At 66.2% G+C, this 56,183-nt stretch carries 56 protein-coding genes (2 of these 56 running past the window's edge); 25 read left to right on the top strand and 31 right to left on the bottom strand.

Features of this window, described 5'->3' with window-relative positions; translation table 11 throughout:
- Both BIU90_RS16505 and BIU90_RS16510 read left to right on the top strand, forming a co-directional pair.
- Nucleotides 1-334 carry the end of an Ldh family oxidoreductase gene (locus BIU90_RS16505; protein WP_083393906.1) on the top strand. It extends 725 nt beyond the left edge of the window, so only the last 334 of its 1,059 coding nucleotides appear in the window; its start codon lies beyond the left edge, outside the window; its stop codon occupies nt 332-334.
- 40 nt (nt 335-374) lie between these two features.
- Complete coding sequence (locus tag BIU90_RS16510) at nt 375-1,862, top strand: glyceraldehyde-3-phosphate dehydrogenase (protein ID WP_083394912.1); 1,488 nt, start codon at nt 375-377, stop codon at nt 1,860-1,862.
- A 606-nt stretch (nt 1,863-2,468) separates the two neighbouring features.
- Here the strand turns inward: BIU90_RS16510 and BIU90_RS19255 are convergent.
- The gene (locus BIU90_RS19255; protein WP_083404034.1) at nt 2,469-3,056 is read right to left on the bottom strand and encodes a CGNR zinc finger domain-containing protein; all 588 of its coding nucleotides are present in this window, start codon (nt 3,054-3,056) and stop codon (nt 2,469-2,471) included.
- A gap of 52 nt (nt 3,057-3,108) precedes the next feature.
- Between BIU90_RS19255 and BIU90_RS16515 the strand changes: the two genes are divergently transcribed.
- Nucleotides 3,109-4,344 (top strand): MFS transporter, encoded by a 1,236-nt coding sequence (locus BIU90_RS16515; protein WP_071301508.1) that lies wholly within the window; start codon nt 3,109-3,111, stop codon nt 4,342-4,344.
- 390 nt (nt 4,345-4,734) lie between these two features.
- Here BIU90_RS16515 and BIU90_RS16520 read toward each other — a convergent pair whose 3' ends face one another.
- The 5 genes from BIU90_RS16520 to BIU90_RS16540 are packed head-to-tail and all read right to left on the bottom strand — an operon-like array spanning nt 4,735 to nt 10,559.
- Nucleotides 4,735-6,990: a cation-translocating P-type ATPase gene (locus BIU90_RS16520; RefSeq protein WP_139195335.1), complete on the bottom strand. Its 2,256-nt coding sequence runs from the start codon at nt 6,988-6,990 to the stop codon at nt 4,735-4,737.
- Entirely contained in the window at nt 6,987-9,089 is a 2,103-nt protein-coding gene (locus tag BIU90_RS16525) for a cytochrome c oxidase assembly protein (RefSeq protein ID WP_175470239.1), read from the bottom strand. The genes BIU90_RS16520 and BIU90_RS16525 overlap by 4 nt, the downstream gene beginning before the upstream one ends.
- The gene (locus BIU90_RS16530) at nt 9,082-9,291 is read right to left on the bottom strand and encodes a heavy-metal-associated domain-containing protein (RefSeq protein WP_071301319.1); all 210 of its coding nucleotides are present in this window, start codon (nt 9,289-9,291) and stop codon (nt 9,082-9,084) included. The genes BIU90_RS16525 and BIU90_RS16530 overlap by 8 nt, the downstream gene beginning before the upstream one ends.
- A gap of 54 nt (nt 9,292-9,345) precedes the next feature.
- Nucleotides 9,346-10,158: a M56 family metallopeptidase gene (locus tag BIU90_RS16535; RefSeq protein WP_071301320.1), complete on the bottom strand. Its 813-nt coding sequence runs from the start codon at nt 10,156-10,158 to the stop codon at nt 9,346-9,348.
- A complete protein-coding gene (locus BIU90_RS16540; RefSeq protein ID WP_071246384.1) occupies nt 10,155-10,559 on the bottom strand; it encodes a BlaI/MecI/CopY family transcriptional regulator in 405 nt (134 codons plus the stop codon). The genes BIU90_RS16535 and BIU90_RS16540 overlap by 4 nt, the downstream gene beginning before the upstream one ends.
- A 112-nt stretch (nt 10,560-10,671) precedes the next feature.
- Here BIU90_RS16540 and BIU90_RS16545 point away from each other — a divergent pair, with 112 nt between their 5' ends.
- From BIU90_RS16545 to BIU90_RS16575, 7 genes are all read left to right on the top strand, one after another.
- Nucleotides 10,672-11,292 carry a DUF5134 domain-containing protein gene (locus BIU90_RS16545; protein WP_071301321.1) on the top strand — a complete coding sequence of 207 codons (621 nt, stop codon included), beginning with the start codon at nt 10,672-10,674 and terminating at the stop codon, nt 11,290-11,292.
- Nucleotides 11,293-11,307: 15 nt separating this feature from the next.
- A complete protein-coding gene (locus tag BIU90_RS16550) occupies nt 11,308-12,792 on the top strand; it encodes a PepSY domain-containing protein (RefSeq protein ID WP_071301322.1) in 1,485 nt (494 codons plus the stop codon).
- A 59-nt stretch (nt 12,793-12,851) separates the two neighbouring features.
- A complete protein-coding gene (locus tag BIU90_RS16555) occupies nt 12,852-13,880 on the top strand; it encodes an ABC transporter substrate-binding protein (protein WP_071301323.1) in 1,029 nt (342 codons plus the stop codon).
- Nucleotides 13,877-14,944 carry an iron ABC transporter permease gene (locus tag BIU90_RS16560; RefSeq protein ID WP_071301324.1) on the top strand — a complete coding sequence of 356 codons (1,068 nt, stop codon included), beginning with the start codon at nt 13,877-13,879 and terminating at the stop codon, nt 14,942-14,944. The genes BIU90_RS16555 and BIU90_RS16560 overlap by 4 nt, the downstream gene beginning before the upstream one ends.
- Complete coding sequence (locus BIU90_RS16565; protein ID WP_071301325.1) at nt 14,941-15,729, top strand: ABC transporter ATP-binding protein; 789 nt, start codon at nt 14,941-14,943, stop codon at nt 15,727-15,729. Before BIU90_RS16560 ends, BIU90_RS16565 begins: the two co-directional genes overlap by 4 nt.
- Before the next feature lie 44 nt (nt 15,730-15,773).
- Nucleotides 15,774-16,610: a DJ-1/PfpI family protein gene (locus BIU90_RS16570; RefSeq protein WP_139195337.1), complete on the top strand. Its 837-nt coding sequence runs from the start codon at nt 15,774-15,776 to the stop codon at nt 16,608-16,610.
- Nucleotides 16,611-17,116: 506 nt separating this feature from the next.
- A complete protein-coding gene (locus tag BIU90_RS16575) occupies nt 17,117-17,851 on the top strand; it encodes a 3-keto-5-aminohexanoate cleavage protein (protein WP_083404035.1) in 735 nt (244 codons plus the stop codon).
- Between the two features lie 604 nt (nt 17,852-18,455).
- On the opposite strand, the gene BIU90_RS16580 is transcribed toward BIU90_RS16575, so the two are convergent.
- Nucleotides 18,456-19,583: an MFS transporter gene (locus BIU90_RS16580; RefSeq protein ID WP_083404036.1), complete on the bottom strand. Its 1,128-nt coding sequence runs from the start codon at nt 19,581-19,583 to the stop codon at nt 18,456-18,458.
- 89 nt (nt 19,584-19,672) lie between these two features.
- Complete coding sequence (locus BIU90_RS16585) at nt 19,673-19,984, bottom strand: hypothetical protein (RefSeq protein WP_071301327.1); 312 nt, start codon at nt 19,982-19,984, stop codon at nt 19,673-19,675.
- A gap of 69 nt (nt 19,985-20,053) precedes the next feature.
- Between BIU90_RS16585 and BIU90_RS16590 the strand changes: the two genes are divergently transcribed.
- Nucleotides 20,054-20,716: a GntR family transcriptional regulator gene (locus BIU90_RS16590; RefSeq protein WP_083404037.1), complete on the top strand. Its 663-nt coding sequence runs from the start codon at nt 20,054-20,056 to the stop codon at nt 20,714-20,716.
- A 732-nt stretch (nt 20,717-21,448) separates the two neighbouring features.
- Here BIU90_RS16590 and BIU90_RS16595 read toward each other — a convergent pair.
- Nucleotides 21,449-22,270: a M55 family metallopeptidase gene (locus BIU90_RS16595; protein WP_071301328.1), complete on the bottom strand. Its 822-nt coding sequence runs from the start codon at nt 22,268-22,270 to the stop codon at nt 21,449-21,451.
- 600 nt (nt 22,271-22,870) lie between these two features.
- Complete coding sequence (locus tag BIU90_RS16600) at nt 22,871-23,482, bottom strand: TetR/AcrR family transcriptional regulator (RefSeq protein WP_071301329.1); 612 nt, start codon at nt 23,480-23,482, stop codon at nt 22,871-22,873.
- Between the two features lie 54 nt (nt 23,483-23,536).
- On the opposite strand from BIU90_RS16600, the gene BIU90_RS16605 reads away from it, so the two are divergent.
- Entirely contained in the window at nt 23,537-24,334 is a 798-nt protein-coding gene (locus tag BIU90_RS16605) for an SDR family NAD(P)-dependent oxidoreductase (RefSeq protein WP_071301330.1), read from the top strand.
- A complete protein-coding gene (locus BIU90_RS17965; RefSeq protein ID WP_083404038.1) occupies nt 24,334-25,266 on the top strand; it encodes an SDR family NAD(P)-dependent oxidoreductase in 933 nt (310 codons plus the stop codon). The genes BIU90_RS16605 and BIU90_RS17965 overlap by 1 nt, the downstream gene beginning before the upstream one ends.
- A gap of 263 nt (nt 25,267-25,529) precedes the next feature.
- Here BIU90_RS17965 and BIU90_RS16610 read toward each other — a convergent pair whose 3' ends face one another.
- The gene (locus BIU90_RS16610) at nt 25,530-28,487 is read right to left on the bottom strand and encodes a CBM35 domain-containing protein (protein WP_217640935.1); all 2,958 of its coding nucleotides are present in this window, start codon (nt 28,485-28,487) and stop codon (nt 25,530-25,532) included.
- A gap of 123 nt (nt 28,488-28,610) precedes the next feature.
- Nucleotides 28,611-29,621: a LacI family DNA-binding transcriptional regulator gene (locus BIU90_RS16615; RefSeq protein WP_083404039.1), complete on the bottom strand. Its 1,011-nt coding sequence runs from the start codon at nt 29,619-29,621 to the stop codon at nt 28,611-28,613.
- Nucleotides 29,622-29,755: 134 nt separating this feature from the next.
- On the opposite strand from BIU90_RS16615, the gene BIU90_RS16620 reads away from it, so the two are divergent.
- The 4 genes from BIU90_RS16620 to BIU90_RS16635 all read left to right on the top strand — a co-directional run bounded on the left by BIU90_RS16620 (nt 29,756) and on the right by BIU90_RS16635 (nt 34,839).
- Nucleotides 29,756-31,471 (top strand): alpha-amylase family glycosyl hydrolase, encoded by a 1,716-nt coding sequence (locus BIU90_RS16620; RefSeq protein WP_071301333.1) that lies wholly within the window; start codon nt 29,756-29,758, stop codon nt 31,469-31,471.
- 32 nt (nt 31,472-31,503) lie between these two features.
- Nucleotides 31,504-32,871, top strand: a complete 1,368-nt coding sequence (locus tag BIU90_RS16625) for an ABC transporter substrate-binding protein (protein ID WP_071301334.1) — start codon at nt 31,504-31,506, stop codon at nt 32,869-32,871.
- 1 nt (nt 32,872) lies between these two features.
- A complete protein-coding gene (locus BIU90_RS16630) occupies nt 32,873-33,841 on the top strand; it encodes a carbohydrate ABC transporter permease (protein ID WP_175470240.1) in 969 nt (322 codons plus the stop codon).
- Nucleotides 33,842-33,954: 113 nt separating this feature from the next.
- On the top strand, nt 33,955-34,839 hold the full coding sequence (locus tag BIU90_RS16635; RefSeq protein WP_071301512.1) for a carbohydrate ABC transporter permease: 885 nt from the start codon (nt 33,955-33,957) through the stop codon (nt 34,837-34,839).
- 310 nt (nt 34,840-35,149) lie between these two features.
- Here the strand turns inward: BIU90_RS16635 and BIU90_RS16640 are convergent, their stop codons facing one another.
- From BIU90_RS16640 to BIU90_RS16680, 10 genes are all read right to left on the bottom strand, one after another.
- A complete protein-coding gene (locus tag BIU90_RS16640; RefSeq protein ID WP_071246357.1) occupies nt 35,150-36,100 on the bottom strand; it encodes an NAD(P)-binding domain-containing protein in 951 nt (316 codons plus the stop codon).
- A gap of 793 nt (nt 36,101-36,893) precedes the next feature.
- Nucleotides 36,894-37,862 (bottom strand): adenosine deaminase, encoded by a 969-nt coding sequence (gene add / locus BIU90_RS16645; RefSeq protein ID WP_071301335.1) that lies wholly within the window; start codon nt 37,860-37,862, stop codon nt 36,894-36,896.
- Nucleotides 37,859-39,277, bottom strand: coding sequence for a Gfo/Idh/MocA family oxidoreductase (locus BIU90_RS17970; RefSeq protein ID WP_083404041.1), 1,419 nt, complete (start codon nt 39,275-39,277; stop codon nt 37,859-37,861). The genes add and BIU90_RS17970 overlap by 4 nt, the downstream gene beginning before the upstream one ends.
- Nucleotides 39,278-39,681: 404 nt before the next feature.
- Nucleotides 39,682-40,710 carry a hypothetical protein gene (locus BIU90_RS16650; RefSeq protein WP_071301336.1) on the bottom strand — a complete coding sequence of 343 codons (1,029 nt, stop codon included), beginning with the start codon at nt 40,708-40,710 and terminating at the stop codon, nt 39,682-39,684.
- Complete coding sequence (locus BIU90_RS16655) at nt 40,710-40,970, bottom strand: hypothetical protein (protein ID WP_071246353.1); 261 nt, start codon at nt 40,968-40,970, stop codon at nt 40,710-40,712. The genes BIU90_RS16650 and BIU90_RS16655 overlap by 1 nt, the downstream gene beginning before the upstream one ends.
- Entirely contained in the window at nt 40,958-41,821 is an 864-nt protein-coding gene (locus tag BIU90_RS16660; RefSeq protein WP_071301337.1) for an antitoxin VbhA family protein, read from the bottom strand. The genes BIU90_RS16655 and BIU90_RS16660 overlap by 13 nt, the downstream gene beginning before the upstream one ends.
- Before the next feature lie 39 nt (nt 41,822-41,860).
- Nucleotides 41,861-42,136, bottom strand: coding sequence for a hypothetical protein (locus BIU90_RS16665; protein WP_071301338.1), 276 nt, complete (start codon nt 42,134-42,136; stop codon nt 41,861-41,863).
- Nucleotides 42,136-43,167: a hypothetical protein gene (locus BIU90_RS16670; protein WP_139195338.1), complete on the bottom strand. Its 1,032-nt coding sequence runs from the start codon at nt 43,165-43,167 to the stop codon at nt 42,136-42,138. The genes BIU90_RS16665 and BIU90_RS16670 overlap by 1 nt, the downstream gene beginning before the upstream one ends.
- Nucleotides 43,160-43,474: a hypothetical protein gene (locus BIU90_RS16675; protein ID WP_071301340.1), complete on the bottom strand. Its 315-nt coding sequence runs from the start codon at nt 43,472-43,474 to the stop codon at nt 43,160-43,162. The genes BIU90_RS16670 and BIU90_RS16675 overlap by 8 nt, the downstream gene beginning before the upstream one ends.
- A complete protein-coding gene (locus BIU90_RS16680) occupies nt 43,467-44,048 on the bottom strand; it encodes a hypothetical protein (protein ID WP_139195339.1) in 582 nt (193 codons plus the stop codon). The genes BIU90_RS16675 and BIU90_RS16680 overlap by 8 nt, the downstream gene beginning before the upstream one ends.
- Nucleotides 44,049-44,250: 202 nt before the next feature.
- Between BIU90_RS16680 and BIU90_RS16685 the strand changes: the two genes are divergently transcribed.
- The gene (locus BIU90_RS16685) at nt 44,251-44,490 is read left to right on the top strand and encodes a hypothetical protein (protein WP_071246339.1); all 240 of its coding nucleotides are present in this window, start codon (nt 44,251-44,253) and stop codon (nt 44,488-44,490) included.
- A 40-nt stretch (nt 44,491-44,530) separates the two neighbouring features.
- Complete coding sequence (locus BIU90_RS18465; protein ID WP_139195340.1) at nt 44,531-44,926, top strand: hypothetical protein; 396 nt, start codon at nt 44,531-44,533, stop codon at nt 44,924-44,926.
- 212 nt (nt 44,927-45,138) lie between these two features.
- Here the strand turns inward: BIU90_RS18465 and BIU90_RS18470 are convergent, their stop codons facing one another.
- The 3 genes from BIU90_RS18470 to BIU90_RS18475 form a co-directional block, all read right to left on the bottom strand.
- Nucleotides 45,139-45,504 (bottom strand): hypothetical protein, encoded by a 366-nt coding sequence (locus BIU90_RS18470; protein ID WP_139195341.1) that lies wholly within the window; start codon nt 45,502-45,504, stop codon nt 45,139-45,141.
- A gap of 147 nt (nt 45,505-45,651) precedes the next feature.
- Nucleotides 45,652-46,089, bottom strand: coding sequence for a GNAT family N-acetyltransferase (locus BIU90_RS16690; protein ID WP_254787093.1), 438 nt, complete (start codon nt 46,087-46,089; stop codon nt 45,652-45,654).
- 134 nt (nt 46,090-46,223) lie between these two features.
- Nucleotides 46,224-46,727, bottom strand: coding sequence for a hypothetical protein (locus BIU90_RS18475; RefSeq protein WP_139195342.1), 504 nt, complete (start codon nt 46,725-46,727; stop codon nt 46,224-46,226).
- Between the two features lie 273 nt (nt 46,728-47,000).
- Here BIU90_RS18475 and BIU90_RS19085 point away from each other — a divergent pair, with 273 nt between their 5' ends.
- A complete protein-coding gene (locus BIU90_RS19085) occupies nt 47,001-47,807 on the top strand; it encodes a response regulator transcription factor (RefSeq protein ID WP_071301344.1) in 807 nt (268 codons plus the stop codon).
- Nucleotides 47,808-47,979: 172 nt separating this feature from the next.
- On the opposite strand, the gene BIU90_RS16705 is transcribed toward BIU90_RS19085, so the two are convergent.
- Both BIU90_RS16705 and BIU90_RS16710 read right to left on the bottom strand, forming a co-directional pair.
- Complete coding sequence (locus tag BIU90_RS16705) at nt 47,980-48,633, bottom strand: HAD family phosphatase (RefSeq protein ID WP_071301345.1); 654 nt, start codon at nt 48,631-48,633, stop codon at nt 47,980-47,982.
- Between the two features lie 124 nt (nt 48,634-48,757).
- Complete coding sequence (locus BIU90_RS16710; protein ID WP_071301346.1) at nt 48,758-49,195, bottom strand: GNAT family N-acetyltransferase; 438 nt, start codon at nt 49,193-49,195, stop codon at nt 48,758-48,760.
- 347 nt (nt 49,196-49,542) lie between these two features.
- Between BIU90_RS16710 and BIU90_RS17975 the strand changes: the two genes are divergently transcribed.
- Nucleotides 49,543-50,793, top strand: coding sequence for an IS3 family transposase (locus BIU90_RS17975; protein WP_083404042.1), 1,251 nt, complete (start codon nt 49,543-49,545; stop codon nt 50,791-50,793).
- 12 nt (nt 50,794-50,805) lie between these two features.
- Nucleotides 50,806-51,162 (top strand): DDE-type integrase/transposase/recombinase, encoded by a 357-nt coding sequence (locus BIU90_RS16715; RefSeq protein ID WP_302847402.1) that lies wholly within the window; start codon nt 50,806-50,808, stop codon nt 51,160-51,162.
- 42 nt (nt 51,163-51,204) lie between these two features.
- Here the strand turns inward: BIU90_RS16715 and BIU90_RS16720 are convergent, their stop codons facing one another.
- Complete coding sequence (locus tag BIU90_RS16720) at nt 51,205-51,735, bottom strand: hypothetical protein (RefSeq protein ID WP_071301348.1); 531 nt, start codon at nt 51,733-51,735, stop codon at nt 51,205-51,207.
- 409 nt (nt 51,736-52,144) lie between these two features.
- Here BIU90_RS16720 and BIU90_RS16725 point away from each other — a divergent pair, with 409 nt between their 5' ends.
- Nucleotides 52,145-52,411 carry a hypothetical protein gene (locus BIU90_RS16725; RefSeq protein ID WP_071301349.1) on the top strand — a complete coding sequence of 89 codons (267 nt, stop codon included), beginning with the start codon at nt 52,145-52,147 and terminating at the stop codon, nt 52,409-52,411.
- Between the two features lie 206 nt (nt 52,412-52,617).
- On the opposite strand, the gene BIU90_RS16730 is transcribed toward BIU90_RS16725, so the two are convergent.
- Nucleotides 52,618-53,028, bottom strand: coding sequence for a MarR family winged helix-turn-helix transcriptional regulator (locus BIU90_RS16730; RefSeq protein ID WP_071301350.1), 411 nt, complete (start codon nt 53,026-53,028; stop codon nt 52,618-52,620).
- Between the two features lie 126 nt (nt 53,029-53,154).
- Between BIU90_RS16730 and BIU90_RS16735 the strand changes: the two genes are divergently transcribed.
- Nucleotides 53,155-54,090: an alpha/beta hydrolase gene (locus BIU90_RS16735; RefSeq protein WP_071301351.1), complete on the top strand. Its 936-nt coding sequence runs from the start codon at nt 53,155-53,157 to the stop codon at nt 54,088-54,090.
- 70 nt (nt 54,091-54,160) lie between these two features.
- On the opposite strand, the gene BIU90_RS16740 is transcribed toward BIU90_RS16735, so the two are convergent.
- Entirely contained in the window at nt 54,161-55,057 is an 897-nt protein-coding gene (locus BIU90_RS16740; protein WP_071301352.1) for an aldo/keto reductase, read from the bottom strand.
- A gap of 160 nt (nt 55,058-55,217) precedes the next feature.
- Here BIU90_RS16740 and BIU90_RS16745 point away from each other — a divergent pair, with 160 nt between their 5' ends.
- Nucleotides 55,218-55,754 (top strand): TetR/AcrR family transcriptional regulator, encoded by a 537-nt coding sequence (locus tag BIU90_RS16745; protein WP_217640936.1) that lies wholly within the window; start codon nt 55,218-55,220, stop codon nt 55,752-55,754.
- A 159-nt stretch (nt 55,755-55,913) separates the two neighbouring features.
- Here BIU90_RS16745 and BIU90_RS16750 read toward each other — a convergent pair whose 3' ends face one another.
- Nucleotides 55,914-56,183, bottom strand: the final stretch of a protein-coding gene (locus BIU90_RS16750) for an SDR family NAD(P)-dependent oxidoreductase (protein ID WP_175470242.1). 837 nt of this gene lie beyond the right edge of the window; 270 of the gene's 1,107 nt are visible here — the last part of the coding sequence; its start codon lies beyond the right edge, outside the window — the gene reads right to left on this strand; the stop codon is at nt 55,914-55,916.

Genomic DNA, 56,183 nt, shown 5'->3' on the forward strand with positions numbered 1-56,183 from the left:
CGTCTTGTCCGGGGCGCTCACTGGATCGGCGGTCGGGAAGAGCGTCCACGGGCCGTATGAACCGACCGCTCGCAGTGGTGCCGGCCACCTGTTCCTCGCCATCGACGTGAACGCGCTCGGCGACGCCGATGGCTTCGCGGAGCGCGTTGGGCAGATGATCGACGAGGTCAAATCGACGCCGCTCGCAGTCGGGTACGACGAGATTTTCTATCCCGGCGAGATCGAGGATCGTACTGCGGCCGCGAACATCGCCGCCGGCGGTGTCGAGCTCCCCGAGAACACGTGGGAAGACCTCGAGAAGCTCGCGGCGGAGACCGGCGCCGCGCTGCCCTGACCCGACCTGTCGCGGCAACAGACGTTCAAAGGAGAACACAGTGAGCACCCAGGACCCAGGTCTGCACACCCGCCATTGGCGACGCGCGGAAGCCCTTGCTGAAGGCCTAATCCCGACGATCGGCGCGCTACACCGCGACCAGGGCGTGGTGCTGAACGTTCACGGCCGGTCGCTCGTGCACAAGTCCGCGATCGACATCCTCAAGGCGCACCGCTTCGCCCGTCACACCGACGAGCGTGTGCTGGCGCTGGCGGAGTCGATGCCGATCATCGCCGCCGTCGCACAGCTGAAGCCCCGCCAGGTATCGGTGGACGTCGGCCAGCTTGCTTACGACTACTACCGGCACCGCGCCGGCGGCGGCAAGAAGACCGCCGCCGAGTTCCTCCGCGACGACACCGACCTGCTGGCCGCACACGCCGAGGGGGGCGCCCGCGACATCGTCCTCTACGGCTTCGGTCGCATCGGTCGGCTCGTCGCGAGGCTGCTCATCGAGCACGACTCCGGCGCCCGTGGCTCCCGCTTACGTGCGATCGTGCTGCGCCCCGGCTCGGCCGGTGATCTCCGCAAGCGCGCCAGCCTGCTCCGTCGTGACTCCGTGCACGGCGCCTTCGATGGCACGATCTCGATCGACGAGGACGCGCAGACGATCACCGCCAACGGCACCGTCATCCAGGTGATCTACGCCAGCGACCCGGCGGAGATCGACTACACGGTGTTCGGCATCGACCGTGCGATCGTCATCGACAACACGGGGAAGTGGCGAGACCGGGACGGCCTCGAACAGCACCTCCGCGCGCAGGGCGTCGATCGTGTGATCCTCACCGCGCCCGGCAAGGGAGACCTGCAGAACGTCGTCTTCGGTATCAATCACCACGTCATCACCGACGACGACCGGATCGTCACGGCTGCCTCGTGCACGACGAACGCCATCACCCCGGTCCTCAAGGTGCTCCACGACGAGTACGGGGTCGTGTCGGGTCACGTCGAGACGGTGCACTCGTTCACCAACGACCAGAACCTCACAGACAACTTCCACAAGGGCGACCGCCGTGGTCGAGCGGCGACGCTGAACATGGTGCTCACCGCGACCGGTGCCGCGAGCGCGGTCGCGAAGGCACTCCCAGAACTCGCCGGCAAACTGACCGGCAATGCCATCCGCGTGCCGACGCCCGATGTCTCCCTCGCGGTGCTGAACCTGCAGTTCGATCGGGACGTCACGCGCACGGCACTCAACCACCACCTTCGCATGGCCTCACTCGCGTCTCCGCTGCGCCGTCAGATCGACTACGTCGAGTCGCCGGAAGCCGTGTCTACCGACATGCTGGGCTCGCGGCACGCCGGCGTCGTCGACGGGCTGGCGACGATAGCCCCCGGCGGTCGCTCCGCCGTCGTGTACGTCTGGTACGACAACGAGTTCGGCTACAGCGCTCAGGTCGTCCGACTGGCCGAGTACATCGCCGGTTCGAACTTGCGCTCGGTCACCGTCAGCGTCGCTGCGGAGCCCGAAGTGGAGCTCACCACCGCGTGAGCGCGCGAGGTCAACACGAAGGCCGCACGGGAACCGTGCGGCCTTCGCTAGGTCTTGTCAGTTGTGGCGGATCATGCTGTTCCGGACGTGACGTAGCACCCGCTGGGCCTTGACGATGTCTGACGCTGCCAACAGGCGTGCCGGGCGACCGACGGACGGGAGGCGCTGGTCGGGCCGGACCTTTTCCTCCCGTCCGCTGCATCTCTGGTATCCGCCGTCCTCGGACCGCGCCAGCAGGCGCTGACAGAGCGCGTCAGATGAAGCTGCCGGCAACTCGGATGGGTGTGGTGTTTACCGTATCGCTGTGCGACTCGGCGAAGAAGAGCGTTCCGGGGTCCGGCCGGTAGGCGACGCGTGTGGTGTGGTGATTCTGGGGACGAGATCGCCGAGCTTGTCGAAGATCCAGACGCAGACGCAGACGTCGTGCGCTGGACGAGGCTGCCTCTGAGTTGAGGGTGATGCCGTCCGGTCCGCTCCCGCTCGTCATCTGCTCGAACAGTCCCACCTTCGGCGCCCTGCGGTCCCGGTTGAACGGCGTTCGCCAGATCGCGTTCGCGCGGGTCGCCGATTTTCTCCGAGCTGTCTGTCAAGCCCTTTGAACCGAGTTCACTCGTTGCTTGCAGCGTGCCCGGTGCGAGCTCGGAATGCTGCGACCTTGGTTCGGTTCTGGCAGCTGACGGAGCAATAGCGTTGAGTGTGGTTGCGTGTTTCGTCCACCAGGACGCGATCGCACTGGTGTGCCGCGCAGCTCCGAAGCCGGTCGGTCATCCTTGTTCCGAACAGGCTTGCCACCGCGACGACGAGTTCAGCCGACCATTCCCGCCCTGGACCGCTCCCTGGAGGGGCGAAGTGGAGATGCCAGGGCTGCGTTCCATGCTGGGTCAAGTGAGGCTGGGTCGAGACTTTCGAGAGCATCTCGTTGACAAGTCCAGCCGCCGCGGGAAGGTCGCCTGCGGCCGCGATGAACATGGCACGCCAGAGGTGCTGGCCCGTACTGAGAAGTTGCTCAACGTCGGCGGGCGCCAGAGCGTGCTGGCTGGCGGGGATAAGGGCTAGGGCGTTCCCGACTGCTTTCTGCGCTGGCTTGCCCGTCGGCGCGCGGTGGGGGCGGCCCCAAGCCGATTCGGGACCAGCGGCGTTGGCGAGGTCGATGGCCGCGGCGACCAAACCGCCGAAGTGACCAGGTTCATCCACATCGATAGTGTCCCATAGCTTCGTAACTGTCTATCGGTATAACCTCAGTTACATGACTCCCTTCCGAGACCCTGTCTTCGTGCGGTTGTGGCTGGGCAACACGGCGGCCGGTACCGCGACGGCTGCGCTCCCGGTGCTTCTTGCGCTTGCTGTACTTGGTCGCGGTGGATCTGTGACGTTGCTCGGCTTGGCCATCGCGGCGCGCACCGTGGGATACGTCGCCCTGACGCCAGTCGCGGGCGTACTCGCCGACCGCCTACCACGACGACGAATGATCCAGGCGGCTTCGATGGCCGCGGCGACGGGCACGTTCGTTCTTGCTGTGACCGTCGACGGCGCCAGCTCGCTCGTGCTTGCTGCTGCACTCTTAGCTGGCGCCGGGCAGGGCTCATACCGGCCGACGTACCAAGCTGCACTCGCCGACGTCGTCGCGGAGGGTCAGCACCAGGCAGCAAATGCGCTCTCGACGCTCGGCGCACGCGGAAGCGCCGTTCTGGCACCCGCTATCGCCGCAGGCTTGACGGCTTGGATCGGTGCTCGACCAGTACTCGCCGCGAGCTCTGCCCTCTGGCTCATTGCTCTCGCTGCCCCCGCCATGACGCCCCCTGCCCCGACCGACCGACCGGAGGCCACCGTGCGACGGACCCGAATGTTCTCGGACTTCATCCTCGGAGTGCGAGAGGCACGGCGGCACCGCTGGTTCTTCCCGGTCCTTGCGGTGCTGGCCACGCAGCTCGCCACCGGCTATGCCGCAACGTCCGTACTGCTGCCGCTGATCAGCCGAGACCGATTCGGCGGTACCGGAATGCTTGCGACTGCGCTCACATCGTTCACTGTCGGTGCCCTCCTCGGAGCACTGCTCCTGGCCAAGTGGCACCCTCGCCATCCCGGCTTGATCGCCATGCTCGGTCTGGCGCTATACGCCGGTGTGCCGCTGGCACTTGCGGTGTCGACTGAGCGTTTCCCAGTACTCGCCGCCTACGTGCTGGCCGGCATCGGCGTCGAACTGTTCAACGTCCCCTGGTACACGGCGATCCAACGAGAGGTCCCGCCACCACTTCGAGCACGTGTGTCCTCCCTCGACTTCTTGGTCTCGTACGGTCTGGCCCCGGTCGGGATCGCGCTGATCGGTCCAGCTGCCGAAGCAGTGGGACGAACACCGGTGCTCATCAGCTGCGCGGTTGTCTGCCTCGTCGGCCCGCTGGTCGCCGTCACCGACCGGAGGATCCGAAACTTTCGACGCAGCCCTCCCTCCAGGCTCACGAGTCCGGATGGTGACAGGTTCTGAACTGCAGCCGCCCGCCTGCTGATCAGGGGCCAACGGCGAGGGGCGACGTCAAAGTCCCCCACAGGCATCGAGCCCACTTATCTGTCAGGGAATGTAAGTCAGCGACGAGAGGTCGATTTTGAGCAGTGCCGCTTCCCGGGCTGGCCGTGGTCACCGCCGGCCTTCATGCGGACAAGAGTCCGATGGGGCCCATTGCGGTCTCCAGCCAGCTCCTCTGCCTTCTCGAGGAGAGCGTCGATGGGCCCCTGCGGGCACGGCCACCTGCCAGACGTATCAAAGTCCACGCCGTGGTCGACGAGCTCGCGAAGGGGCACCGAAGAGCGGCGGCATCATCGCGGCTTCCTTCGCCTCAGCGGGTGCTTCCTGGTTTGTCGGCACACCCACCAGCTCCTAATGCCCTCCGTAGGAGCGGAGTCGGAGACTGTTCGAGACGACCAGCGTTGAGGACAGCGCCATCGCGGCGGCGGCGATGAGGGGGTTGAGAAGGCCAGCCGCGGCGAGTGGGATGGCGGCGATGTTGTAGCCGAACGCCCACACGAGGTTCATCCGGATAGTACGCAGGGTTGCACGGGAGAGCTGGACTGCCTCGACGACGGCGCGAAGGTCCTCGCGGACGATGATGACGTCGGCGGCTTTCATGGCGATGTCGGTGCCCTGCACGACGGCGACGCCGAGGGTGGCGGTCGCCAGCGCGGCGGAGTCGTTGACACCGTCGCCGACCATCGCGACGTGGTGTCCGGCTGCTTGGAGCTGGGCGATCCTTTCGGCCTTCTCGTCGGGCAGGACGCGGGCGATGACCTCGTCGACGCCGACTTCCGTACCGATTGCAGTGGCCGCGGACTCTGAGTCCCCGGAGAGCAGGACGGTGCGGAGACCGAGGGCGCGCAGCTGCGCGACTGCTTCGATCGCGCCGGGACGCAGCGTGTCCTGGACGGTGAGCACTGCGCCGACCTCCCCGTCAATGGCGAGCAGCACCACGGTCGCACCGAACGCTTCGCGCTGCTCGATGACCGCGGCCACACGCTCGTCAACGGCAACGCCTGATTGCTTGAGGAGCTCGCGGCGGCCGATCACACAGTGGCGGCGGCCGATCATGCCGGCGGCGCCGAGACTGGTGTGTGCGGTGAAGTCCGACACCCGTTCCAGCGAGCCGAACCGGGTGTGGGCTGCGATGGTGATCGCCGTGCCGATTGGATGCTCAGACGCTGCTTCGAGGGCGCCAGCGAGTGTCAGGGCGGTGTCGGCGTCGGTGGTGAAGGTGTCGATGGCGGTGAGGGTCATCCGCCCAGTGGTGAGGGTGCCGGTCTTGTCGAGGACGACGGTGTCGATGCGGCCGCTGGCTTCGAGCGCGTCAGGACCCTTGATGAGGACACCGAGCTGCCCGCCACGGCCGACGCCGACCATGAGCGCTGTCGGGGTCGCCAGACCGAGCGCACAGGGGCAGGCAATGATGAGGACCGCGACGCCGTTCGCGATCGCGGTACCGGCCTCGGCGCCGCTGATGAGCCAGCCGACGGCGACGAGGATCGCGATGCCGATCACGACGGGCACGAACACGCTCGTGACGCGGTCGACGGTGCGCTGCACGGCGGCCTTGCGGCGTTGGGCGTCGTCGGCGACGGCGGCCATCTGCGCCAGCCGGGTGCGAGTGCCGACCGCGTCGGCGCGGATGATCAGCCGGCCACCCTGCACGAGGGTGCCGCCGATGACAGCGGTGCCGGCGGTGGCTTCGACGGGCACGGACTCACCGGTCATCGCGGAGACGTCAAGCGTCGCGTCGCCGTCGGAGACGGTGCCGTCGACGGGGATGCGGCCGCCGGGGCGGACGACGACGAGGTTCCCGACTCGGACGGCGCTGAGCGGGACGGTCTTCTCCTCCCCGTCCGTGAGGAGTTGCGCTTCGGTGACGCCGAGGTCGCCGATGGCTTCGAGGACGTCGGCGGCGCGGCGGCGGCTGCGGCTTTCGAAGTAGCGGCCGGCGAGCTGGAAGGTGACCATGCCAGCGGCGACGTCGAGGTAGATCGAGTCCGCCCCGGCGGGGGTCTTTCCGAAGCCGAGCCAGTACCCGGGGGCGGTGGCGGGGTCGACGAGAAGTGTCCAGAGCGCCCATCCGAAGGACACGACGACGCCGAGGGAGACGAGGGTGTCCATGCTGGTGCTGCGGTGCCGCAGCCCGCGGAGTGTGGCCTTGTGGAATGGCCACGCTGCCCAGGTGACGATGGGGACGGCGAGGAGGACGCAAAGTGCCTGCCAGCCGGGGAACCGCCAAGCAGGAACGAGCGCCAGGATGATGGTGATGTCGCACAGCGGGATCGTGAACAGCGCCGCGACGGCGAGGCGGAGGCGGAGGGTCGAGGTGCGGGTCTCGGCGGCGCGGGCACTCCAGGCATCATCGCCTGGAGTGTGGACGGCGGCGGTGTAGCCGGCGCGTTCAACTTGAGCGATGGCGCTCGCGGCGTCATCGGGTCCGAGACCTGTGACGGTGGCGCGTTCCGTGGCGAAGTTCACCGACGCGGTGACGCCGTCGAGCTTGCCGAGCTTGCGTTCGATGGCGTTCGCGCAGGCGGAACACGTCATCCCGCCGATGTCGAGCTCAAGCCGCTGCTCGAGCGGCTGCTCGATGCGAGAGGGGGTGGTGGTTGTCACAGGTGCTTCCGATGATCGGTGACGGTCAGGGTCGGCCGGTCGCCTACGCCTGCCCGATCGGTGGTCTGGTGCTCGCCCGGCGCGGATACTTCGCGCGGCTGCGCTACGGCCGTACCGGTGTCGCGGGTGGTGAGTTTGCCGAGCATGGCGTTGTACTGCTCGTAGTCGTCGTCCAAGCCCCGGTCGGCGTGCCGATCGATGCGCTTGGCCTGACGGGAGTCCTGCTTCGCCCACTGGGTGACGAGGGCGATGACGACGACGATCAGCGGCAGCTCTCCGGCGGCCCACGCGACGCCGCCGGCAACGTACTGGTCGTGGGCGAGGCTGCCGATCCACGGGATGTCGAGGTACTGGAAGTAGGTGCCCGCAAGGAGGTCGGTACTGGTCATGACGACGACGCCGAAGAACGCGTGGAAGGGCATCGCCGCGAGGACGAGGCCAAGCTTGCCGATATGTGGCAGGGGTCGGGGTGGTGCGTCGATGCCGATGATGAGGGCGTAGAAGACGTATCCGATGGCGAGGTAGTGCAGTGTCATCGCCTGGTGCGCCCAGTGGTACCGCATGGCCCAGTCGAAGAATGGGGTGAGGTAGATGGCGTAGTAGGAGCCCACGAACACGGCGAGGACGTACATCGGGTTGTAGGTGACGCGCAGCAGCTTCGAATGCGTCAGCGCCACAAGCCACTCATGGGGCCCAGCGAACCCGTCGCGGCGGTGGGCGGTGGTGGCGCGGAGGAACAGGGTGATTGGGCCGCCGAGGACCAGCAGCAGCGGGCAGAGCATGTTGAGGCTCATGTGCAGGCCCATGTGGACAGCGAACGACGCCGACGAGTACGGGCCGACGCCGGATGACGTGGTGATGATGACTGAGACCCAGCCGAGCATCCACGCGCTTGTACGTCCGTGCGACCAGTGGTCGCCGCGTCTTCGGAGTCGGATGACGGCCGCTGCGTACGAGGCGATCCCAGCAATGGCGATGACCAGGAACAGGATGTTCACCCGGCCCGAGGTCCACAGCGTGATCGGGGTGAGGGGGGTGTTGACCAGGTAGCCGAGGAAGAGCTGCTGCCCGTCGGTGGGTACGAAGTACACCGGTGGTGGGATGCGCGCCATGACGACGCCGATCCCAGTCGCGATCGGGAGCACTGACAGGAGAACGGCCGGCGCAGTGCGGGTGGCGAACCAGGCTCGGCGGAGCAGGATCGGTCCGGCGACGGCGGCGACGAGGAGGATCTGAACGGCGAACAGGATCCCCGTCGGCGCTGCCCACGGCAGTGTGCCGGCGAGTTCAACGGCGGCGACGATGACCGACCCAAGAGTCCAGGTGATCCACGCGGTGAGCGCGAGAACGCGGTACCGACGGAGAGTCGTGGCGCCGGGCCGGCTCCTGCGCCAGCGACGGGCAAGGGCGGCGGTGGCGCCGATCCAGATACCGATGGCTGAGGTGGCGAACATGGCGGCGTCTCCGCCGAAGTCGTGGTTCGGGCCGACGAGGACCTGGGTGACGAGGACCGGTGCGAGGAGCCCGATCGTGCCGATGCCGGCGAGGAGGAGGGTGCTGACCCAGCTGTGGACGAGGTAGGCGGCGACGAGGATCGTCACCGCGATGCAGGCGACGACGATCCATGCGCCGGGAAGGTAGCTGGCCTGCACGAGGTAGCCGATCGCGCCCGGGGTGAGGAGCTTCGTCAGCGGCTGTCCGTTGGCGTCGGCGGCGTCGACCGGGATGAGCAGCACTGCGGCGGCCATCCATACGGTCGCCGAGGGCCGGACGATCGCGAGATCGCGGTGGTTGTCGATGAGTGTGCGGGAGCGGCGCGGCGTGAGGCACGCGGCGGCGGCGAGGCCTCCGACTGTGAGGCCGCCGGTGATGTCGGCGGTGAGGCGGAGCAGGGCGCTCAGCATCGAAGTGAGCATGCCCGGGTAGCCGCGGCTCAGCCGGTCGTATGACGAGGACCCGAGCATCTCGACCGCAACCACGACGACGGCGACCGCGATGATCGCGCCGACCCATGGCAACGCGCGCGCCACCGTGCCCGATCGTTCCGCGGCGACGACTGCCGGCGGTCGGTCAAGGGTGGCTGCGGTGGTGTCAGACACTGGCGAGCTCGTAGCCTGCCTCGTCGACAGCTTCGGCGACTGCGGCGGCATCCGGCTGGGAGGGTGAGGTGATGATGACGAGGCCGGTTGCGGCGTCCGCGGTGACTGATTCGATGCCGGCGATAGCTTCGAGTTCGCCGGTGACGCGGCGTTCGCAGTGCTCGCAGGTCATCCCGACGACGTGGTACTCGAATCGCTCCATACCCGCATTCTACAAAACGTAGAAGGAGATGCGAGCCATGCCGGAGAGGCTTGGTCAGCGGGACCGCAGGATCGGGGCCAGGTGGCGTCGGTGCGGCCAGCTCTTCACGGGAGAGGACGCCAGTCGCGCGGCTCGGAGCTCGAGGGCAGGGTTCGGGTCAACGTGGTCCATCAGGGTCAATGCATTGCAGACGGTTGCGGGCCCGCAAACGCGGGCGGCTGCGTCGTCTGCGACGAGCTCGATCAGCAGTGCGACCGTTCGGCGGAACTCCCGGGCGGTCCGAAGCCGCGGGAATGCAGCAGCGTTCAGTGCCGCGACGCGGCCGATGAAATCGTGCCGTCCGAGCACGTGCGCTCGTTCGTGCTCGATCACCGCCCGGACGCAGGCTGGCGGCATCGCGTCTTCGACGCCGGTCGAGATCAGCACACGACCGTCGGCGGTAGAGCAGGCAATGGGGTCCGCTGTCTGCAGATAGGCGACCTCTTGGCCGCCGATGTGTTCTGTCCGGGCGGTGGAACGGGCGACAAGCAGTGTCACCGCGACGTCGGTGCGTCGCTTCGCGGCCGAGATCGGTTCCGCGTTTGCGGCGAGGAGCGCGGCGACACCGCCTGCGATGCCGAGCCCGCACCAGGCGAAGAGGCCGGCAGCGGGAGATCCGATCCCGTGCGCGTGCGTGTTCGTTGCGACGATGACTGCAGCGATGCCGACGCTCAGCAGCAGTGAGATCGCAGCGATCGTCAGCGCGCTGAGCCACAAGCGGAGGGCGAGCTGCGGGCGGTGCAGCCACCAGGTGCCGCGGGTGAGGATGACTGGCGCGAGCAGCGTGACGACGACCGCGAGCGCCACGAGGGCGAGAACGGCGATCACGCCACCGATTCTCCCGTCGTGCGGTCGATCCCGGACTCGTTGTTCCCGGAGCCGTCGAGGGCGGCGCGCAGCACGTGCAGGTCCTCCGCGCGGAGCGCGCCGGTGAAACGCTGCAGTACCGCCCTGCGATCGCTGGATCTACCGAGGACCTCCGCCATCGAATCGGCTGTCTCGGCAGGGTCGGCTTTCGTGGCGCAGTACGCCCTAGATACCGGGTCCCGCTCGACGAGGCCCTTTTTCTCGAGCCGGGCGAGGACGGTCAGCACTGTCGTGGAGGCCAGCGGGTCGCCGTTGTCGGCGAGGGCGTCGCGGATCTGTCGCCCGTTTTGCGCAGCGTCGCGCGCCCAGAGGAGTTGCAGCACGTTCGCCTCGAGGGACCCGTGCGCACGGCGCGGACTCATCGGCGTCCTCCGACTGTGTCGACCATGCGCTGACTCTACATCAAGTAGAAACCTGCTTCTACAACTTGTAGAGTGGCGCCGCCCGACCCGTTCTCGACGAGAGGATCCCTTTGTGTCACACAGCCTGACGCTGTCCGTTCTCCTCACAGTGCTGTTCACCGTGACGGCCGCGGGGTACCTCGGCTTCGCGTTTCGACCCGGCAGCGACGGAGTGTCTCGGGTGAGTGATGTCTTTCATGTGCTGATGAGCGTCGCAATGCTGGCGATGCCGTGGGCCTGGGGGATGACCCTCGCGCCGCCGACGCTGGAGATCATCGTGTTCGCCGTCGCGACGCTGTTCTACCTCGTCCTCACGCTCGGTAGCACTCGGTACGGCGGCCACGAGCATCACGGACCTGGCGGTTCAGGCCGGCTGGTGCTGGGCTACCACGTGGTGATGATGGCGGCGATGGTCGTCATGGGCGTGGTGATGCTGCCGATGGCTGGCGGGGCTTCGATGTCGATGCCGGGGATGAACATGACCGGCAGCGGACACAGCATGCACGCCTCCTGGTCCGGGTGGACGTCAATCTCGTGGATCCTCGTCGTCGTGTTCGCGGCCGCGACCGTCTGGATGCTGGGGCGGCTGATCGCCTCCGCTCACGTCCGGCAACACCCCCTGGCGCGCCTGGATGGCGTGCTCCTCCTGCTGATGAGTGCCGGCATGGCGCTCGCATTCATTCCCACGAGCTGAGGACCGAGAGAAGCCATGACCGCTACAGACAGCCGTCCCACCACTGCCCCCGCGGCCGAGAGCAGCGGGCCACCATCCATCCGTCCGCCGCGGAACACACAGCGTGGCTGGTTCGGACAGTTCCTGCTGCGACTGCACTTCTACGCCGGGCTTTTCATCGGACCGTTCATCCTCATCGCCGCGCTCTCCGGTGCCGTGTACGCGCTTGGTCCAACGATCGAGCAGGGCATGTACCGGCACGAACTCACCGCACCGTCCACCGCGGCCGCGAAGCCGTTGGCCGAGCAGATCGACGCCGCCCAGGCCTACGTGGACCAGCACCACCCCGAAGACACCCTCGCCGCCGTCCGCCCCGCACCCGAGCAGGGCTCCACGACACGGGTGATGTACTCCGAGGCTGGGCTGATGGAGTCGCAGAACCGTGCGGTGTTCATCGATCCTGGCACCGCCCAGGTCCGCGGCGACCTGCTCGTCTACGGCACGTCCGGGGCGCTGCCGTTCCGCACCTGGGTGGACACGTTCCACCGGTCCCTGTTCCTCGGCGACATCGGCCGGCTCTACAGTGAAACTGCTGCGTCCTGGCTCGGCGTCGTCGCACTCGCCGGTCTTGGCCTGTGGGTGATCCGGATCAGGAAGGCCCGTGCCAAGCGCGACATGGTCCGCCCCGCACGTGGCGTTCGCGGCTACCGGCGGATCTTCTCCTGGCACGCCTCCACCGGGGTGTGGCTGCTCCTCGGCGCGTTGTTCCTTTCCGCGACCGGAATCACTTGGTCCCATTACGGCGGCGGCAGCGTCGACCAGCTCCGCTCCGCCCTCAGCTGGGGCACCCCCGCACTCGCCACCACCCTCACCGGCCCCGATGCCACTCCTGACGGCGGCGAGCATGCTCTCCACCACGGAAGCCCCGCACCAGGGACCGATGCGGAACCAGCGACCATCACGCCTGCGCTGTTTGACGAAGTTCTCGGCGCGGCAAAGGCTGCGAACATCCACTCGTCGGAGCTGCAGATCAGCCCACCGGCGGCTGCGGATCAGGCGTGGACGGTCGCGGAGATCAAGCGGTCGTACCCGACGGCAGTGAACTCCGTCGCGATCGACTCCCGTGACATGAGCGTGGTGTCGGAGACGAACTTCGATACCTTCTCGATCCCCGCCAAGCTCGCCCAATGGGGCATTGACACCCACATGGGCACGATGTGGGGGCTACCGAACCAGATCCTGCTCTTCATCACCGCGCTCGGGATCGCCGCAATGGTCGTCTTCGGCTATGTCATGTGGTGGAAGCGCCGCCCGAACGGCAAGCGTTTCGGGAAGTCACCGGCCGCAGGCGCGCTGACGCGGGCGCCGTGGTGGGGCTCCGGGCTCGTCGCGGTCGGCGCGATCATCATCGGCGCGTTCCTGCCCGCGCTCGGCGTCACCCTGCTCGCGTTCGTCGTCATCGACGTCCTCATCACCAACCGCACCGCCACACCGCACGGTCCTCCAGCACTCAGCAAGTAGCTCCGCTTTCCGCCGGCGCCCTGTCGGCGGCACCACCACCATCTTCGAAGGAGCGCCGCATGCGCCCGACCGTCCGACGTCTCATCACCGGCACCGGAGCCGCTGCCGCGCTCCTGCTGCTGGCCACCGCCTGCGCCGGCACCAGCGCCCCGACAGCGTCCACGTCCTCGAGCGGGAAGGCGTCGTCCGGGTACCCGGTGACGGTGGAGAACTGCGGCCGGAAGGTCACCGTCGCCGCTGAGCCGAAGCGGGTGGTGAGCCTGTGGCAGTCGAACACCGAGGCGCTCCTCGCGCTGGGGTTGCGGGACCGGGTCGTCGCGGTGCAGGGCGCGTACGCGCCGTACCCGGACTCGGTCGCGAAGCAGGCGAAGGGGTTGAAGGAGATCGGCAGCTCGATGGGGTTCCCGTCGAAGGAGGTACTACTGAGCGAGCGGCCGGACTTCGTCACCGGGCAGGTGCTCGACGGGTTCGCGTTCGACACCAAGCAGGGGTACGCGTCCGTGGAGCAGCTCGAGCAGACCGGTGCCACCGTGTACGGGGCGAACCTCTGCAAGTCGACGGACTCGCAGTCGACGAAGACATGGAACATCAACTCGGTGAAGACCACCCTCCGCGACTACGGGACGATCTTCGACGCATCGAAGAAGGCCGACGAGGTCATCGGCCGGCTCGATGCGCAGGAGCAGAAGGTCGTCGATGCGGTCAAGGGGAAGAAGACCGTTAAGACGGCGTACTTCAACGGTGGGACCGGTCCGGTGATCGTCCTCGCGGGTGGGATCTACGACGACCTGATCAGCACCGCCGGCGGGAAGAACGTGTTCGCGAAGGACTCCGTCTACGTCAGCAAGGAAGCGTTCGCCGCGTCCGACGCTGACGTGATCCTCGTCGGCACGTTCCCAGGGCAGGACTTCGCCACGCAGAAGGCGTTCCTGGAGAAGAACTTCCCGGACCTGCCCGCGGTCAAGGCCGGCCGAATCAGTGAGGTCCCGACGCAGGAAACCGACTCGTCGATCTCCGTCATGGTCGGGCTGACGAAGATCGCCAACGCGATCCACCCCGGCCTGGACCTGCCGGTCCCGACCTCGTGACCGCGGCCGCAGCAGCTCGAGCACCGCGGAAACGGGCTGCCCGTCGCCCCCGGCTGCTCATCGGGGTGCTCCTGGCCGCGTCAGTCGTCGCGATGGTGCTGTCCGTCGCCGTCGGTAGCGTCGGTATCGCACCGCTGACGGTCCTCGACGTCATCCGGACGCACCTGCTGCCTTGGACCAGCCCGGGCACCGGCGGCCTCGAGGATCAGATCGTCTGGGTGTTCCGGCTCCCGCGGGCACTCCTCGGCTTCGTCGTCGGTGCCGCTCTCGCCGTCGCCGGCGCCGTCCTCCAGGCCGTCGTCCGGAATCCGCTCGCGGACCCGTTCGTGTTCGGGGTCTCCTCCGGTGCGTCCGTCGCCGCGGTCGCCGCGCTCACCCTCACCACCGGGGCGGTCGCTGCCGTATCGACCCCGGTAGCGGCGTTCGTCGGCGCGTTCGTCACCACGGTGTTGGTGTTCGTCCTCGCGCAGCAAGGCGGCCGGGTCACCCCGAACCGGCTCGTCCTCGCCGGAGTTGCCCTGTCGTACCTGCTCAGCTCCATCACGAGCTACCTCGTCCTCCGCTCCAGCGGCACCAACCAGGGCGTCGGGCAGGTGCTGTCCTGGCTCGCCGGGAGCCTCGCCGCTGCCACATGGAGCGACCTCGGGATTCCCACCCTCGTCGTCGTCGCCTCGACGGTCGTACTGGTGTTGATGGCGCCGATCCTGAACGCGTTCCTCACCGGGGACGAGACCGCCGCGAGCCTCGGCGTCGACGTCGGCCGGGTCCGGCTAGTGCTATTCATCATCACCTCGCTCCTGGTCGGCGTCGTCGTCGCCGTCAGCGGAGCGATCGGCTTCGTCGGCCTCGTCGTCCCCCACGCGGTGCGGATGATCATCGGGTCGGATCACCGGTGGGTGCTGCCCGCCTCCGCCCTCGCCGGCGGGCTGCTGCTCGTCGTCGTCGACATCGGCGCCCGACTCGTCCTCGCACCCACCGAAGTGCCGGTGGGGCTGCTCACCGCGGTCGTCGGCGCGCCGTTCTTCCTCTGGCTGCTCCGCCGCTCCGGACGGATCGAACGATGACCGGCCACGCCGGCCCAGACGGCGCGGCACTGCACATTGACGGGGTCAGCGTGGATCTCGCCGGGCGGCGCATCATCGACGCCGTCACCCTGCACGCTCAAGGCAACGTCGTCGGCCTCGTGGGCCCGAACGGCAGCGGGAAGTCAACGCTGCTCCGCGCCGTTTACCGGATGCTCCGCCCCGCCGACGGGCAGGTGCGCACGGCCGGTGATGACGTGTGGGCGATGCCCGCACGAGACGCCGCGCGCATCACCGCGGCAGTCGTCCAGGACAGTCCCGCCGACCTCGAACTCACCGTCGCCGACTGCGTCGCAACCGGCCGCCTCCCTCACGGCCGTCTCCTCGGCGGCAGGCATGCCGACGACCGGGACATTGTCGACCGGGCCATGGCAGCGGCTGGCGTGGCCGGCTTCGCGGACCGTGACGTCAGCACTCTCTCCGGAGGGGAACGACAACGTGTGCAGCTCGCGCGTGCGCTCGCGCAGGAGCCGCAGATCCTGGTCCTCGACGAGCCGACGAACCACCTCGACATCCACCATCAGCTGCAGCTGCTCGCCCTCATCCGGGACTTGCAGATCACGACCCTGGTGACGTTGCACGACTTGAACCTCGCTGCGGCGTACTGCGACGAAATCGTCATGCTCGAGCTCGGCCGCGTCATCGCTTCCGGACGCCCAGAGCAGGTGTTCACCCCGCAGCTGCTGCAGCAGGTGTTCGGCGTCCGCGCCGACACGCTCACCAACCCCCTCACCGGCCGGCTACAGCTCGTCTACGCCTACAACTGACGCCGACCCCGGCCAACCGATCACGAACGAGGAGCACCCACACCATGCACGACTCCCCCACCGACGCCGGCGACCTGCCCGGGCACACCAGCATGCCCGCCGACAGCGCCAGCACCTTGTTCACTGCCTCAGACGACCCGGTAAAACAGGGCGCGATCGACCGGTCGATCGCCGCGCACCACACCCTCGCCGCGCTCCCCGACGTCCGCTTCGCCACCGACAAGACGATCGTCATCGTCCTGCACCCAGGGTTCGAGCTCCTCGACGTCGTCGGCCCGTTCCACTTCCTCGCCGGCACCGGCGCCACCGTGCACCTGGCAACCACCGACGACACGCTCGACCCGGTCCCCAGCGGCAGCGGCGTGCCCCTCACCCCGACCATCACCCTCGCCGACGCCCCGACGTCTCTCGCGGTGATCCTTGTACCCGGCGGCGACACCGGAATCCTCGTCCGCGACGCTCAAGCCATCGCCGACATCCGACGACTTAGCGACGACGCCGAGTACGTCACCAGCGTCTGCTCCGGATCGATCGCTCTCGCCGCGGCCGGGCTCCTCGACGGTCGGCGTGCGACGTCGCACTGGTCCGTCCGCCACCTCCTCACCGGATACGGCGCCACCGACGTCAACGAACGCGTCGTCGAGGACGGTAACCGCCTCACCGCAGCCGGCGTCACCGCCGGCATGGACCTCGCCATCCGACTCGTCTCCTACCTCTGCGGCGACACCCTCGCCCGCTTCGCTGTCCTCGGCGCCGAATACGCGCCCGAACCGCCCTTCAACACCGGCACACCTGAACGGGCTGGCGGAGCACTCACCGACCTGTCCCGTGACTTCCTCGCCCCGCTCGAAGAGGAACTCCGGACACCGCCGGCGCGCTAGGCAAGCGGCCGCCCCGGTCGCAACATCAACGGCGGCATCGAACTGACATCCGCCTTCTGTCCATGGGCCATCGGACGCCGAGGGCGTCACCGGTGAAGAGATCAGCGGCCGAGCGCTTCTCGTCCAGGTGACTGCGAGTGCGATCGCGATCAGGAGGATTGCGCTGACGAGCCCCGTCCCCAGATCGAGGACACACCGACGTCCTTCGCGACCTGCCGCACCGAGGTCTCACCGCTGCGGGCGCCCACGATCACATCACGCGGAACTCTTCGGTATACGCCTTCACCGTGGCGCACATCCTTCCAGCAGGAGCCAACGCTCCTACCTGCTATGAGTCAACCGAACCTGCAGCACTCCCGTGACGTCGCTACCGCTGGTGCGCACGGACCAAAACACAAACAGCACGAAACAAGTCCAATCCAGCCGGTCCGCGGAGGACCAAGTTCGTAGTCGAGCCGGAGCTTCGGCCACCGATTAAGCGACGAGTGTGTCGTAACCTCAATGTCATGACTGATCTGCAACTAGCGGCCAATGGCGATGTCGACCATCCGGCGATGCCGAAGACCGCCGTGGAGATTGCAGCGGACGCGGCGGCCTGTGTCGAGGCTGGGGCGACTCTCCTGCACCTGCATGCGTTCGACGATGATGGGCAGGAGACTCTCGAAGCTGAGCCGGTGGCCCGTATGCTCACGGCGGTCCGGGCGGCGTGTCCGGGGGTCCCGATCAACGTGACGACCTTCGCCTCCATTGTTTCCGACCCCGTTCATCGTCTTCGCCTCATCGATGGATGGACGGTGCTGCCAGATCTCATCGCTGCGAATCAAGGAGAGAAGGGTATCGACGATGTGAGCGCGTTGCTCTCAGGGCGAGGCGTCGGGATCGAGGCGTGTGTCCTGAGCGTCGACGACGTGCGCACGTTCCTGCGCCGAGGGTCCTGGTCGCGCTTCGCCCGGCTGGTGGTTGAACCGCTGGAACCCGTCGCGGAAGACGCGGTGGCCCTCGCAGAAACGATGGAATCCGAACTCCGAGCGGCAGAAGTGCGCCTGCCCGAGCTGCATCACGGTGTCGGACTAGCGTCGTGGACGATCATGCGGCGCGCGGTCCGCAATGGCCACAGCATCAGGACTGGTCTAGAGGACACCCTCGTGCTCGAGGATGGTTCGCCGGCGGCGTCCAACGCGCAGCTCGTCGCCGCAGCGTCCGCGATCGCCCACCCTTCGGAACGGCCGCGGAGCAGCTAACGCGGCGACGGTCCGGGTAGTGACGATGCGTTCGGAACACCTTGGAACGGACGGAAGAGAACTGATCCGCTGAGGTCTGGGGACCCTGCAGGTGGGTACGCCCGCTCCTGAAGCTGAGCGCGTCGACCCTGGCAAGGTTCATCAACTCGTCGAAGACCCTCATCCGATTGTCGGCCGGCAGTGCCAGCTCACCCGCTTGGCGATCGCTCATCGCACTTTCAGACCTTCGAACGTTCGCGGTATCGACACCGCCAGATGACCGTTGCGGTCGAGAGGCGTCGGGGCTTCCCCGGTCTGGGCGACGCGACTCAGTGACCTGATTTCGGACCGCTCTTACCGGCTAAGGCATCCGACGGGAGGACCGCGCCGGTGGAGCGGCATCGGAGGGACGCCCCTGGGGCATAAGGAGAGCGGTCAGGCAACGGCTCCTGGCGTCTCGAGCGTGATGGGGCTGCTGGCTGAGCACGGTCAGAGGCTCGAATATCTCACCAGCCTGGGTTTGGCACGGTAGACGCCCGTCGGTCGCGACCGACCACGAGGCCTCGGTCGGTGTCGGGACGACGGACGCCGCGTCTCCGGGTCTGACACCGGATTGAAGCCTCCGTCAGAGCTCCGTCGGAGCGGGTCGGGAAGAAATGACGAGGCAGGCAGCGATGATCACCGCGATGACGATCAGGATCGCGGACGTCGGCGCGATGACCGACGTCGAGGCGATGACGGTGGGGAGCACGAAGCCGCTGTACGCCAAGGAGTAGTAGACGCCGGTCAGCCCACCGAGGTCGTCCCCGTTCGCGAGCGACTGTATCCGGCTGAGGCCCGAGACCATCAAGATGCCGTAACCGATGCCGAGCACGGTCGCGGCGAAGGCGCCGAGCGCCACCGACGGCCGGGCGGCGACAAGTGCCGCGAGGAGCGTGCCGATGATCGTCGCGGAGAGTCCCACGGTGGACTGATGACCGTGAGTCCACACGGCGAGACGGGGAACGACGGTTTGCGCGATCGCTCCGGAACCGAGCGTGATCACGGTCAGCGCTCCGGCGTACAAGATCGCGTCGGAACCGACCTCGGCTTCAACGGTCGACGGGATGACCGCGTACGCGATTGCGGCTGCTCCGAAGACCCACGGAGCGACTGGCACGATCGAGCGCCAGAAGACGCGACGGCTCACGGCTGGGATGCGAAGGTCGGCGATCAGAGAACGGACCCCTGCGTCGTATGGCCGTGAGCGTGGCGCTCGGAGCAGCACCACGCTCGCGACGAGCGTGACCACCAGGTGGGCGACGTACGGAAGAACCGAGGGGAGCGGCGCCCACTGCGCAAGCGCTGCCGACACCCCCGCTCCGACTCCAAGGCCGACGGTCAGCGTGAGTGTGGCTCGGCGGGCTGCCAGCCCGGGGGTGCCGGTCTCAGGTGACAGCTCCTTGATCCAGCTCGTCCCGACCACCATCGCGATCGCGACGCTGACACCGGCGAGGAAACGTCCGACAGCCATCAGAGCGAGGCTGCTCGGGAACGTCATCAGCACCAAGCTCGCCGCTGCACCGCACCCAAGGCCGAACGCGATGAGTCGCTTCCGGCCGTATCGGTCGGACACCGGGCCGGCGACGAGGAACCCCGGTATGAGCCCGAGCACGTACACGGCGAGCATCTCGTCCACAGCCTCAGTCGAATAGCCGAACTGGCGTTCGTACATCGGGAGCAACGGCGTGAAGTGGTTGCCTCCCCACGCCATCACCGCGATTGCGGGAACGCCAGAGCGCCATGATCGAAGCGGTCGCGCGAGCGAATGCCGGCGCGCACCGTGGACTGTGATCGTGCGGCTCACCGGTGCGAGGCGGTGTCGCCCGCCATCAGCAGCCTCGGCGCGCGGTGCTCGTACACGGCGGAGATACCGGAGTCGTCGAGGAGCGTCCACCCCACAGCGCCGTCAGGCTGGTCGCCGATCAAGATTCGTGCGGGGCGTCGTCCGTCGATGGTCGGGATACGCAGGACCCGGTCGTTTCCGAGGCTGCCGTTCCGCAGGATCGCGACGCTGTCTGCTCCAGAGCGTGCCGCAGTCCGGTCATCGGACTGCGCCTCCGCCTCCGCAGTGCTCAGCATCAACGTGTCGTTCGAAAGCTTGGTGGTCGTCATGATGATTCCTTCCTCGATGTGCGTCTAGGATACAACTTGGATCCGACTTGTTCAAGAGCTTCTGCGAAGATGGCCAAGGAGGTGCTGCGGATGAACGATCTCGCCGGGAAGACTGAGAGCGCGGCTGATCGCGCTCATCGAGGAATCCGAGCCGCCATCGCAAGTGGCGAGTTCGAAGCAGGGGCGATGCTGAGCGAGTCAGAGCTCGCGACGCGCCTCGCGATGAGCCGCACGCCGATTCGCACTGCACTTTCGCGCCTGCAGGACGAGGGCTGGATCACCGTGTACCCAAAGCGGGGCGCCCTGGTTCGAGAGATCGGAGCAAGAGAGGCGCAAGAGTTGGCTGACGCTCGGCACGCGTTGGAAGCACTTGGAGCCCGACGGGCAGTCGACCTCCGCAGGCTGGCGGACAGCCTTGAGCCGGTGCTAGCTGATCAACGCGAAGCAGCTCTGGTCGGCGACGTGGCAACCTTCGTCGAATCGGACATCGCGTTCCACCGTGGCTTCGTCGACGCGGCCGGCAATCCCTTGCTAACAGGGTTCTACGACCGTCTCCGCGACCGGCAAGCGTTACTCATCACTCGTGGTGTCGTTGCGGTCGCTGAACGCCTCGACGAGATCCTGAAGGAGCACGATGGACTCCTCGCTCTCTTGCGCGACGAGGACGCCGACAGCTTCGACACCGCCCTTCGGGCGCATCTGCAACGCACTACCGAGGCCATGACGAGCTGAGGCGCAGGGTCAGAGGGACAGTTTCGCCGCGGACGACGAACGTCATCAGACCGCAGCAGTCAGCTTGGTCGCCGAGCGTTGATGGCGGCGAGGCGCGATTCAGGGCGCAACAGGCGTGCGGTGAGCAATCGGCTACCGGCACGCACCGATGAAGGCCGTGCCGGTCGGCCGCTGACTGCGGGTAGTCAGTAAAGTCGCTCCGCTGCCCCGCCAGTGCGGCCTGTCAGATGCTCGATGTGTTCGGCCGACCTTCGGAAGTGCTTCGTGCCTGTTTTCTGAACTAGCGGCACTGCTCTCGCTGTTCACTCTCGTTGCCCTCCGTCGCATGGGGAAGGGCATGGAGGTGACCGCATGAAGCGCAGCGAGCGTCGAACCCTGGTCCTCAATGCAAGCTACGAACCAATGGCGGTCGTCTCGTCTCGGCGAGCTCTTCTCCTGGTCCTCAACGAGAAGGCGTCTGTCCTCGTCGAGAGCGATCGGATCGTGCACAGCGCGGTGGGCAAGTACGCAGAGCCCGAGGTTGTGCTTCTGCGGCAGTTCATCCGGGTGCCTCGTCGATCCGTGCCGATGACCCGGCGCGCTGTGCTCGAGATGTACGACTACACGTGTGCCTACTGCTTCAAGCACGGCAACACCATCGACCACGTCATCCCTCGTGCTCGAGGAGGTACGAACACCTGGCCAGCTCGCTCTTCACGCTCGACGGGCGGCGAGGAGAAATGGGGTCTTGGCTCAGCTGATCTCCGCGATGTCCGCCACGAGGCCGACCAAGCCGTAAGCGGCGGGCAAGGCGATGTCGGGATAGCCGAAAGTCCGAGCGCCGCGACGTTCCGATCCTGGGATCAATAGAATTCGTTCCATCATTTCCGCCATGCGCAAATCTACTTCGAGGTCTATCGAAGCAGGAAAGGCAAGCTGGCTGGTCAGGTCGACGGATGCCAGAGCTTTCGGTACCGCGTCTTCGATGAGCGAACACGCCACTTCCGGATGGACGCTGTCCGCCGCCCTGACCCCGAGTGCTCGCTTCACCGTCACCGTTGCCACACCAGGCAGAACGTCCGCGGCCTCCTCTGCTGCTCCGTCGTCGCCGGTCACGAGCGCCGTCGGCGCACCATACGATCTCGCCACTGCCGCGCTCAGCCCGATCTCACCCAGGACCATTCCGTTAATCCGAACAGAATCGATGGTGCGGCCGCTGAGGGTGTGCGGAAGTACGGCGTCCGTCAGGCCTGCTCGGCCGTGATATCCCACCAGGAGCAGTGCGTCGAAACCACGATCCACGCCTGCGACCATGTCTAAGGGGCGAGGGGTGCCGCGAATCAGACGCGCACGCGGGTCCAGCCTTCCCGGAAGGATGTTCAATCCTTTTGCGTGAGAATCACACACCGTGACCTCGGCCCCACCGCCTTCAGCGAACACTCCACGCACTGCGGCAGATGCTTCGTCTGTCATGAATTCGCGTGCGCGTTCCCACCCGGGAGTGCCCGGGGTGATATCCGACCGGTCGACAACCCCGGCGGTACCTTCCATGTCGACTGATACCAATACCCGCATCCCTTCACCCTACGGGTCCGCGGAGGCGGCCCGGCGGTCGTTCTCACCGTCCGTCAAGTGGCTTCTGCGTGACTCGTCGACGCTGAGCTTCTCCACCGGCGATTTCGACGTGCGCCAGCCCGCCATCCCGGCCACGTTCGCGACTGCCGCGTTCCCTGGCACGACAGGAACCGAGGAGACGCTCTCGGTGAACCCAGGATCGGCTCATGAGACAGAGCCCGGTGGAGCGCCCGCAACGGCCCTAGCTGTACCCGGCCCTGACGTAGCAGCTGTACAGTCGGCGTGGACACCACTGTCGCGAGGCGAGTTGCCGGACAGGCGCAAGACGCCCGGCACGGTGAGAACGGCCGTGCGAGACCGGCCATTCCTCTCAGGCGCGGCTCTCGAGGCGCGGCGAGACCCCGTCCGACCAGCGTCGTCGACGGACGGATTCACCCCGTCAATCTGATCGGCGACGGAGTCCGCGAATGAACCATGCGCGGTCAGTCACAAGATCGACTGGCACACACACCGTTCCTTTTTCCACGGCGGCGCCCTTTGAGCACGAAAGCAGCAAGAGGATCGTTACCCCGGCTCGGAGTATCGGAAGTAATGGCGGGGTCAGCGTTCGTGGGCGACCTTGTGCAGGACGTCGAGCGCGGCATCGATGGCGGCTTCTAGGGGCCAGGGTGATCTCTCCGGCTGGCTCAAGATGAGACCCCCTTGGAGGGCGGCGAGGATGGCGACGGCGATCCGTTGCGGGTCGGCATCGGATTCGACCTCGCCGGCGCTCTGCATCTTGGCAACCCCGGAGGCAAGCGACAGCCGCCAGTTCGTCATGCTGTCCGTGATGATCTGAGCCAATTCGGGATCTGTCATGGCTGCCTGTGTCGCCATTGAACCGATCGGGCAGGCCCACCGGCCAAGCCCGATGTAGTAATCGACCAAGGCATCGCGCCAGGCGTGCCATGACTCCCAGCTCGAGAGGTCGTTGATGTGTGGATTCTGGGCGGCCAGAAGCTCGGCGCCCTCCCAGATGGCGACTTCACGGACGAGTTCAGCTTTACCGCCGGGGAAGTAGTGGAAGAGCTGGCTCTTGCTCGTGAGCGTCGCTGCACGGACGGTGTCGAGAGTGGTGCCGCCGATGCCGGAAGCGAGGATCTCCCGACCGGTCGCTTCGATGATGCGTTGGCGAGTAGCGCGACCGCGTTCCGTGATGTTGGCACCTTGCATGAGTTCAGCGTACGCCGCTGGACCATGCGGTCCAGTCCGTGGTAGGACTGGACCATGCAGTCCAATGAAGAAGAACTCGTCTCTCTGGTATCCGATGACCGGCTCTCGGGGCAGACCGCCCTCGTCACCGGCTCGAGCAGCGGTATCGGGGAGGCGATCGCCCGAGTACTCGCTGCGTCCGGTGCGCATGTCATCGTCAACGGTCGCGATGCCGAGCGCACGCAGGCTGTCGTCGCGACGATCGAACGGGCGGGAGGCAAGGCCTCAACGCTCGTCGCCGATCTCGGGACATCGGCATCCGATGTCCGCCGATTCGCCGGTGAAGCCGCGGCTCGCGCCGGCGGCCAGATCGACATCCTGGTGAACAACGCCGGAATCTATCCGGCGACCGCGACCGCCGATCTCACCGAGGACGACCTCGACGCGGTCCTCGCCATCAACATCCGCGCCCCGCACGTCCTCGTGGCGGCTCTCGCGCCAGCCATGGCGGAGCGCGGCCGCGGATCGATCGTCAACATCGGATCGTGGATGGCCCGCGTTGGCCTGCCCTTCGGCGCCATGTACACAGCGTCGAAGGCGGCACTCGAGCAGATGACGCGCACCTGGGCCGCCGAATACGGGCCTCAAGGGGTTCACGTGAACACGATCGCGCCCGGTGCCACGAGCACTCCAGGCAACGCTGAGAGCGAAGACGTTCTCGCGGCGATGACTGCCGTGACAGTCGCAGGTCGCCCGGTACGGCCCGTCGATATTGCCTACGCCGTCCGGTTCGCTGTCTCGGACGAGGCCTCGTTCCTGCATGGCACGATCATCGACGTCGACGGCGGAATCGCCAACACGCGGCTCGGCTGATGCCCGACCTGCGAGAACCGTTCGGAGCCGAGTCGACCGCACTCGAAGTCATCGACGGAATCGACCTTCACCACACAACAGCAGTCGTAACCGGTGCAGGATCCGGCATCGGTGTTGAAACGGCCCGTGCTCTGGCTGCGGCCGGCGCAGCGGTCACCCTTGCCGTCCGCGACGTCGCGACAGGGGACCGAGTCGCGGCAGACATCCGTGCGAGCACTGGCAACGCCGCTGTCCGTGCTGCGTTCGTCGACTTGGCCGATGTTGGATCCGTCCGATCGTTCGCGAGCTCGTGGTCGGGACCACTCCACCTGCTGGTGAACAACGCTGGTGTCATGGACCTACCCGAGCAGCGGACCCCCGAGGGCTGGGAGATGCATTTCGCCGTAAATCACCTCGGCCATTTCGCCCTCGCGCAAGGTCTGCACCCGGCGATGCGCTCGGCCGGTGGTGCGAAGATCGTGTCGCTGAGTTCCAGTGGACACGCATCCTCGGGTATCCGATTCGACGATCTGTTCTTCGACAGAGACCCCTACGACCCGGGTCTCGCCTATGGGCAATCCAAGACAGCGAATGTGCTCTTCGCCCTTGAGGCGACCCGACGGTGGGAGGGCGACGGAATCGCAGGATCCGCGGTCATGCCCGGCGGCATCTGGACCAACCTGCAACGCCACTGGGACCCAGCCGTGCTTGCAGGCATGAAGCGGCGTTACCCCACCAAAACCGTCCAGCAAGGTGCTGCGACGAGCGTCTACGTCGCAACGCGCGCTGAACTGGGGCCAGGGACTCCCGCCTACTACGAGGACTGCCACCCGGCCAAGGTCGTCGCAGCGATCCAGGGAGGTGTCCACGGAGTTCTCCCGCACGCACTGGACCCCGTTGCAGCAGATTGGCTCTGGGACGCATCGGAACGGCTGCTCGCACAGTCGCGGTAGCTGCCGAGGAATCGGCGGTCCCAAGGGGTCGTTGGAACGGGTAGTTGGTTCGAGTCCGAGAGCAACCGTTCGAAAGCTTCTGCCGGGGTCTGGCGGGCAGTGTGGTGCGGAGTAGTCCGTCGAGTTTCGGTCGGAGTGGTCGATCTGGGCCACGTTCACCGCGCGGCTGCGCCCGCATTCATCCGCTGCCGGGTCGCACGCCGGCGGCTCCGGTCCTCACGCCTGAGCGCTGGGGGACCGGAGCCGCCGGGAGTCGGATCAGGTCAGAACCCGCTGTTGCCGGACCCCCGCACCAGCGTGTACCCGGTTTCGTTCAGGAGCCCACCGGAGGTCGCCCCCGTGACGGTGGTGTTCGACACTGCGGCGCTGCCGGCCGCGTTCAGGTCGAACCCGTACGTGCCCGCACCACTGATCGTGACCTTGTCGAAGGACAGGTTCGAGATCGTCTTCTGGTAGCTGAGCAGCACCGCTTGGTAGGTGCTGTCGGTGATCGTCATGTCCGTCACGACGATAGGGGTGGTGATCTCCGCGGTGTCGGCGTAGATCCAGAGCGCGCCGAGGTTTGTGGCCCAGTTCGGTTCGCGGCTGCCGGTCCGGACGAGGGTGTTGCGGGCGATGGTGGTCGTGCCGGCGAGGGGCACCGGGTTGAATCGTGTGCCGACGGCGATGCCCGAGGCGCTCGTCACGGTGTCGCTGACGATCGAGTCCGTCGCCGAGTTCCGCGTGCCGCCGTAGATGCCGATGCCGTTGGCGAGCACGGGGACTTGGACGGTGTCGAACCGGAAGGCCGAGTCGGTGACGGGCGCTCCGTCGGAGAACATCGCGAGTGCGTCGTCGCCGGTGTTCCGGACGACGGTCTGCTCGACGACGGCGTTCACAACATTGGCGTGCAGGTTGACGCCGTCCGCGAAGGTGTCGCGGATGCGCAGTCCGACGACGTCGAGACCGTTCGTGCCCGAGTCTGCCCAGAGTCCGACCTTGGTGTGCTCGATCCAGATGTCCTGCAGGAGCGAGCCGGTTCCGAAGTTGCCTTCGAGGGCGGCGTCGAAGGCCGCGTCGTCGCGGTACCGGACGTCTCCGAGGATCGAGAGGTTCGCGATCGTGACGTTGCTGCCCGTGGCGAAGAACCCGCCCTTGCCGCTGGTGCCCTGGACGTTGGAGTACCACTCGCCTGCGCCAAGGATCGTGACGCCTTGGACGTTGATGCGCGAGGTGATCCGGAAGGTGCCAGCCGGGATCCACACTGGCATGCCCTGCGCCTTGGCAGCGGCGACGGCGTTCGTGATCGCGGTGGTCGAGTCTGATCCGTCCGACTTCGCGCCGTAGCTCGTGATGCTCAGGGCACCGGTCGGGGCGGTCAGCGCGTCGGGCACGGTCTCGGCGTCGATGAGGTCGATCGTGTACGAGGCGGCCGTGGATGACGCGTCTTTCTGCAGGGTGAGGACGGTGCCCTTCGGGAACGATCCGATCTGGACGCGGGTGTCGTCGTAGAAGCGGTGCGCTCCGCCGCCGGATGGGTTGTTGTTGTACGGGTAGGCGCCGTAGACCCAGCTGTAGACGGAGCTGAGGGTCACGTCCTTGACTTTGGTGCCGTTGGCGTAGAGGGCGAGCGGCGCGGTCTGTCCGGCGCCGTTAGCGGTGTCCGGGATCGAGGCGCGGATCGTGAGCGCGTTCGCCGGCTGCGTGAGGGTCACGGAGACCTTCTGCCCGGTCTGGTCGAGGCGCACTGCGCGACGGCCACTCGACTCGGCCTGGATGGTGCCGAACGTGCGATCGGCGGCGAGGACGGTACCGGTCGTGGTCCCAGCCTCCGCTTCGTACTCGGTGTACGGAACGGTGGCTCCGCGGGCCGCGAGCGTACCGACTCCGGCGACGTCGAGGCTGTCGATCGCGACGTCGCTGCCGGCGGTGGTCGCGGCGAGCTGGACGGTGTTGATCCCGGCCGTGAACGGCAGGCTCGCGGTTGCGGTCCGCCATCCAGAGCCGGAGGTGAGGGCGATCGTGCCCGCCGCTCGGCCATTGACGGTCAGCGCGAGGGTACGTGTCGTGCCGCTGGTGTTCTGGAAACGGAGGGTGGTGGTGGCTGTCCCGGCTGTGGGCATCGTCAGGGTGCGGATGATCCGGGCGCCGGCGGTTCCGAAGCCGTTCACGGCGCCGGTGCCGGTGTACCCAGTGGTACTCGTGGTGACGGTGGCGCCGCCCGAGCGGAAGGCCGACTCGGCGTCGGCGGGCGACGCGGCCGACCCGCCAGATCCGGGTGAACCCGGATCTGTCGGCGTCGAGGTCGTCGCGACGGTGAGCGCGTCGATGTTCACGTTCCCGGTGTCGGCGGTGCCGAAACGGTAGGCGATCGTGTGGTTGCCGGCCGCGAGTGACACGGCCGTGGTGATGGTGCCCCATGTGTTCCAGTCGGTCGTGGCGGGGAGGCTGATCTGCTGTGCGGCGCCTCCGTCAACGACGAGCGAGAGCGTCTTCGCGGACCCGGTGCCATTCGCGTACCGGAGCGTCAAATCCGTGCTCCCCGCGCCCGCCCTGGACACCGCGAACGCGACCTGCGCGGCGCCCTTGTTGCCGTCGGTGAACCCGCTGGCGAACCCGGAGCCGGTGAACCCGGTGTGGTCCGTGCCGACGACCACACCCCCGGTGAGCGTGGCGGACTCCGCCTCGAACTGCGGTCCGGTGGAAGAACCTGCGCCGGTCGTCGCCGGGGTGAGGTCGAGGGCGTCGAGGTTGACGTTGCCGGTGTCGCCGGACCCGAACGAGACCGTGATGGTGTGCGTCCCAGCGGTGAGCGTGCTCGTGAGTGTGGCTGCGGCCCAGGTGTTCCAGTTGGCGGTGGCAGGCAGGGACACCTGCTGCACGGCGCCGGAGTCAATCCGGAACGACAGGGTCTTTGCCGACCCATTGCCGTTCGCGTAGCGGATCGCGAACGTCTCGCTGCCCGCTGCTGCTGCAGTGACCCGGAATGCCGTGGCGGCGGAGCCCTTGTTGTCGTCGGTGTACCCACCAACGAACCCGGCACCGCTGTACCCGGGGTGGTCTGAGGTGGAGACGGCACCGCCGGAAAGGCTCGCAGACTCGGCTTCGTAGCGAGTGGTGGTGGCGGCTGCCGCGGGGGCTGCGACGCCGAGACTCAGGGCCAACGCTGAGGCAGCGGCGACGGCTCCGGCGAGCGATCCGGCGAGTGCTCGGCCGACTGTGGTGGTGGGGGGTCTGCGCACGGTGCTTTTCCGTTCAATCAGGACCGCGTCGTTGCGGTTGAGCGCTAAACTAAACGGCCGAGAACCTTTTCCGCAAGACCCCTGCCAGAGCAGACCGCAGGGTCGGCAGCAACGCCCCGGATGTCAGGGCCGAGCGGTCGACTCTCGCACCACGAGCTCGACAGGGATCACGACCGGGTCTCCCGGGGCGCCGCCGCCGCGCACCTCGTCGAGCAGCATGCTCGCTGCGATCGACCCCTTGGCCGCGACGTCCTGCCGCACGGTGGTGAGCTTCGGCGTGACGTAGTGCGCCACGTCGATGTCGTCGAACCCGACAACCGAGACATCCCCCGGGACCGATCGTCCGCTCTGACGGATACCTTCCATGAACCCCACGGCCAGGATGTCCGCGGTCGCGAACACCGCTGTGACAGCCGGGTGCGACGTCGCGAGTGAGCGGCCGCCCTCGACCCCGAATTCCCACGTCGGGTCGACGGCGATCCGGTCGGCCGGGCCCCATTCCACGCCGGCGTCGGCGTGCGCCTGCAGGAACCCCTCGAAGCGCTGCCGGACCAGGCCGACGTCGGAGAACTTCGGGCCCGCGAACGCGATCCGTCGGTGCCCGAGCGACAGCAGGTGGGCGGCGGCCAGGCGTCCGCCCTCGTGGTCGTCCGAGCGCACCCCGGTGGTCTGTGGGTTCGACGAGTAGCTGTCGAGCGCGAGGATCGGCGTGCCGTCGGTCGGCCGGAAATCGTCGACCTCCTCGTCGAGGAAACCGAGCACCACGGCGCCGTCGAGGTTCCAGGAGCGGAGGGCGACGTCGACCTCGGCCTTCTCGCTCACCCCGCGGAACAGCAGGTGGTACCCGCGATCGCGCAGCTGACGCTCAAGGAACCCGAACACTGCGACGTTGTGCGGACTGAGTACGAGGATGTCGTGCTCGGACGACGGCACGAGCAGACCGATGAGCCGCGAGGACTTGGCGGCGAGGCTCCGTGCGGACGCGTTCGTCACGTATCCGCGGCGGTCAACGATTGCTCGAATACGTTCGATGGTGCCGGTGGACACCTTGTCGTGGTTGCCGTTGACGACGTTCGAGACCGTCATGAGGCTGACGCCGGCCTCGGCGGCGATGTCCTTCAGGGTGACGGGCACGGGCAGTTCGATCCTGTTTCGGGTGGGAGTTGACATCGAAGATCGGAGCACCATATTGTCACTCCAGCGCCGAGTATAGCGCTAAACCAAATCCGGTCGAGGCGTCGTCGCCCGACCGTCGGAAGGACCGGACGATGACGCTCAGCCCGACCCGTGACTCCGAGGTCACGCCCGGTGGACCCGCCGCGGCCCGCATTGGCCTGGAGGCACGAGCTGCCTCCTCCACGCCGGTCACGGACCGAGAGTGGTGGCGTACCGCTGCGATCTTCCAGGTCTACGTCCGCAGCTTCGCCGATGGCAACGGTGACGGCATCGGTGATCTCGCCGGCGTCCGGTCCCGACTTGGGTACCTCGCGAGTCTCGGGATCGACGCGATCTGGTTTACCCCGTGGTACCGGTCGCCCCTTGCAGATGGAGGGTACGACGTCGAGGACTACCGTGCGATCCACCCCGACTTCGGGACGGTCGCCGAGGCCGAGGCGCTGATCAGCGAGGCCGCGGCGCTCGGCATCAGGACCATCGTCGACGTCGTGCCGAACCATGTCTCCGACCAGCACGCGTGGTTCCGCGAGGCCCTCGCCAGCGAACCCGGCAGCGACGCTCGGGCGCGGTTCTGGTTCCGCGACGGCAAGGGGCCGAACGGTGACCTCCCCCCGGGGAACTGGCCGTCGAGCTTCTCGGGCAGCACGTGGACGCGCACCATGAACCCCGACGGGACTCCGGGGCAGTGGTACCTGCACCTCTTCACACCCGAGCAGCCCGACCTGAACTGGGACCATCCCGATGTCCGCCGGGAACACGAGGACGTCCTGCGCTTCTGGTTCGACCGCGGCGTCGCCGGTGTCCGGATCGACTCGGCTGCCCTCGTGGCGAAGGACCCGGAGCTCCCGGAGATCGACGGTGAGTACGCCGCAGGGCAGCACCCGAACCTCGACCGTGACGACCTGCACGAGATCTACCGCGGGTGGCGCACCATCGCCGAGGACTACAGCGGTGTGCTCGTCGGGGAGATCTGGCTCGCGGACCTCAAGCGGTTCGCACTGTACCTCCGGCCCGACGAGATCCACATGGCGTTCAACTTCGACTTCATGTCGCGTCCCTGGGGCGCCGATGGGTTCCGCGCCGCGATCACGGAGACGCTCGCCGCGCACGAGCCGGTCGGGGCCCCGGCGACCTGGGTTCTCTCGAACCATGACGTCACCCGCCCGGTGACCCGGTTCGGGCGGGCGGACAGCGCCTTCGCGTTCGATGCGAAGCGGTTCGGGACACCGAGCGACCTCGTCGTCGGCGCCCGCCGTGCACGTGCTGCCGCGATGCTCGTCGCCGCACTCCCCGGTGCGCTGTACGTCTACCAGGGGGACGAGCTCGGCCTGCCCGAAGTCGAGGACATTCCGCTCGACCGCCTCGAGGACCCGATGCACTTCCGGTCCGGCGGTGTCGACCCCGGCCGTGATGGCTGCCGGGTCCCGATTCCGTGGACGAACGATGCCGCCAATGCAGGGTTCAGCCCTGACGGAACAGATGCCGCGCCCTGGCTCCCGCAGCCCGCGGACTGGGCGAGGTACTCGGTGACCGCGCAGCAGGACGACCCGACGTCAACGCTCACGCTGTACCGCCGGATGCTCGAACTCCGCCGGGGCGACGACCTTCAGCATGGCGCGTTCGCTTGGCAGGATGACACGTCCGACGTGATCGCGTTCCGCCGGGGCGCACTGCTCCACCTCACGAACTGCGGGACGACCAATGTGCCGCTGCCCGACGACGCCGACGTCGTGCTCGCTAGCGGCCCCCTCACCGACCACACCCTCCCCGCGGACACGAGCGTCTGGCTCGCCGTCCACTCCGTCTGAACCCGAACACCCCGACACAAGAGGACCCGACGATGAAGTCACGTAGCAGGATCGCGTTCGCCGCGATCGCCACCACCGCAGCCATTGGCCTGCTCGCCGGGTGCAGCACCGGCTCGGACGCCAGCTCCGACGGGAAGACGAAGATCGTCGTCGCCGTCGACGCTGGCCTCGAGAAGCCCGCCAAGGTCGCCTTCCAAAATCAGGTGAAGGCGTTCGAGAAGGCGAACCCGAAGATCACGGTGACGAGCCGTGAGTACACGTGGACTGGTACGACGTTCGCCGCTGAGCTCGCCGGCGGCACTCTGCCGGACGTGTTCACCATCCCGTTCACGGACGGTAAGTCGCTCATCCAGCAGAACCAGATCGCGGACATCTCCGGCCTGGTCTCGAAGCTGCCGTACGCGGAGAAGTTCAACCCGAATGTCGTGAAGAACGGCGAGAACGCGGACGGCGACATCGAAGCCCTCCCGATCGCGGCGTACGGCCAGGCGCTGCACTACAACCGCGACCTGTTCACCCAGGCCGGACTGGACCCTGACTCCCCGCCGACCACGTGGGCCGAGGTGCGCGCCGACGCGAAGCGGATCGCGGACAAGACCGGCAAAGCCGGCTACGCGACGATGACGCAGGGCAACACGGGCGGTTGGATCCTCACGTCCCTCGCCTATGCGATGGGCGGCCGTGCGGAAACCGGAACCGGTGCGAAGACGAAGGCGACGGTGGACAGCGCAGCGTACGAGAAGGCCCTGACGCTGATGAAGGACATGCGGTGGAAGGACGACTCCATGGGCGGCAACTTCCTCTACGACTGGAACGCCATCAACCAGGCCTTCGCCTCCGGTCAGGTCGGCATGTACGTCTCCGGCGGCGGCAACTATGGCTCGCTCATCTCGCAGAACCAGATCGACCCCAAGTCGTACGGTGAGACGGTCGTGCCGCTCAGCGGGAAGGACGCCGGAGCCCTCGGCGGCGGGACCCTTGCCGCGGTCAGCGCCAAGTCGACCGCCGAGCAGCAGATGGCAGCGGTCAAGTGGATCGACTTCTACTACATGCAGAAGCTCTTCACGAAGGCTGACGCCCAGCGCGACGCGAAGACCCTCGCCGCCTCCGATCAGCCGGTCGGCGCCCCGCAGGTGCCGGTGTTCGACAAGGCGACCTACGACAAGACCCTCGAGTGGACGAAGGAGTGGATCAACGTCCCGCTCGACCAGATGAAGCCGTACACCGAGCAGCAGTTCGACCAGACGATCGTCCCGGAGCCGGCGAAGAACACGCAGGAGCTCTACGGCCTGCTCGACCCGGTGGTCCAGGCTGTCCTCACGGACAAGTCCGCGGACCCGGCCAAGCTGCTCTCGGACGCGCAGACGCAGATCCAGGCCAAGCTCGATTCGGCCAAGTGAGATGACGACCAACGCAACCGGGTTGCGGGACCCGGGCCGAGCCTCCCGTCCGGACCGTGACGGTCCTCGGGACCGGCGGCGCACTCCTGCGACCTGGTTGCGTCGGGGTGGGCTCTCGACGCTCGTCTTCGCCCTCCCGCTGATCCTCGTCTTCGGACTGTTCTCATGGTGGCCCATCGTCCGCGCGACGGTGATGTCCTTCCAGCAGACGAACCTGGTGACCGCGCCGACGTTCGTCGGTTGGGACAACTTCGTCAACGTTTTGCACGACCCGCTTCTGCCGACGGCCATGGGCAACACCGTGTGGTTCGCGGTGCTGGCCCTGGTGTTCGGCTACCCGCTGCCGCTCGTGATGGCGGTGCTCATGAGCGAGCTCCGCCGGGCCAAGGGCTTCTTCAGCGCCCTGGTGTACCTGCCGGTGGTCGTGCCGCCGGTGGTCGCGGTGTTGCTCTGGAAGTTCTTCTATGACGGCTCCGCGACCGGGGTGTTCAACACGATCCTGGGGTTCGTCGGCATCCCGCCGCAGCCGTGGCTGCAGAACGCCGGGACGGCGATGCCGTCTTTGGTGCTCGAGGCGACGTGGGCAGCGGCTGGCGGCACCGTGATCATCTACTTGGCGGCGCTGCTGTCGGTACCGCCGGAGCTCTACGACGCCGCCGAGGTGGACGGCGCCCGTGTCTGGCGGAAGATCTGGCACGTCACGCTGCCGCAGTTGCGCGGCGTGTTGTTCGTGACGCTCATCCTGCAGGTGATCGGGACCGCGCAGGTGTTCCTTGAGCCGTACCTGTTCACTGGAGGCGGGCCGAACAACTCCACCACCACGATCCTGCTGATGATTTACGACTACGCGTTCGCCAACTCGACCGGCGGCGACTACGGTTCGGCGACGGCGCTCAGCATCATGCTCGCGGTCGTGCTCGCGGCGCTCAGCATCCTGTACTTCCGACTCACGAAGAAGTGGAGCGTCTGATGACCTCGACGGTTCCCTCCGCCCCGGTCCTCGGCTCCGACGACCCCGCCGGCGCGAGCGTCGCACCAGTGCGACGGAGCTCCCGGCGGCCCGTTCGCCTCTCGTCCGGGCAGATGGACAGCACAACGCGCGGGATCGTCGCCCGTGCCGACCGCGGTCGACGGTCGGTTCGGGCGTCGCTGTTCTCGCTGAACGGGCTCCTGCTCATCGGCCTGGTCGGTCTCGGACTCGGGCCGATGCTCTGGCTCGCGAAGTCCGCGATCACGCCGACCCAGGACACGCTCCGGACGCCGCTCGCGCTGTTCCCGAACGGGGTTGACTGGGCGAACGTCTCCGCGGCGTGGAACGACGTCCACATCAGCCTGTACTTCGGGAACACGCTCGTTCTGGCGATCGGGGCCTGGGTGATGCAGATCCTGGTCGCCACGACCGGCGGCTACGTGCTCTCGATCCTGCGGCCGGCGTACTCCCGCGTGCTCGAGGGCATGGTGCTCTCAACCCTGTTCATCCCGTCCGTGGTGCTCCTGGTCCCCCTCTACCTGACGATCCTGCACCCGCCGGTGATCGGAACGTCGCTGATCAATACGTACTGGGCGGTCTGGCTGCCGGCCGGGGCGAACGCCTTCAACATCTTGCTCGTCAAGCGGTTCTTCGACGCCCTCCCGCGTGAGGTCTTCGAGGCCGCGTCGACCGACGGCGCCGGACCCTTCCGGATGTTCTGGTCGATGGTGCTCCCGATGTCGAAGCCGATCCTCGGAGTGGTGTCCGTATTCGCGGTCATCAACTCGTGGAAGGACTTCCTCTGGCCGTTGCTCGTCCTACCGAACCCGGCAATGCAGCCGCTGTCGGTGCGGTTGCCGAGCATCCAGTCCACGACCGAGCTCGACGTCTTCCTGGCGGCGCTGGCGATCTCAACGCTCATCCCGGTGGTGCTGTTCCTCGGGTTCCAGCGGATGTTCCTCAACTCGGCAGGGCTCGGCGGGGCGGTCAAGGGCTGACGCGACCGCCGAGCGTCGGATGCGGCCCGGTGACGGGCTGGAGGCGCGCAGCGGTGGGTTCCGCGCCTCCACGGTGGAACGAGGCGACCTTGGGGTCGCTGACGCCATCGATTGCTGACATGTGGACCGCCGCCGGTTCCTCACGTGCTGATAGCGGCACAAGCGGCACTGCAGCCGAGCTCAGGTTTCGACTCTCGAGCGCTGGAAGGTCTCGGGGTGCGGTCAGGAGTGAGCGTCCGCGCGGGGACAAGTCGGGGCGGCCGGAGCGGAGCAATCCGCTCCGGCGCGCCAGGTCAGTATCTGTTTTGGGTCAGGAGTGGGCGGTACCGAGAGCGATGTCGCGCGCGTCTCGGAGGACGGCGGCGCTGTGATGGAGTCCGGCGAGCTCCTCGTCGGTGAACCGGGGCAGGATCGTCCGCACAACGCCTCCGGCGCCGAGGATCGAGGGCAGTGCCAACGTGACGTCGTAGTCGGACTGGTAGGAAGCGACGGGGAAGACCGCGTTCTCGTCCGTGACGATCGCTTCGGCGAGGCGCCCAACGACGGCGCCGATGCCGTGTTGGCTCGCGCCGATGCCCTCGATGATGGTGATGTTGCCGAAACGGACATCGGACTCGATCTGGTTCTGGATCGCTTTCGGCACGCCCCCGAGCCGGCGGAATTCGTCCAAGACAGGTGCGCCGCCGACGGTGGCGGTGGACCACAGCACCACGCTTGAGGTGCCGTGCTCTCCCACGACGCTTGCCTGCACGTCCCGGGCATGTACCCCGAGGTGCAACGCGATGTGATGACGAAGGCGCAACGAGTCGATGACGGTTCCCGCAGACACGATGTTCGTCGTCGGCGCCAACGCCCGGGCAAGATCCGCCAGCGGGTCGGGCGGATCTGTCACGACGAGCAGCGTCGCCTCCGGGGCCGCATGCGTCGCGGCCGGGATCATTTCCCGATACGCCTTCGCGTTCACTGGAATCAGATTGAGCCGTCCCTTCGGGTCGTTGCGATCCGTCGCGCCCCCGTTCTTCTCGTTCACTCCTGCGGTCACGATCACCAGAGACGCACCCTCAAGCTGGTCGTAGCCGCCTGCCCGGACGCTCGACAGAGACGACAACGCTGCAACATAGGTCATGTCCTCCGCCAGACCCGCAGCTTTCTTCTCATCCCGGTCGACGATCACGACGTCGGGGCTGACCCCGCCTGTTCGGACCAGAGCCGAGATGGTAGCGGCACCGACAGAGCCAGCCCCAATGACACCAATTTTCATCAAAATCTCCTCAACGCCTCGATGTTTCAAAAGATACGCGAATGCTGTTGCGCTGGTTCCTGCCGTGGTTCGGATGGTCGACCGGGAACGTCGTTGAGGCGGGGCACTTGCTCGGGGTGCACCGAGAGACGTGACCCCGATAACTTACGCCAGCCGTTACTGAGCTGCACTCTCGCCGCTCCCGGAGTCAGCCGCGAGTGGCGTGCCACGAACAAGCCGTTTCCGGGTGATGGCAGCTAGGGGAGCGCACATGTCAATTACCCATCCCTACCGGGCGTATTGCTTAGAGAGCGTGCACCCCGAGCGTGCCTGAGTCAAGCACTTTGCCTGCCAGAACCTCTACGCCGAGCCGGTCGGGTGCAACGAGTATCGGTTCCCGGTCGTCACGATGCTCGAGCCATGGCTTTCCAGCCGGCTGAGGTGCACGTGGATCTGTGTAAGCGTTCGTACTGGAACGGGACTGCTGGGCCGCCTTCGAGGACCTCGCCTCTTCCTACGCAGACAGCTACCGCATCCGCACGAAGATCGGGTAAGCCTAGTTCGTGCGAATGCTCGCGACGACGTTCACCGAGATCGCGACCGTCGACCCTCCGCCCTGGTGGAATCGAGTGCTAGCGACACACATGCCCTCCCTGAGCAGGTGAGAGCGCGATGGGGTGCACTGGCGTGGGCGGTCCGTTTCGATAGATCGAAGCAGTCCGAGCGGTCAGACGGTGGCCGGCAGCGGGACTGCAGCGATTTGCAGAACATCAGCAAATACAATGCGCCGACCGTCGCGGGCAGCTAGCAAGGACTACCCGATGCTTCCGCCTTCGACGTCGTCGGAGAACGCGGCGGTCCTAGCAGTTCTCGCGACTAGCGCAAGATCGTCCTCAGACAGCCCCACGCTGCTGCGGGCAACCTCGTATTCGTGCGACAGGGTCACGTTGCTCGCTCGTGGATCGTCGGTATTGAGCGTGACTGGTACGCCATGCCGCATCAGCTCAACGATCTGGTGCTCCGGGTAGCTCTTTGCCGCCCGTGTCTGGACGTTCGATGTCAGGGCGACGTCGAGGGTGATGTTGTGATCAACGAGATAGTCAAGGAGGCGAGGGTCTTCGACGGAACGGACGCCGTGGCCGATCCGCTCAGCGTGGAGGTGTTCGATGGCGTCGCGGACGCTTTGCGGGCCAGCGGCTTCCCCGGCGTGGATTGTGATGTGTAGGTCGTTAGCCCGGGCAGCGTCGAAAGCGGGCCCGAAGAGGGCTGCCGGGAAACCCTGCTCATTGCCGGCAAGGTCAACGCCAACCAGGCGATCTTTACGTGAGATCAGAGTGTTCATTTGCGCTTCGGCCGTTTCCGGTCCGAGGTCTCGGACGATGATCCCGATGAGACCTACTCCGATGGGGACGGAGCGGCGTGCGTCCTGCACGCCATCAGCGATTGCATCGAGAACATCTTCAGGTTCCAGACCCGTCTCGTTGTTGATGAACCAAGGGCTGAAGCGCAGTTCGAGGTACGACAGGCCATCGTCGTACGCATCCCAGATCGACTCTCGTGCGACGCGGTGCCAGTCGTCGAGGGTGTGTAGAACAGCCGCGGCGCGATCGACCTTCGTCAGGTAAGGGACGAGCCCCTCAAGCTGCCCGCTGGCGACCAGTAGATCGCGTGGCTGCGGTTCGCGTGCGAAGGCATCCCCGTTGGTTCGAGCGATGTCGAGAACGGTACTGGTTCTGATGCACCCTTCAAGGTGGCGGTGCAAATCAATGAGCGGAAGGCTCATACTTGGTCCTTTCCTGAGGTGATTGGCTGAACTTCAAATCGCGTTGTGATCACTGTTGCTTCAGGAGTTATCTCCCAGTCCTCGTAACCGGGGGACTCGCGAATGGCCGGTATCAGGCTGGTCCAGTACTCCTTGTGCACACGCTCCCAGTCGCGTGGACTGAGGTGTTCCAGCGCGGCGGTCGCCTCGGTCAACTTCCTGAGCTGAAACGAACGCACCTCAAGAAATCGGATTCGGGCGATGGCGCTGTTCGAGGAATCAAGGAGAAGCCGCATCTCGCCGGGGACTGGCGGGTTGTCTTTGCGGGCTTCGTAGACGTCGAGAAGATCACTGGAGCTCGTCTTCGATCCATCCATGATGCTGGCATTGATCGCATCCCGCACAGGTCCCGGCGCGCCGAACGACATGAAACGCGTGGAATTTGCCAGTTCTGGAGCATTAACTATCGCATCACAGAAGGCCGTTGTGGCCACATTGTCACGAGCACTTGATGATACTGGGTTTCCGCGTTTCACGAGGTCAGCGAAGGCGGTCAGCTCAGCGACGAAGCCGCGAATGTGAAGGTCCTGAGCGCCACCAGACATCGTGCTGATCGCCGGGGTATAAGTCGTGACCGAAGACGTTGCTTGCTGCCAGTCGCCGTCCCCATCCGTCGTGCGTGATATCGTCAGCGCCCGAGTGTCCGTCAGCGAAGCCCAACCCCTCGTCCCACTGACGCTGATCGAGTCCTGCTCGCTAGGAATGGACGACGCTCCGATCAGATCGATAGTCCCTACCATTCCGGTGGTCGTGGTGACGACGACCTTCACGAAGACGTGCGCACCATCGTTGGTTGACACCGACTGAATCGAAACCATGTCGCCGAATAGGAACCGGGCGATGTCTATGTGGTGAATTGCGGCCAAGCGGACGAAGTCGTCGATGTTCGACGCAAATCCGGTACTGTCGCAGCCAAATCGGATGTGGAACGATTGTGGTTTCCCGAGAGCATCTGAGGAAACCACGTCTCGAAGGTGCCGTACGGCCGGTGCGTAGCGCTTCATGAAGCCGACCATGACGTGTTTACCCGCGGCGTCTGCCGCGTCGCTGATGAGGCGCGCTTCTGTCGCGTTGAGACCGAGTGGCTTGTCTACGAACACGTGTTTGCCGTTTCGGAGGGCTTCTCGCACAAGGTCTAATTGGTCTTGGGGTTGCGCGATGATGATTACGCCGTCGACATTTACGTCCTCGAGGAGTTCTGATGCCGAGCCGTATGGGCGGCTGGTGAGACCGTGGCGCGAGAGGGCGGAGATAGAGCGCTCGATGTCGCGGGTAGCCAGCGCGGCTATATCGATGTTCGCGAGTCGAAGCGCCGGCAGGATGTTCGTCGATGCGTGAAATCCGGCGCCGATGATACCGATTCGGGGCGATGACATTGGGGTCCTTCAAATCTTTACGGGGTGATGCTGTTCGAGAGAGGCCGGCGCCAGCCTGAACGTGTACACAAGCACCCGCTTCCAGACACTTGTTTGGGCCGGGAAGTGGTGGGTGGGGTGTACTTACGCAGCAGTCCGGCGGCAGGGGCGCGAACCAGGCCCGCTGCAGCCGCTGAACTATGCGCAAAAGTACGCATGCTGGGCGCAGCTAGAGACGACGTTACCGGACGGACGTTGTCTGGTGGAAGCGCTTCAAGCCGCGGGTGTCAACGTTCCCGGCATCGACCACGCCAGCTCTCCAAGGGGTACTGCGCTCGTCACGGTTCACGGTAGAGGAGACGATCAGTTCGCCCTCGGCGCGAGCGCAAGCAACAATGTTGGATTCGACTTCTCATTCCCCATTCTCAGTTCGGCAGATTCCATCGGAGGTCGTACCCGGTGTCGGCCAAGAACCACAGCTGGCTCCGGACTTCTTCCAGCGCTTTCGTGTCGTCGTCGTTGCGCATGTCGGCGCGGAGGAGCGTGTTGGCGGTGATGATGTCGTCGGTTCGGTCGCTGTAGCCGGCGTGGGTGGCTGTGAGGCTGATGGTGGGGTCGGCGGGGAGGATCAGTTCGGTGCCGGAGTAGCCGACGGTGTCGGGTTCGAACCCGAGGGTCGCCATGTCGAGTTCGTGTTCGGTGAAGGCGACGAGCCGATACGGCATGTCCCGCTTGGTGATGAGCGGGTAGCCGGGCCGTTCCGAGATGGCGCGTCCGGAGATACGGCACCCGGCACTGATGAGCCGCTCTGCCTGTTCAGGAAGTGGCAGGTCGGATGTCCACTGGGTGCGGACGCCGCCTGGTCCGGGGTAGCAGGCGATGGCGAAGTCGACGAGGCCGCCGACCTTCCGTGATTCCCATCCGATGTCTGTGCGGTGAACGCGTTTCCCGAGGCGTGCGAGCGCGTCATCGACCTGCCCCGCGGTGAGTCCGGCGCGAACCATCTTGTCGAACGTGGCGCCGTTGACGGCGAGTATTCGTGCGACCGCGAAGGTGACGTAGATCGGCGCGGCGTCCTTCCACCGCTCGAGCACACCCAGGACCTGCTTTCCGTCGACCCACACCCGCCGCCGGTCCACGTCGACGAGCAGCACGGTCTCGGTCTGCTCCGCGAGAGCGATCTGCGTCGTCGTCACCGTCCGTGGCGCCAGCAGCAGCAACTCCACGGCTGCTTCTGCCTCGGCGCGTGGTCGTTGCGTCAGCGTTGGGAAACGTGCGCGGCGACCGTCGGCGAGGCGGATCGTGTCCTGCGACTCCACGACCGCGGGCAGGCCAGCAAGCTTCAGGACCGCGAGAGCGCCAGTGAGGTCGGTGGTGTCGCCGAGCCCGTACGGCATCGTGATCTGCGGCCGGCCGGCGTAGGCGGCAGTGACCCATTCGAGAGCGGGCCCCATCAGCTGCGTTCCTCCCGCGTGTCGGGTCGGATGAGCGCCATCAACCAACTGGCTTCGGTGAGGAACGGTTCCCACCCGTCCCGAGGGTCCCCGTGCGCGGGTTCGACCCGGTACGTAGCGGCGTCGCCTGAGCCGGACACGATGACCCGTCGCAATTCAGCCTCGGATGTGTCGCGGAAAAAGAGATGCCCGTGGACGCCGTGCATGTCGAAGGCGACGCTGATGAGGAACAGGTCCGGCCGGCGGGTCACTGCCGCCACCGCCGTCCGCGGAAGAGGGCGATGATCGTCGTCAGCGGCCGGCCTTCTCGCATCCAATCGAGCGGCGTCAGGACCCGGTCGTCGACGGTGAGGAACTCGAGGGGTGTGGTCATGAACTCCGTCATCGCTGCTGCGTCGAGGAGCGGTTGGGGTGCTGCTGCGTAGAGGACGTCGAGGCCTGGCAGCAGTGACGATGAGTCGCCGAACTCGGGGAGGGCGGGCTTCACGAGTTGCCAATCGGGGATGCGTTCTTCGCCGTCGAGATCGAAACTCGTTAGTCGGCACGACTCGAACAGCTCACCGACCTCGTCGATGCTCACCTGCAGGGCGGCAGCGACTTCCGGCTCGGTGAGGGTGGTGTCGAGGAGATTCCGGCGGATCCGGGCTTGCGTTGTCCGCCACCAGTCCTCAGGAACGTCCGCCGGACCGACCGCGCTGTGTTCGGGTTGGCGGGGAATCTGTCGGCCTTCATCGGCATATGCGCTGAGCTGCTCGCGGGTGACTTCACCGCGGGCGTACATCCACAGCTGCGACTGCCACGGCATGTCGTCCGGGAACCCTTCCAAGTAGCCGGAGTGGATCACCGCTCGGACTGCTTTCTCCCGTTTCGCGATCTCGGATGCGGGGATAAGGAGGGTCTGCACGATCCGGTTCGCTTCCCGCACCGCCGGCACCGTCAAGTCCGACAGGACCGTATTGGTTCTGTCGTAGAGCTCGTACCCGGGCTCCTTGTCGATGGGGCGGACGAGGATCTGCGCCAAGTGCGCGTCCGGGTCCTCGGTGTCCTCGAGGAGCACGTGCCCCCAGAGGATCCGGTCGTTCGACAGGTGCACGGACACCAGACGCATCATCAGCAATTACCTCCAACGGTTGGGCGTGAGCAGCGCGGGTCAGAGCTTCGGAAAGTTAGTGGACGTGCGGCCGATACGTTCGGCTGCGTAGCGGAGGAGGAACCGCATGATCCGGTCTGCTTCGACCATCGCCAGGACCGCCGGGTCCTGCGCATTCGGGTCGACGTTCGTGAGGCGGAACCAGGGCGGTTCCCCGGCGTGGTCGATGAGGACCACGGCCGGCTTGTCGTCCGGGTAGTCGGGATCGGTGAACATGACGGAGCCGAAGAAGCGCGCGTCGTCATACGCCAACGTCAGCGACAGCAGCTGCAGCATCAGCCCACCCCACCCTCACCGCTGCAATTGTTGGGGTGCCAGCGGAGGTCATTGGCGAGGTCGGATCGGAAGTGCAGCAGCTGCCGCAGCCCGTTCACTGCATCCGTGTTCGCGGTAAGCCAGCTGTCTTCGTAGATGACGTGCGCGGTGATGAAGTCGTCCGTGCAGCACCCCTCCGCGCCGGTGAGGATCGTGGTGTCCTGCGGGATGACGACCGACACCGTCGCGTCATCCGCCGATGCAGGCTCGTAGCCGAGCGCCTGCATATTCGGATGGTCGGCGAAGAACGCCGTCAGCCGGTCCGGGGGAACGAGGACGCCGGACTGCTGCGCCGCCCACCGGTCCGACATCACCCCACCGAGCCCGATCAGCTGGTCCGCCTGCTGGTCGATGGTGTCGTCACGGCGCCAGCAGGTGCGGACCCCGCCGTAGCCCGGGTACGCCGCGAGGGCCCAGTCGACCAGGGCAGGCAGGTCCGCGGCTTCCCACCCGAGAGGCGTGTGAACCACGTGCGAAGCGAGAGCCGGCATGGCGACGCGGACCTCGCCAATGGGGATGCCGGTGCGGTCCGCGATCGCGTGCGTGCCGCCACCGTGCATGACGATGCTGCGGGCGATCGCGAACACGGTCCGCCACCTTGGGGCCGCTTCCCGCTGCATCGACGTGCCATACACCTGCCGACCGTCAGCCCACACCCGCCCCCGTTTGCCGTTCACCACCACCAGGTCCGGGTACCGGCGCACCAACGACAGCACTCCACCCTCGGACCCACCCGGCAGAAGGATCACATCATCGGCTCGGCCGCCAGCACCGCCGTCAATGACGGTGGTGGTCGGGTCCGGGGTGGCGAGGAACGCCGTCCGGCCGTCGTCAAATTGAAGCCGGTCGAACGCTTCCACGCGTGCCGGCATACCGGCAGCAGCGAGAGCTGTGAGCGTCTGGGTGATGTCGATCGTGTAGCCAAGCCCGAACGGCAACGACAGGATCGCCTGCTCGTGGCGGATGTTCTGCACCCATCGCCGGTCAGGCATCAGCCGGCCCAACCGCTTCCGGTCCACGGCCCACGGCGCGCAGCTCGGAAAGCACCGCGAGCACCTGCGTCGCTGCTTCCAGGAGTGGGTCCGTAGGGTCCGTCAACGGTGCTCCGTTGAGCAGCGTGAACGCCGACCCGTCCTCTGTCGTGCGGACGTTGACGGTCCGTTGCAGGATCTCTGGTCCGGTGGAGTTCGTGAACGTCATCCCCGCCACCGTGGGAAAGATCACGGCGTCGAACTGCGCCGACAACGACAGAAGCCGCAGCGGCACCGGCTCGAACCGCGGCGCCCCACGCTCACCCATCGCCAGCCAACCGCGGGTCGTCCTCCGACAGCCGCTCTAACCCGAGCCCGGATGCGTCGAGGATCGCGTTCTCAGACTCCTCGGTAGCGACGAACGACCCGATCTGCGCATTGACCGCGACAAGAGTCCCTATCCGACTCCGCGCATCCAACGCCACCGCGGCGACCTCCTCAGCAGTGCAGTCGGACGTCAGCTCCGGCTTCGACGGGTGCAGCGCGGGGAACTCGAGCTGCTGCACGGGCGGATGCCACTTCACCCCGACGCGGAGGACTCGGCCGTCGGTGTTGTTGCGGTAGAACATTGATCCGAAGGGATGACCCTGGTCGAGAGTGAGGTCCGCGCCGTAGAGCGTCCAACCGTCGGCCGCATACGACGGGTCCCACCGCTGCACCGTGAGAGCGCCGACCCCCATCTTCAGACCTGCGATGAATGCTTCGTCGGCTTGGACCTCGACGAAGAATTCCCGAAGGTGCGGCGGAACTTCGTGCCGGAAAGATGACAGTGGCACGCGCTGGACTGTTCGTCCCGAGGTTCTCTGGCTCTCGGCGCCGGCAGGGTCAGCTTCATCGGTCATCGAAACGCCTCCTAACCACGAAGCGGCTGCGCCCACTGCATCTCGCCGCCAGACGCTCATAGTAACGAGCGCTCGCGGCGGTGTCTAGAGGGAGTTGCGCGATTCTCGCCGTCGTCTCCAAGCCCCAGCGTCTTCCACTGAAACCGGATCGATCCGCGCATACGGTCGACGCCGCCGCACCCTGCTCCGGCAGAACGGACCGATGATGAACTCGACACGCTTTGCTTCCGCCGCGGACGAAACGGAGATCGCAACGATCACCGACGACCTCGAAGTGCGCATCAACGAACGACCCACCGTCACCATCGTCAGCTGCACCGGGACCGCCACACTCGACTACGACGACACCGTCGACGTTGTCGCCGCGCTCACCGAAGCGCTCACCATCCTCCATGATCGCGGAGCAGGCACGGCGTATCCGGACGATGAAACGCGACAGTAGACGCGGATCGCCACTGCCGTCCGCCGCATATGAATGAACCGTGACAAATCATCTCGCCCTCTTCGACGAGCGTCCCTCAACGCCCGACGCTGACCCGAGAGAACATGCGGCGCGCCTTCCAGCTCGTGATGCCAGGCCGCGCGCCGGTCGGTGCGCGGCGAGGGATCCCGGCTCGGCGCTGGTGGTGATGTGCGCGGTTCTGGTATCCCTGGCTCCGCTGGCCGCGATCGAAGCGATGCTTGCGGGGCTGCTTGTCGGCTCAGCCCGCGATCCGGAACTCGTTTGGTCTGCGATGCCGCTGACGTTCCTGCCCTGCGTCGCGGGGGCAGTCGCTCTCCGTTCCGGAGCCGGCGGATTGCGCTGGTGGTGGGTGCTGCCCTCGGTGATTCTAGGAGCGCTCGGGCTCACTTTGCTTTCACGGACGTTCTTCGGCTGACACAAGAGCGCCGCATCCTTTGAAAAGGCGGACGAAATCGGCTGGCTCTGCTTCCCCGACCGCTACCACATCGGTGCGCAAGCGAGGATCACCGTCGGGCGCGGAAGGGCGCCGAGAAACCCGGAGTGGAGGTCCTCGCCTGCGAGATCCAGCCGGCGCCCGCTGCGAGTCCGCCGAAGACAACTTGGTCGTGGTGATTCGAGGCCGACCTGTTAGGCCGCGCCGGCGCCACGGTCGTAGATGCGTTTGTCACGCAGGGCGCGCTGCACCTCCGGATCGGTCAGCGGGAGCAGACCGTGATCCTTCGGCGCCTGCGATGAGCCCGGTTCCGGACGCAGGCGCAAGTAGATTTCTCGTATCTCGGGCCAGTCAGCTACTAACCCAAGCCGTGCTGCGCGGTGCAGCACGTGCAGCGTGCCCCTCGGTTTGAATCCGTGCTGACGAGCAAGGAGCTGACCTCCTCCGTCGTCGATGAGGACGATCACCCGCTCCCCGCGATTCCGCCGCGCCAGAGCGTGAGCGACGACCATCCGTTCGCCGATGTCCTTCGCGCGGGCTGGCTGGCGTTCGTGAGGCATTCCGAGGATCGCGCGCTTCAGGTCCGACGGAGGGGAGGGAGTGAGCTGGACTTGCTGGTGGATGTCTCTTCAGGACGCACACGTGTTTGCAGCCGGGCTCGGCGGGAAGCTTGGCATGGCAATAGCATCTGCCCGGTAGAGGATCGGCTACCGAACAACGAGATCGCGTCGGTAGTACACGTGCGACTGGTCGCGCTTGATCTCGATGAGACCGTTCTTCTCGAGGACACGTTGCGAGGGGGTGTTCCCCAGTTCCGTGTCCGCGAGCGCAATCAGCGCCCCGCGCGTCGCGGCGTGCTGAAGTCCGAGCTGCACGGCTTCGCTCGCGAGTCCCGCGCCTCGGGCTGAGGGAACCAGGCCGTACCCGAACTCGACCGTTCCCTTGTCGTCCGGCGCATCGAAGAATCCGAAACCACCGATGGCGAGGCCATCCGACCGCCGCCGAACGAGGTACATGGTGAACTCCGGATCCGCTGCGGTCTCGGCAGCGAGGGCCCGGAGTGGGTCCAGTTCGTCGGCGAACGGGTACTCGGGGTGCCAATCGTCACCGGGACGCTCGTCCCGCACGACGATGCGGCGCGCCATCGCCGGTGAGATCCCCTGAAGCACAGTCCGGCTACCGACAAGTGTCATGCCCTGATGCTCTCAGACCAGGCTGCCCGGTAGGGCAGCCAACCCGATAGAGGGTCCCTAACCGGGACGCGGGTCCCGACTTGTGCTCACGTGTGCGGTGTGGAGTCCTTCTTCCGTAGAAGAAGGCCGAGCGGCGCGGTGATGAGGACGGCCAGCGTGAGTGTCATGAGGGATGCGACGTTTGCCTGGCGGGCAGCTTGTGCAGTACCTGCATCAGTCACGTACTGCGTCTGGGTGAACAGCCTGAAGCAGATGTCCAGCGAGAGTGTGACGAGGAACGCAGTCAGGGGGAGCGCCCACGGCAGCCAGGCCGCCGGCGGGCGCGACCAAAGCAGGAGAAGACACGCCGCAAGACTGACGGCAATCAGGATCGCGAGCGTCACGAACCAGCCCCACCCGAAGTAAGCGAACGCAGTTCGTGCAGCCGCGTTCGACCAGGATGCTTGTTCCGTGGGCCAGTAGCGAACGAGCAGGAGATTACCCAGGACCGTCGCGGCCAGCCAAGACAGACCGACGACGATCCCGAGCGGCGCTGACCGACGGCCGCTAAACCGTTGAGTGTGCGCGACTGCGCGTGTTCGACTGGTCACGTCGCACATGGTCCCATGACCTCCGCAGATTGAAGAGCAACGCGAATCGCTTGGCAAGAGCATCCTGCCGCTGGGCCAAGTCTTCAAGGAACGCCTCCGCGATGAGTACCGCGGCCTGGTCGTCCAACTCCTCCGGCAGCGAGAAGGAACGAAGCTTTGCTGGAGGGAGCGGGGGAGACCATGAGGGAGTCCTACGGAAGGATGAGTCCGACTTCCGTACGAACGTGCCGCGAAGAGCCCTGGTAGGACTTGTCGTAGTCGTACCGTGAAGCCATGTGGAAACGGTTGCTGGTGTTCGGCCCACCTTCGCTTGCGCTTGCGTTGCTGGCCGGCTGGTGGGTCACGCAGCGTGCCGGCATCGTCGACGTGGTTCCAACCCGGGACGAGACCTTCCTCACGAATCCCTACGCAGTGCTCGTAATGATCGGATACGCCGTCGTCCTCGGCGTTTCGGGCTTCCGCCCCCGCCAGTCAGTCTTGCTGCTCATCGTCCTCGTTGGTCTCCAGCTGCTTTTCTGGCCAGCTCGCTTCAGCCAGTTGAGCTGGGTCGGCTACCTCATCCTTTTGCCCCTGCCCGCGGTAGTCGCCCGCTCCAGCTCCGCCCACGCGCGAACCTCGGCCCTTGCGCTTCTGCTCACCGCATCCGCCGCGATCGGAGCGCTTCTGACCATCCCCGCACTGTCCGTTTCGGGCCAGTGGGGGCTTGTGAACGGGCGACCGTGGGACGGTGACCTCGCGGTGAACGCACTCGTTTGGGTCGTGGTCAGCCTTGCCGCGACTGCCGGCTCCTGGAAGGTCGGGCGCGATCGCCGGCCAGAACGGGTCGAACCGGCGTTGCGAGGGCTCCCTGTCGCGGACCCGGAGCCAGTGAGCATGCTCTCGCCGCGAGAGCGCGAGATCTTCGCACTCGTCGCCGAAGGGCGCTCAAATGCTGACATCGCGCGATCCGCTTTCATCAGTGAAGCAACGGTCAAGACCCATGTCGGAAAGATCCTGACGAAGCTCGGCCTGTCCTCGAGGAGCGAGCTCATCGCGTTCGCCTACAGAACAGGACTGATCACACCGAACTCACCTGAATAGCCAGCGGCCTGTGCGTGCTTCTCTCGGCTCGCGCGAAGCCCACCGGAGGGCCGACGCAACCACAGTCGATGCAGCACCGACCTGGTCGATGGAACATCTAATGCCGGCATGAGTTCGGTCCGATGCATGTATCCGTCCTTCTCGGTGTCCGGCAATGGATGCTTAACCGAACTCAGCGCAGGGCGCGCTTCCACGTCTCGAGCCAGGGGATGACGTCGCGCAGGTCCTTCGTGTCAACGGCGGCGGATGCGGCAGCCCGCGCCATCGAACCGGCGTTCAGAGCGAGCGATGTCGGTAGGACCTCGAACAGGGGAATGTCGGACAGACTGTCTCCGATGGCGCAGCAGCGATCAATCGGGACACCGCGCTCCGCCGCGAGTTGGAGGGCACCGTCTCGCTTGTCGTACTCGTTGAAGTGTTCCGCCACAGTGCCGTCATAGACGGTCCCAACGACGTGAACACGTGGACCACCGTTCGCGGTGAAGCCGTGGCATCTCGCGATCGCCTCTCCCACCGGCTGCCAAGCAAGAGACGCGAGGACAGGCTCGACATCGTGGTCGACGCACCAAGCGACCACGTCGTCGATGCCGGCGATCAGTGGAAGTCCCTCGAGCCATTCGGCAACGGTCCGCGTCTGAGTCCCACGCCACCCTTCGGCGTCGATGACGCTGACTTCCTCGTTCGTCAGCTCGCCCGCGGCGTAGCGCTGCTCAGCAGCGTCGAGCGCGTCTTGATGTCCGAAGTGCTCGGCGAGGAAGCTGCTGCTGGACTTCGACGGAACTAGCGTGCCGTCGATGTCGAAGAAGGCGATTCCTCGGGTACTCATGCTCGGAGCGTAGTCAGACTCACATCGCGGGCACTGTCCCGATCGCCGGTCGTTCAACGGGCGCCGCAGCTCGTCGCGCTGGTGCGATCGCCGACCAACGTCGTTCGTCTCACTTGCCGATCGCCTATTGGACACCTGGAGTGGGCATGACGAGGTGCATCCCGGTTCGTCCGGGGGCGACGTCGACGAAGCCGCGTTGCTCGTAGAGGCGTCTGCCCGGTGGGTCAGCCGTGAGGGTCACGTAGGCCCCCTGAGGCGCGTGCTCAGCGATGTGAGCCAGGAGGGCGTCGAGGATGGCGCCTCCGATCCCTCGGCCTTGGTGCGCGGGGAGGGTCGCCATGTCGGCGATGAGGAAGTACCAGGCGCCGTCGCCGACGACACGTCCCATCCCGACGACGTTCCCTGAGGTGTCGATGACGTGCCGGAAGGTCCAGGAGCCGGTCAGCGCGCCGGCACCTTGGGCTCCGCTCTTGGGCGACAGACCGCTCTCGACTCGCAGCCGGAGGTAGCCGGCCAAGGGTGGCGGCCCATCGAGGAGGCGGTAGTCACGGTGCAGGGGCATGTCTCGAGTCTTCCCGACGAGAGGCAGCAGCTCAAGGAGCGCCGGGGTGCAGATTGGTTCTGTGAGCAGCCATGTGTCAGCTGCTCCTCGCCTGGTCTTGACGACCGATGCGGTCACATATGTGCACTCGAGAGCGAGCGAGCGAGCGGGCGGGCGGGCAGAGAAGGACCCCGAGACCGGCCGGGGCTCCATCTGTACGCGTTCGAGACGCCTGCCCTTGAGGGCGCACTCGTAGGCCGTACCCAGCAGGTTCGTGACGGGGACGGGTGCCACCCCAGCGCGGAACGGCACGGGGTCTGAACTGCACCCCACAACTTGGACACCTGTTCCTGACGAAGGGCGTGCGGATGAAGGTCGCGGAGGTTACGGCGAAGAAGGTCGAGTTCGCGAGGCTGCTGGCAGTGGGGCTAACGGTTCTCGAAGCGGGGCGTGCAGTGGGGATCGGGGCGACGTCGAGTAGACGATGGGCTGCGTTAGTCCGCAGCGGGGGTGTCGAACGGCTCGTGCTGGTCAGCGCCGGAGACCGACCCGCCGTACCGTTCGCCCTGAAGTGGCAGGCCGTCAAAGCGGTGAACGCCGGTCATAGTCAGACCTCCGTCATGGAGGCGCTACGGCTTCCTTCCGAGACCAGCATCCGGAACTGGCCGCGCGCGGTCGCTGAGTACGGGGCCGCCGGAATCGGGGGCACCGAGTCGGCTGTTACGGCAGCGGACCTACTTCCGATGCCGAGCTTTCGTGCTCCTGCCAACGTGCGGCATTCCGAAGAAGCGCGTCGGGTCTTCGCAGCTGTCGTTGCTGCTGGGGACGGATATGAGACGGCGTCCAAGCAGGCCGGGGTGCCGATGTCGACTGCGTGGGCGTGGTACCACCGGCTCCGCCGAGGCGAGTCCATATCGTTGGCCGCCGTGGCACCAACGAAGTCCTATACCGCCGAACTCAAGCTCGCAGCTGCTCGTGCGGTCGTCGATGACGGTATGACTCGCGCGGAGGCGCTCGCGCACTTCGGCGTCAGGTCGCATGCAAGCCTTGGCGCGTGGATGCAGGCGTACCGGCGTCATGGAGCGTCGGCGTTCGACTCTGTATCGCCCGCCCCTGCCACTCGATCTTCACCGAGCGACGATCTGTTCGCTCAGCTCGACCCTGCGCTCCCAATCGATGTCAAAGTGCAGATGGTCACCGCCCTCGCGGACAGGCATCCGGTTCGAGTACTCCTACGGACGGTGAAGCTCGCGCCGAGCACCTACTACTACCGTCGGTCTCGGCCGCCGAAAACGGACCGGTATGCGCAGATTCGTCCGCTACTGCGCAGCTCCTTCCATAGGGCCTATCGGGCATACGGCTACCGCGGACTCCGGCTTGAGCTCCGTCACGAGCATGGAGTACGTATCAGCGGGAAGACGACACGTCGCCTGATGCGAGAGGAGAGCTGCCGTTGTCTGGTTCGGCGCCGCAAGCCCCGAACCACCCGACCAGACGCCCCCGAGAATGTTTTCGCACCCAACCTGCTGCGACGGGACTGGTCGACCACCACGACGGGGCAGAAGTGGGTGACCGATGTCACACAGTTCAGCATTAACGGGCAGCTGCTGTTCCTGTAGCCACTAATTGATCTGCACTCACGACAGGTGATCTCCTACCGGCTCGACACCAACCAGAACATGCCGATGGTCCTCGAGATGCTCATCGCAGCTCTTCCCCAAGCAGATCGCGGGGCAACCGTCCTGCACTCGGACCGAGGATGGCAATACCAGCATCACGCCTTCCGCAACCTGCTGCGCGACCATGGCGTAACGCAGTCCATCTCGCGGAGTGGCAACTGTTACGACAACGCTATTGCCGAGAACTTCTTCTCGCACTTCAAGCAGGAGTTCCTTCGCGGCCGCACGTTCGACCTCGGTTCATTCCCCGACGAACTCGATCAATGGATCGAGTGGTTCAACACGAAGCGCATCCGAACGGCCCGCTGAGGTGGTGCGCCGCTCTCGTAGAAGACGTGCACGACGGCTTGGTCAAGCAGGCGACGTCGCGCCGGAAACGAACCACTCCAGCGTGTTCGCGATGAGAGCATCGAAGCTGGCAACCCGGCGGAGAACAAGACGCTGGTCGCTGCGTGTGCGAACGAGGACGACATCGCCAGCGATCTGGCAGCGGGCAAACAGAGCCGCGCCAGCACCCCGGCGCAGAGGAACCAACGTCCCTTCGACATCCACCGCACCAACCTCCGGTCCGCTGGCCGCGTCGCTGTCGAAACCGAGTCGCCGTTCGACATCCAGGTCGTTCGCGCTGTACGTAGCGATGGTCGTCGTCGCGGGCCTGTCCTGGGTGGGACGCAAACCGTCCCAGTACTCCGTCCAAGCGTACGGATCGCCATACCAACCGGAGGCGTCCTCGCCCACCGGCATCTCGACCACGATCCCGACTGCCATGGGGTCAGCAAGCTCAAAGGCCGTCACTTCTGGGGCGCGGCGGCGCATCCGCTCAGCCGTCTCGATGATTCGGGCGTGTGTCCGCGAGGGGTCGATGTTCTCTGAGACATGCATGGCCGCAAGATACCTGTCTACGGGGGTAGAACGCTAGGGTCTTCAGAGGGATGTTTCCGTTGCGGTACTAGGTCTACTGTGGCGTTCGTGTCGCCAGGGGGGTGGCACGGAAACGGACTGTTCGATGAAGAAATCACGACCGATGATCGCCGGCCTCGCCCTTCTGGCCCTCGCCGGCTCGCTCGCCGCTGCGGCTCCCGCTTCAGCGGAACCAACCACCGGCACCACGACCACGATCCCGATGAGCGTGGACTGTTCGAAGACAACGCCCGAGCAGATCGCCGCTGGGCACGCGCAGGGTTGGGACTTCTGCGGTGGAGGTACAAGCAGCCCTGCTGCACCAGGCGGAGCGGTTAAGCGCGACCGAGTCAGCGCTGACTGCGGAACTGCGTCGATCTACACGGATCGCGTGGCAAAGGGTAAGGGCCACGTCAGCTGGAGCCTGTTCTCAACGAAGGGCAACATCCTGCACCGAGACCTGGTCGTCAACTGGGGCCCCGCTGGCTCGACACACTTCCCCGACATCTCGTTCATGAACTCCGCCGACTACTCCAAGACCAAGACGGTGCTTGCAAGCGGCAAGCTCGGAGCCAACATGCACGGGTTCGTGGTCGTTGGAAGCCTGCAGGTGTCCTGCACCATCCCATCGGTTTACGCCGACAGCGTCAACATCTAGACGCACACCGACCGACGAAAGGGGCCGCCTCGCTTGAAGCGAGGCGGCCCTTTTGTCGCACCAACGGCAGTAGAGTGCACGGACCAACTGTCCAACTTGTGGGGTGCAGTTCAGTCTTGGCTTCGGTGATTTCTGGCCAGGTCGTCGACTGGTCGAACGCGGACGGTTCTCAGTGGGTTGCCCGGCTGTTAGCTCGGGCAACGTGACTAGTTGAGCAACTTCGCGAGCAGTCGCTGAAGTTCGGTCTGCTCGTCCGCGTCGAGGCGCACGAGACATTCATCGAATTTCACGGAGAGAATCTCGAGCGCCTTGTCGAGGGTCTGTGCGCCTTCGGGGGTGAGGGCGAGGCGGTGCCGGCGAAGGTCGGCGGGATCGATCTCCCTGCGAACGAAGCCCTTGGCCTCGAGGTTCTTCAGGTACACGGTCACGCTGGCTTTGGGCAGGACGAGCCGCGCGGCGAGTTCTGCAGGGTAGGGGCAGTCGTCGATCTCGCCGAGGACGAAGAACTCCTTCGCCTCTAGCCCGAGCGTCTCGATCTCCGGAGCGCAGTCGTTCATGACCCGGGTCAGCACCTGGTGGTTCAACGACCAGATCCGGGCAGCACTGGAGGTGTTCATCGATACTCCTGATCGTGATGGTACAGTCCTGTACTAGTTCCAATCGGAACATTCATATTCTCGGACAACCTGGCCCGATGAACAGTCTACTTCGCAGCGTTCAGCCCCTCGGAAGGATCGACCCCCATGTCGACCACGCAGGACATCTCCTTCACCAACGACACCTTCGACCTCGCCGGCCAGCTCCACCTGCCAGACGGCTTCAGCGAGGACCGCTCCTACCCAGCGGTCGTCATCTCCACCCCCGGCAGCAGCGTCAAGGAGCAGATCGGCGCGAACTACGGTCGAGGCCTCGCCGACCGCGGCTACGTCGCCCTCGCCTTCGACCCGGGCTTCCAGGGCCAGAGCGGCGGCCACCCGCGCGACCTCGAGAACCCAGCCGCGCGCATCGACGACATCCGCTTCGCCGTGGACCACCTCACAACGCTGCCGTACGTCGACAACACCCAGATCGGCGCCCTCGGCATCTGCGCCGGTGGCGGCTACGCGGTCAGCGCCACCATGACCGACCACCGCATCAAGGCCCTCGGCACAGTGGTGCCCGTCAACGTCGGGCGAGCATTCCGCCAGGCCGACACCTCCTCCAAGGGCTCCGCGATCGCAATGATCGACGCCGTCGGCGACAAGCGCACCGCGGCCGCCGCCGGCGAGGACGTCGATCGCGCCATGTGGATCCCCGACACCGCGGACCAGGCGGCGGCCTTCGGCATCACCGACGTCGACACGCTCGAGGCCGTGCGGTTCTACCGGACACCGCGCGGGTACAACGAGCACTCCACGAACCGCCGCTACTTCACCAGCGACGCCATGATGCTCGGCTACGACGCCTTCAACCTCGTCGAGGAGCTCCTCAGCCAGCCCCTCCAGGTCATCGTCGGCGGCCGCCTCGGCACGACGTTCTCCTACTCCGACGGCCTCGCCCTCTGGGAGAAAGCGCCGAACGCCAAGAACTTCCACGTCATCGACGGGGCAGGCCACTACGAGATGTACGACGACCCCAAGTACGTCAACGAGGCCGCCGACACCCTCGACGTCTTCTTCCGGGAGCACCTCGCCAGCTGAATCTCTCGACAGTGTGCGCTGTCGCTCATGACTCTCGTTAAGTAGCCGATCCGCTACCGGGCGGCGTCGTTCAGGAGGCGCGATCCAGTGCGGCCATGCTCGCTCGGTCAAGGACGACGTCGCTCACGGCGAGGTTTGCTTCGAGATGTGCGGGGTTCGCTGTGCCAGAGATCACGAAGGTGTTGGGTGCGTGGTGCAGAAGCCACGCCAGGCCGATCTGAGCGGGTGACCATCCCGACGCCTCTGCGATAGCCCGTACAACCTGCTGGTCGGTGACTCGCGGTTGGCCTGGGTGGCGATTTCCGAGGGGGAAAAACGGCACCCATGCGACGCCTTCGTCGCGACAGAGTTCGAGCATCGGCTCGTCCCTACGTTCGAGCAGGCTGTAGGAGTTCTGAACGCAAGCAATACCAAGAGGGAGGGCGTGCTGCAACTCGTCGAACGTGACGTTGCTCAGTCCGATCGCACCGATCTTGCCAGCGTCCCGGAGATCGCGTAGTGCAGCAAGCTGCGCATCGAGATCCACTCGTTGTTCCGCGGGGACCTCCGGATTGACCCCAGGTCGGCGGAGGTTCATCGCACCGATCTGCTCGACTCCCAACGTGGTGAGTTGTGTCTCCACGCTGGCCGTGATCTGGTTCGGCTGCTGCGCCAGCACCATTCCACCGGCGGGGTTCGGGTCGGCGCCGATCTTGCTGGCGATAAGGACACCGTCGGACGGACGGATGGCGTCGTGCAGGATCTGGTTCACGGCTCCGCCGCCGTAGAACTCCGCGGTGTCGACATGGTCGACGCCCAGCTCGATCGCACGCCGAACGAGCGCGACACCCTGGGCGCGATCTTCTGTAAGCCGGGCGAGTTCCATCGCGCCGTAGCCGATCCGAGCAACAGCGCGGCCACCGAGGCTGCCGACCCCTCCCGGCCGCTTCGTTGCATCGCTGCGTGAGGGTGTGTTCGTGCCAGTCATGAAACGCCGCCTTCATCTACCATAGGGTTATCGGAGGGCACTCCGGTAATACGACCGTAGCACTACCGGAGGGACCTCCGTTATGGCCTTGTCACGTCCAGTCCGACGCCCTGTTGGTGGGTTGCCGGTGCGAGCGCACGCCATCCAGAACAGGGCACGGTTGATCACTGTCGCGCGGGCAGCCTTCACGGCAGGAGAGGTGGTGTCACTTGAGCGGATCGCCCGCGAGGCGGACGTCGGAATCGGCACGCTGTACCGACACTTTCCAACTCGGGAGGCTCTCGTCGTCGCTGTTTACAGCGAGGAACTGGACGCGGTCACCAGCTCAGCGGCCGGCCTCCTCGAGAAGAGTTCCGCCGCGGATGCTCTTGTGGCGTGGACGCGACGGTATGCCGATCTCGTCTTCGCCAAGAGGGAGATTCGGGACGTCCTCGTGGTCGCGGCGACCACTGAGGCTGGTGGCGTGCCGTCAGCGAGAGAACGAGTCACCGCCGTAATCGACGCCATCCTCACAGCAGGACGGGTCGACGGGACGCTCCGCGACGACGTTGACACCAGTGACGTCGTTGCGCTGCTGCTTGGCGCGGTACTCGCCTCAGCGGCGATTAGCTCTCCCGAACCCCTGCATCGGCGGTTCGTCCTGATTTGCGAAGCCGTCACAATTCATCGCGCATCGAGCGCCACCTCAGCACCCTGAAGCCCGCGCACCGCGGAGAGAACCAGTCTCGATAGACGATCGTCTATCGAGACGTCCAAGAAAACACCGGGCGGCGCCTGTGATCTGCTCGGCCCATGGCCGAGCCCGCACCGGTCGCTCGGTTGAACGACGCGGGTGAGGGGCCTGTTCTCGATTCCCCTAGTGCCGATCGGCCGATGGGCGGACGGCGAGGTTGGAGGTGGTGTGCCCTCCGTCGACAGCCAGCGTCTGCCCGGTGACGAACGCGGCGGCCGAGCTCAGCAGGAACACCACCGCGTCGCCGACCTCGGCGCCGGTCCCAGTGCGGCCCAGGGGAACCGTTGCTCGGTACGTCTCGAACAAGACGCCGTCGCTGTGGGCGAGTTCGGTCGCCTCGGTGCGGGTCAGACCGGGCCGGACACCGTTCACACGGATGTTGCGGGGGCCGAG

The sequence above is a fragment of the Curtobacterium sp. MCBA15_001 genome (assembly GCF_001864835.1).
Lineage (GTDB): Bacteria > Actinomycetota > Actinomycetes > Actinomycetales > Microbacteriaceae > Curtobacterium.

Bases quoted from the DNA above. Each gene is read 5' to 3' on its own strand.
- BIU90_RS16515 (WP_071301508.1), top strand. From the start codon at position 3,109: ATGACTCCCTTCCGAGACCCTGTCTTCGTGCGGTTGTGGCTGGGCAAC.
- BIU90_RS16530 (WP_071301319.1), bottom strand. From the start codon at position 9,291: ATGGAGCGATTCGAGTACCACGTCGTCGGGATGACCTGCGAGCACTGC.
- BIU90_RS16540 (WP_071246384.1), bottom strand. From the start codon at position 10,559: ATGAGTCCGCGCCGTGCGCACGGGTCCCTCGAGGCGAACGTGCTGCAA.
- BIU90_RS16550 (WP_071301322.1), top strand. From the start codon at position 11,308: ATGACCGCTACAGACAGCCGTCCCACCACTGCCCCCGCGGCCGAGAGC.
- BIU90_RS16555 (WP_071301323.1), top strand. From the start codon at position 12,852: ATGCGCCCGACCGTCCGACGTCTCATCACCGGCACCGGAGCCGCTGCC.
- BIU90_RS16565 (WP_071301325.1), top strand. From the start codon at position 14,941: ATGACCGGCCACGCCGGCCCAGACGGCGCGGCACTGCACATTGACGGG.
- BIU90_RS16570 (WP_139195337.1), top strand. From the start codon at position 15,774: ATGCACGACTCCCCCACCGACGCCGGCGACCTGCCCGGGCACACCAGC.
- BIU90_RS16575 (WP_083404035.1), top strand. From the start codon at position 17,117: ATGACTGATCTGCAACTAGCGGCCAATGGCGATGTCGACCATCCGGCG.
- BIU90_RS16580 (WP_083404036.1), bottom strand. From the start codon at position 19,583: ATGGCGTGGGGAGGCAACCACTTCACGCCGTTGCTCCCGATGTACGAA.
- BIU90_RS16585 (WP_071301327.1), bottom strand. From the start codon at position 19,984: ATGACGACCACCAAGCTTTCGAACGACACGTTGATGCTGAGCACTGCG.
- BIU90_RS16590 (WP_083404037.1), top strand. From the start codon at position 20,054: ATGGCCAAGGAGGTGCTGCGGATGAACGATCTCGCCGGGAAGACTGAG.
- BIU90_RS16595 (WP_071301328.1), bottom strand. From the start codon at position 22,270: ATGCGGGTATTGGTATCAGTCGACATGGAAGGTACCGCCGGGGTTGTC.
- BIU90_RS16600 (WP_071301329.1), bottom strand. From the start codon at position 23,482: ATGCAAGGTGCCAACATCACGGAACGCGGTCGCGCTACTCGCCAACGC.
- BIU90_RS16605 (WP_071301330.1), top strand. From the start codon at position 23,537: ATGCAGTCCAATGAAGAAGAACTCGTCTCTCTGGTATCCGATGACCGG.
- BIU90_RS17965 (WP_083404038.1), top strand. From the start codon at position 24,334: ATGCCCGACCTGCGAGAACCGTTCGGAGCCGAGTCGACCGCACTCGAA.
- BIU90_RS16620 (WP_071301333.1), top strand. From the start codon at position 29,756: ATGACGCTCAGCCCGACCCGTGACTCCGAGGTCACGCCCGGTGGACCC.
- BIU90_RS16625 (WP_071301334.1), top strand. From the start codon at position 31,504: ATGAAGTCACGTAGCAGGATCGCGTTCGCCGCGATCGCCACCACCGCA.
- BIU90_RS16630 (WP_175470240.1), top strand. From the start codon at position 32,873: ATGACGACCAACGCAACCGGGTTGCGGGACCCGGGCCGAGCCTCCCGT.
- BIU90_RS16635 (WP_071301512.1), top strand. From the start codon at position 33,955: ATGGACAGCACAACGCGCGGGATCGTCGCCCGTGCCGACCGCGGTCGA.
- BIU90_RS16640 (WP_071246357.1), bottom strand. From the start codon at position 36,100: ATGAAAATTGGTGTCATTGGGGCTGGCTCTGTCGGTGCCGCTACCATC.
- add (WP_071301335.1), bottom strand. From the start codon at position 37,862: ATGAGCCTTCCGCTCATTGATTTGCACCGCCACCTTGAAGGGTGCATC.
- BIU90_RS17970 (WP_083404041.1), bottom strand. From the start codon at position 39,277: ATGTCATCGCCCCGAATCGGTATCATCGGCGCCGGATTTCACGCATCG.
- BIU90_RS16650 (WP_071301336.1), bottom strand. From the start codon at position 40,710: ATGGGGCCCGCTCTCGAATGGGTCACTGCCGCCTACGCCGGCCGGCCG.
- BIU90_RS16660 (WP_071301337.1), bottom strand. From the start codon at position 41,821: ATGATGCGTCTGGTGTCCGTGCACCTGTCGAACGACCGGATCCTCTGG.
- BIU90_RS16665 (WP_071301338.1), bottom strand. From the start codon at position 42,136: ATGCTGCAGCTGCTGTCGCTGACGTTGGCGTATGACGACGCGCGCTTC.
- BIU90_RS16670 (WP_139195338.1), bottom strand. From the start codon at position 43,167: ATGCCTGACCGGCGATGGGTGCAGAACATCCGCCACGAGCAGGCGATC.
- BIU90_RS16675 (WP_071301340.1), bottom strand. From the start codon at position 43,474: ATGGGTGAGCGTGGGGCGCCGCGGTTCGAGCCGGTGCCGCTGCGGCTT.
- BIU90_RS16680 (WP_139195339.1), bottom strand. From the start codon at position 44,048: ATGACCGATGAAGCTGACCCTGCCGGCGCCGAGAGCCAGAGAACCTCG.
- BIU90_RS16685 (WP_071246339.1), top strand. From the start codon at position 44,251: ATGATGAACTCGACACGCTTTGCTTCCGCCGCGGACGAAACGGAGATC.
- BIU90_RS18470 (WP_139195341.1), bottom strand. From the start codon at position 45,504: ATGCCTCACGAACGCCAGCCAGCCCGCGCGAAGGACATCGGCGAACGG.
- BIU90_RS16690 (WP_254787093.1), bottom strand. From the start codon at position 46,089: ATGGCGCGCCGCATCGTCGTGCGGGACGAGCGTCCCGGTGACGATTGG.
- BIU90_RS19085 (WP_071301344.1), top strand. From the start codon at position 47,001: ATGTGGAAACGGTTGCTGGTGTTCGGCCCACCTTCGCTTGCGCTTGCG.
- BIU90_RS16705 (WP_071301345.1), bottom strand. From the start codon at position 48,633: ATGAGTACCCGAGGAATCGCCTTCTTCGACATCGACGGCACGCTAGTT.
- BIU90_RS16710 (WP_071301346.1), bottom strand. From the start codon at position 49,195: ATGCCCCTGCACCGTGACTACCGCCTCCTCGATGGGCCGCCACCCTTG.
- BIU90_RS17975 (WP_083404042.1), top strand. From the start codon at position 49,543: ATGAAGGTCGCGGAGGTTACGGCGAAGAAGGTCGAGTTCGCGAGGCTG.
- BIU90_RS16720 (WP_071301348.1), bottom strand. From the start codon at position 51,735: ATGCATGTCTCAGAGAACATCGACCCCTCGCGGACACACGCCCGAATC.
- BIU90_RS16730 (WP_071301350.1), bottom strand. From the start codon at position 53,028: ATGAACACCTCCAGTGCTGCCCGGATCTGGTCGTTGAACCACCAGGTG.
- BIU90_RS16735 (WP_071301351.1), top strand. From the start codon at position 53,155: ATGTCGACCACGCAGGACATCTCCTTCACCAACGACACCTTCGACCTC.
- BIU90_RS16740 (WP_071301352.1), bottom strand. From the start codon at position 55,057: ATGACTGGCACGAACACACCCTCACGCAGCGATGCAACGAAGCGGCCG.